The 56,539-nt window shown below is 60.9% G+C and carries 53 protein-coding genes (2 of these 53 running past the window's edge); 33 read left to right on the forward strand and 20 right to left on the reverse strand.

Annotated features, from left to right (window positions below):
• From ACR0NA_RS13840 to ACR0NA_RS13865, 6 genes are all read left to right on the forward strand, one after another.
• Positions 1-894, forward strand: the 3' portion of a protein-coding gene (locus tag ACR0NA_RS13840) for an alcohol dehydrogenase family protein (RefSeq protein WP_480729690.1). It extends 189 nt beyond the left edge of the window; the window shows 894 of its 1,083 coding nt (coding positions 190-1,083); the start codon falls outside the window, past its left edge; it ends in the stop codon at positions 892-894.
• Complete coding sequence (locus ACR0NA_RS13845) at positions 891-1,469, forward strand: dimethylsulfonioproprionate lyase family protein (RefSeq protein WP_480729693.1); 579 nt, start codon at positions 891-893, stop codon at positions 1,467-1,469. Before ACR0NA_RS13840 ends, ACR0NA_RS13845 begins: the two co-directional genes overlap by 4 nt.
• Positions 1,466-2,572 carry a mandelate racemase/muconate lactonizing enzyme family protein gene (locus ACR0NA_RS13850; protein ID WP_480729696.1) on the forward strand — a complete coding sequence of 369 codons (1,107 nt, stop codon included), beginning with the start codon at positions 1,466-1,468 and terminating at the stop codon, positions 2,570-2,572. The genes ACR0NA_RS13845 and ACR0NA_RS13850 overlap by 4 nt, the downstream gene beginning before the upstream one ends.
• Positions 2,569-3,684: a mandelate racemase/muconate lactonizing enzyme family protein gene (locus ACR0NA_RS13855; protein ID WP_480729698.1), complete on the forward strand. Its 1,116-nt coding sequence runs from the start codon at positions 2,569-2,571 to the stop codon at positions 3,682-3,684. Before ACR0NA_RS13850 ends, ACR0NA_RS13855 begins: the two co-directional genes overlap by 4 nt.
• Positions 3,685-3,790: 106 nt before the next feature.
• Entirely contained in the window at positions 3,791-4,894 is a 1,104-nt protein-coding gene (locus tag ACR0NA_RS13860) for a mandelate racemase/muconate lactonizing enzyme family protein (protein ID WP_480729701.1), read from the forward strand.
• Positions 4,895-4,947: 53 nt separating this feature from the next.
• Complete coding sequence (locus ACR0NA_RS13865) at positions 4,948-6,228, forward strand: aspartate aminotransferase family protein (RefSeq protein WP_480729703.1); 1,281 nt, start codon at positions 4,948-4,950, stop codon at positions 6,226-6,228.
• A gap of 41 nt (positions 6,229-6,269) precedes the next feature.
• Here the strand turns inward: ACR0NA_RS13865 and ACR0NA_RS13870 are convergent, their stop codons facing one another.
• The 3 genes from ACR0NA_RS13870 to ACR0NA_RS13880 all read right to left on the reverse strand — a co-directional run bounded on the left by ACR0NA_RS13870 (position 6,270) and on the right by ACR0NA_RS13880 (position 8,331).
• A complete protein-coding gene (locus tag ACR0NA_RS13870; protein ID WP_480729705.1) occupies positions 6,270-6,488 on the reverse strand; it encodes a DUF1127 domain-containing protein in 219 nt (72 codons plus the stop codon).
• A 183-nt stretch (positions 6,489-6,671) separates the two neighbouring features.
• Entirely contained in the window at positions 6,672-7,490 is an 819-nt protein-coding gene (locus tag ACR0NA_RS13875) for a cyclase family protein (RefSeq protein WP_480729707.1), read from the reverse strand.
• A gap of 127 nt (positions 7,491-7,617) precedes the next feature.
• Positions 7,618-8,331, reverse strand: coding sequence for a type 1 glutamine amidotransferase (locus ACR0NA_RS13880; RefSeq protein ID WP_480729710.1), 714 nt, complete (start codon positions 8,329-8,331; stop codon positions 7,618-7,620).
• A gap of 270 nt (positions 8,332-8,601) precedes the next feature.
• On the opposite strand from ACR0NA_RS13880, the gene ACR0NA_RS13885 reads away from it, so the two are divergent.
• The 6 genes from ACR0NA_RS13885 (at position 8,602) to ACR0NA_RS13910 (ending at position 16,239) form a co-directional block, all read left to right on the forward strand.
• Positions 8,602-10,698 carry an FAD-dependent oxidoreductase gene (locus ACR0NA_RS13885; protein ID WP_480729713.1) on the forward strand — a complete coding sequence of 699 codons (2,097 nt, stop codon included), beginning with the start codon at positions 8,602-8,604 and terminating at the stop codon, positions 10,696-10,698.
• Positions 10,698-11,873, forward strand: coding sequence for an acetyl-CoA C-acyltransferase (locus ACR0NA_RS13890; RefSeq protein ID WP_480729715.1), 1,176 nt, complete (start codon positions 10,698-10,700; stop codon positions 11,871-11,873). The genes ACR0NA_RS13885 and ACR0NA_RS13890 overlap by 1 nt, the downstream gene beginning before the upstream one ends.
• A 103-nt stretch (positions 11,874-11,976) precedes the next feature.
• On the forward strand, positions 11,977-13,167 hold the full coding sequence (locus tag ACR0NA_RS13895) for an acyl-CoA dehydrogenase family protein (protein WP_170654301.1): 1,191 nt from the start codon (positions 11,977-11,979) through the stop codon (positions 13,165-13,167).
• A 4-nt stretch (positions 13,168-13,171) separates the two neighbouring features.
• Positions 13,172-14,299, forward strand: coding sequence for an acyl-CoA dehydrogenase family protein (locus ACR0NA_RS13900; RefSeq protein WP_480729718.1), 1,128 nt, complete (start codon positions 13,172-13,174; stop codon positions 14,297-14,299).
• Entirely contained in the window at positions 14,280-14,711 is a 432-nt protein-coding gene (locus tag ACR0NA_RS13905; RefSeq protein ID WP_480729720.1) for a PaaI family thioesterase, read from the forward strand. The genes ACR0NA_RS13900 and ACR0NA_RS13905 overlap by 20 nt, the downstream gene beginning before the upstream one ends.
• 37 nt (positions 14,712-14,748) lie before the next feature.
• Complete coding sequence (locus ACR0NA_RS13910; RefSeq protein WP_480729722.1) at positions 14,749-16,239, forward strand: class I adenylate-forming enzyme family protein; 1,491 nt, start codon at positions 14,749-14,751, stop codon at positions 16,237-16,239.
• A gap of 129 nt (positions 16,240-16,368) precedes the next feature.
• Here the strand turns inward: ACR0NA_RS13910 and rpe are convergent, their stop codons facing one another.
• Positions 16,369-17,055, reverse strand: a complete 687-nt coding sequence (gene rpe / locus ACR0NA_RS13915; protein ID WP_480729726.1) for a ribulose-phosphate 3-epimerase — start codon at positions 17,053-17,055, stop codon at positions 16,369-16,371.
• A gap of 64 nt (positions 17,056-17,119) precedes the next feature.
• Positions 17,120-17,884, reverse strand: coding sequence for an SDR family oxidoreductase (locus tag ACR0NA_RS13920; RefSeq protein ID WP_480729729.1), 765 nt, complete (start codon positions 17,882-17,884; stop codon positions 17,120-17,122).
• A 95-nt stretch (positions 17,885-17,979) separates the two neighbouring features.
• Between ACR0NA_RS13920 and ACR0NA_RS13925 the strand changes: the two genes are divergently transcribed.
• From ACR0NA_RS13925 to ACR0NA_RS13950, 6 genes are all read left to right on the forward strand, one after another.
• Entirely contained in the window at positions 17,980-18,873 is an 894-nt protein-coding gene (locus ACR0NA_RS13925; protein ID WP_480729731.1) for a LysR family transcriptional regulator, read from the forward strand.
• 95 nt (positions 18,874-18,968) lie between these two features.
• The gene (gene phnC / locus ACR0NA_RS13930; protein ID WP_480730043.1) at positions 18,969-19,790 is read left to right on the forward strand and encodes a phosphonate ABC transporter ATP-binding protein; all 822 of its coding nucleotides are present in this window, start codon (positions 18,969-18,971) and stop codon (positions 19,788-19,790) included.
• A 67-nt stretch (positions 19,791-19,857) separates the two neighbouring features.
• Positions 19,858-20,760 (forward strand): phosphonate ABC transporter substrate-binding protein, encoded by a 903-nt coding sequence (gene phnD / locus ACR0NA_RS13935; RefSeq protein ID WP_480729734.1) that lies wholly within the window; start codon positions 19,858-19,860, stop codon positions 20,758-20,760.
• A 64-nt stretch (positions 20,761-20,824) separates the two neighbouring features.
• Entirely contained in the window at positions 20,825-21,706 is an 882-nt protein-coding gene (phnE, locus tag ACR0NA_RS13940; protein WP_480729736.1) for a phosphonate ABC transporter, permease protein PhnE, read from the forward strand.
• Positions 21,703-23,070, forward strand: coding sequence for a phosphonate ABC transporter, permease protein PhnE (gene phnE, locus ACR0NA_RS13945; RefSeq protein WP_480729738.1), 1,368 nt, complete (start codon positions 21,703-21,705; stop codon positions 23,068-23,070). Before phnE (ACR0NA_RS13940) ends, phnE (ACR0NA_RS13945) begins: the two co-directional genes overlap by 4 nt.
• A 22-nt stretch (positions 23,071-23,092) precedes the next feature.
• Positions 23,093-23,707, forward strand: a complete 615-nt coding sequence (locus ACR0NA_RS13950) for an LbetaH domain-containing protein (RefSeq protein ID WP_480729740.1) — start codon at positions 23,093-23,095, stop codon at positions 23,705-23,707.
• 26 nt (positions 23,708-23,733) lie between these two features.
• Here ACR0NA_RS13950 and phnF read toward each other — a convergent pair whose 3' ends face one another.
• Positions 23,734-24,444, reverse strand: coding sequence for a phosphonate metabolism transcriptional regulator PhnF (phnF, locus tag ACR0NA_RS13955; RefSeq protein WP_480729742.1), 711 nt, complete (start codon positions 24,442-24,444; stop codon positions 23,734-23,736).
• A gap of 103 nt (positions 24,445-24,547) precedes the next feature.
• Here phnF and phnG point away from each other — a divergent pair, with 103 nt between their 5' ends.
• From phnG to phnN, 7 genes are all read left to right on the forward strand, one after another.
• Entirely contained in the window at positions 24,548-25,009 is a 462-nt protein-coding gene (phnG, locus tag ACR0NA_RS13960; RefSeq protein ID WP_480729744.1) for a phosphonate C-P lyase system protein PhnG, read from the forward strand.
• Positions 25,006-25,581, forward strand: a complete 576-nt coding sequence (gene phnH, locus ACR0NA_RS13965; RefSeq protein ID WP_480729747.1) for a phosphonate C-P lyase system protein PhnH — start codon at positions 25,006-25,008, stop codon at positions 25,579-25,581. Before phnG ends, phnH begins: the two co-directional genes overlap by 4 nt.
• 3 nt (positions 25,582-25,584) lie before the next feature.
• The gene (locus tag ACR0NA_RS13970) at positions 25,585-26,676 is read left to right on the forward strand and encodes a carbon-phosphorus lyase complex subunit (protein WP_480729749.1); all 1,092 of its coding nucleotides are present in this window, start codon (positions 25,585-25,587) and stop codon (positions 26,674-26,676) included.
• A 545-nt stretch (positions 26,677-27,221) separates the two neighbouring features.
• Positions 27,222-28,082 carry an alpha-D-ribose 1-methylphosphonate 5-phosphate C-P-lyase PhnJ gene (locus tag ACR0NA_RS13975; RefSeq protein ID WP_480729751.1) on the forward strand — a complete coding sequence of 287 codons (861 nt, stop codon included), beginning with the start codon at positions 27,222-27,224 and terminating at the stop codon, positions 28,080-28,082.
• Entirely contained in the window at positions 28,079-28,849 is a 771-nt protein-coding gene (gene phnK, locus ACR0NA_RS13980; RefSeq protein WP_480729753.1) for a phosphonate C-P lyase system protein PhnK, read from the forward strand. The genes ACR0NA_RS13975 and phnK overlap by 4 nt, the downstream gene beginning before the upstream one ends.
• Before the next feature lie 24 nt (positions 28,850-28,873).
• Positions 28,874-29,557, forward strand: coding sequence for a phosphonate C-P lyase system protein PhnL (gene phnL, locus ACR0NA_RS13985; protein ID WP_480729756.1), 684 nt, complete (start codon positions 28,874-28,876; stop codon positions 29,555-29,557).
• Positions 29,554-30,102 carry a phosphonate metabolism protein/1,5-bisphosphokinase (PRPP-forming) PhnN gene (phnN, locus tag ACR0NA_RS13990; protein ID WP_480729758.1) on the forward strand — a complete coding sequence of 183 codons (549 nt, stop codon included), beginning with the start codon at positions 29,554-29,556 and terminating at the stop codon, positions 30,100-30,102. The genes phnL and phnN overlap by 4 nt, the downstream gene beginning before the upstream one ends.
• On the opposite strand, the gene ACR0NA_RS13995 is transcribed toward phnN, so the two are convergent.
• Entirely contained in the window at positions 30,084-30,767 is a 684-nt protein-coding gene (locus tag ACR0NA_RS13995) for a DUF1045 domain-containing protein (protein ID WP_480729760.1), read from the reverse strand. The two genes, phnN and ACR0NA_RS13995, sit on opposite strands and share 19 nt — an antisense overlap.
• A gap of 53 nt (positions 30,768-30,820) precedes the next feature.
• Between ACR0NA_RS13995 and ACR0NA_RS14000 the strand changes: the two genes are divergently transcribed.
• On the forward strand, positions 30,821-31,963 hold the full coding sequence (locus ACR0NA_RS14000) for an alpha-D-ribose 1-methylphosphonate 5-triphosphate diphosphatase (protein ID WP_480729762.1): 1,143 nt from the start codon (positions 30,821-30,823) through the stop codon (positions 31,961-31,963).
• Here the strand turns inward: ACR0NA_RS14000 and ACR0NA_RS14005 are convergent, their stop codons facing one another.
• From ACR0NA_RS14005 to ACR0NA_RS14035, 7 genes are read right to left on the reverse strand one after another with little or no spacing between them, the layout of a single operon-like run.
• Positions 31,964-32,440, reverse strand: coding sequence for a class I SAM-dependent methyltransferase (locus tag ACR0NA_RS14005; protein ID WP_480729764.1), 477 nt, complete (start codon positions 32,438-32,440; stop codon positions 31,964-31,966). It lies immediately after the preceding gene.
• 15 nt (positions 32,441-32,455) lie between these two features.
• A complete protein-coding gene (locus ACR0NA_RS14010) occupies positions 32,456-33,205 on the reverse strand; it encodes a polysaccharide deacetylase family protein (protein WP_480729766.1) in 750 nt (249 codons plus the stop codon).
• Positions 33,202-34,344, reverse strand: a complete 1,143-nt coding sequence (locus tag ACR0NA_RS14015) for a glycosyltransferase family protein (RefSeq protein ID WP_480729769.1) — start codon at positions 34,342-34,344, stop codon at positions 33,202-33,204. The genes ACR0NA_RS14010 and ACR0NA_RS14015 overlap by 4 nt, the downstream gene beginning before the upstream one ends.
• Complete coding sequence (locus ACR0NA_RS14020; RefSeq protein WP_480729773.1) at positions 34,341-34,925, reverse strand: histidine phosphatase family protein; 585 nt, start codon at positions 34,923-34,925, stop codon at positions 34,341-34,343. Before ACR0NA_RS14020 ends, ACR0NA_RS14015 begins: the two co-directional genes overlap by 4 nt.
• Entirely contained in the window at positions 34,922-35,998 is a 1,077-nt protein-coding gene (locus ACR0NA_RS14025) for a glycosyltransferase family 4 protein (protein ID WP_480729775.1), read from the reverse strand. Before ACR0NA_RS14025 ends, ACR0NA_RS14020 begins: the two co-directional genes overlap by 4 nt.
• Positions 35,995-37,245, reverse strand: coding sequence for a glycosyltransferase family 4 protein (locus ACR0NA_RS14030; protein WP_480729777.1), 1,251 nt, complete (start codon positions 37,243-37,245; stop codon positions 35,995-35,997). The genes ACR0NA_RS14025 and ACR0NA_RS14030 overlap by 4 nt, the downstream gene beginning before the upstream one ends.
• The gene (locus ACR0NA_RS14035) at positions 37,242-38,456 is read right to left on the reverse strand and encodes a glycosyltransferase family protein (RefSeq protein ID WP_480729779.1); all 1,215 of its coding nucleotides are present in this window, start codon (positions 38,454-38,456) and stop codon (positions 37,242-37,244) included. Before ACR0NA_RS14035 ends, ACR0NA_RS14030 begins: the two co-directional genes overlap by 4 nt.
• Positions 38,457-38,937: 481 nt before the next feature.
• Here ACR0NA_RS14035 and ACR0NA_RS14040 point away from each other — a divergent pair, with 481 nt between their 5' ends.
• Positions 38,938-41,313, forward strand: coding sequence for a mechanosensitive ion channel family protein (locus ACR0NA_RS14040; protein ID WP_480729781.1), 2,376 nt, complete (start codon positions 38,938-38,940; stop codon positions 41,311-41,313).
• A 98-nt stretch (positions 41,314-41,411) separates the two neighbouring features.
• Here ACR0NA_RS14040 and ACR0NA_RS14045 read toward each other — a convergent pair whose 3' ends face one another.
• Genes ACR0NA_RS14045 through ACR0NA_RS14065 form a run of 5 tightly spaced genes read right to left on the reverse strand, consistent with a single transcriptional unit; the run spans position 41,412 to position 48,638 of the window.
• Positions 41,412-42,767 (reverse strand): CoA transferase, encoded by a 1,356-nt coding sequence (locus ACR0NA_RS14045; protein WP_480729783.1) that lies wholly within the window; start codon positions 42,765-42,767, stop codon positions 41,412-41,414.
• Positions 42,764-43,918 carry an ABC transporter permease gene (locus tag ACR0NA_RS14050; protein ID WP_170654240.1) on the reverse strand — a complete coding sequence of 385 codons (1,155 nt, stop codon included), beginning with the start codon at positions 43,916-43,918 and terminating at the stop codon, positions 42,764-42,766. Before ACR0NA_RS14050 ends, ACR0NA_RS14045 begins: the two co-directional genes overlap by 4 nt.
• On the reverse strand, positions 43,915-44,943 hold the full coding sequence (locus tag ACR0NA_RS14055) for an ABC transporter permease (protein ID WP_170654238.1): 1,029 nt from the start codon (positions 44,941-44,943) through the stop codon (positions 43,915-43,917). Before ACR0NA_RS14055 ends, ACR0NA_RS14050 begins: the two co-directional genes overlap by 4 nt.
• A 13-nt stretch (positions 44,944-44,956) precedes the next feature.
• Positions 44,957-46,873 carry an ABC transporter substrate-binding protein gene (locus ACR0NA_RS14060; protein ID WP_480729787.1) on the reverse strand — a complete coding sequence of 639 codons (1,917 nt, stop codon included), beginning with the start codon at positions 46,871-46,873 and terminating at the stop codon, positions 44,957-44,959.
• Positions 46,866-48,638, reverse strand: coding sequence for an ABC transporter ATP-binding protein (locus tag ACR0NA_RS14065; RefSeq protein ID WP_480729790.1), 1,773 nt, complete (start codon positions 48,636-48,638; stop codon positions 46,866-46,868). The genes ACR0NA_RS14060 and ACR0NA_RS14065 overlap by 8 nt, the downstream gene beginning before the upstream one ends.
• A 231-nt stretch (positions 48,639-48,869) precedes the next feature.
• On the opposite strand from ACR0NA_RS14065, the gene ACR0NA_RS14070 reads away from it, so the two are divergent.
• The 6 genes from ACR0NA_RS14070 to ACR0NA_RS14095 all read left to right on the forward strand — a co-directional run bounded on the left by ACR0NA_RS14070 (position 48,870) and on the right by ACR0NA_RS14095 (position 55,996).
• Positions 48,870-49,367: a class I SAM-dependent methyltransferase gene (locus ACR0NA_RS14070; RefSeq protein WP_480729792.1), complete on the forward strand. Its 498-nt coding sequence runs from the start codon at positions 48,870-48,872 to the stop codon at positions 49,365-49,367.
• 48 nt (positions 49,368-49,415) lie between these two features.
• Positions 49,416-50,564, forward strand: coding sequence for an acetate/propionate family kinase (locus tag ACR0NA_RS14075; protein WP_480729794.1), 1,149 nt, complete (start codon positions 49,416-49,418; stop codon positions 50,562-50,564).
• Positions 50,565-50,653: 89 nt separating this feature from the next.
• The gene (locus tag ACR0NA_RS14080) at positions 50,654-51,283 is read left to right on the forward strand and encodes a glutathione S-transferase family protein (protein WP_480729796.1); all 630 of its coding nucleotides are present in this window, start codon (positions 50,654-50,656) and stop codon (positions 51,281-51,283) included.
• A gap of 114 nt (positions 51,284-51,397) precedes the next feature.
• A complete protein-coding gene (locus tag ACR0NA_RS14085; protein ID WP_480729798.1) occupies positions 51,398-53,800 on the forward strand; it encodes a GcvT family protein in 2,403 nt (800 codons plus the stop codon).
• Positions 53,797-55,317 (forward strand): trimethylamine methyltransferase family protein, encoded by a 1,521-nt coding sequence (locus tag ACR0NA_RS14090; RefSeq protein ID WP_480729801.1) that lies wholly within the window; start codon positions 53,797-53,799, stop codon positions 55,315-55,317. Before ACR0NA_RS14085 ends, ACR0NA_RS14090 begins: the two co-directional genes overlap by 4 nt.
• 4 nt (positions 55,318-55,321) lie before the next feature.
• The gene (locus tag ACR0NA_RS14095; RefSeq protein WP_480729804.1) at positions 55,322-55,996 is read left to right on the forward strand and encodes a TetR/AcrR family transcriptional regulator; all 675 of its coding nucleotides are present in this window, start codon (positions 55,322-55,324) and stop codon (positions 55,994-55,996) included.
• Between the two features lie 26 nt (positions 55,997-56,022).
• Here ACR0NA_RS14095 and ACR0NA_RS14100 read toward each other — a convergent pair whose 3' ends face one another.
• On the reverse strand, positions 56,023-56,539 hold the end of the coding sequence (locus tag ACR0NA_RS14100; RefSeq protein WP_480729806.1) for an indolepyruvate ferredoxin oxidoreductase family protein. Its footprint extends 2,891 nt past the window's final position; the window shows 517 of its 3,408 coding nt (coding positions 2,892-3,408); the start codon falls outside the window, past its right edge; the stop codon is at positions 56,023-56,025.

Raw genomic sequence — 56,539 nt, forward strand, 5'->3', positions numbered from 1 at the left:
GAGGCGACCACCGGCGGCGCCTATGAAGTGGTCGCCGAAGAGGACCCGACATGGGGCGGCCGACCCCTGACCTTTCCGCGCATTCAGGGGGCCGATGCCGTGGGCACGGTCGAGGCGGTTGGTGACGGCGCGGATGCGGGGCTGATCGGACGGCGTGTCATGGTGAACGGTTGGCTGCGCGACTGGTCCGAGCCGGACAACATGGACAGGACGGGTTATTATGGCTCGGAATGCGATGGTGGTTTCGCGCAATACGCGGTGGCGGATGCGCGCGGGGTGGCGGCGGTGGAAACGTCTTTGTCAGATGCCGAACTGGCCACCTTTTCCTGCTCGTACACAACTGCCGAAGGGATGCTTGCACGGGCGGGTGTCGGGCCAGGGGATACCGTTCTGATTCCGGGTGCCTCCGGTGGTGTGGGCGGTGCGTTGGTTCAACTGGCCAGATTGCGCGGCGCGCGGGTTATCGCCATGGCGTCCGAGGCCAAGCAGGGCGAGGTAGCCCGACTTGGCCCCGATCGTATTCTGCCACGCGCGCCCGGTGACCTGCGCGCGGCGCTGGGCGATGAAAAGATCACAGTAGTCGCGGATGTTGTCGGCGGAGATTATTGGCCCCGTTTGATCGATATTCTGGAACGCGGCGGGCGGTATACCTGTTCGGGCGCGATTGCCGGACCCATTGTCGAGTTCGATCTGCGCACGTTCTACTTGCGCGATCTGACCTTTATCGGCTCGACCGTTCTGCCGCCCGAAGTGTTCGAAAATGTCGTGCGCTATATCGAACAGGGTAAGCTGCAGCCCGTTCTGGCGGCGACCTATCCGCTGAGCGAACTGCGCGAGGCGCAGCAGGCATTCATCGACAAGACTCATACCGGCAACATTGTGGTGATCCCATGACACTGGACGACGTTCTTGCAGCCGCGCAGCGCCTGCATCAGTCACACTCGGCTCTTTCCGAATTCGGGCCCTGGCCAACCGATCTGTCCGCGACAGGCCTGCAACCCTCCGCGGTTCCGGCGGCGGACCTGGTGAGGGATTTTGAACACCCCGGAACCGGGCGGACGCAGGCGCTGATCGATGCCGTCAGGGCGACGACGCATCTGGCGCATTGGAAACGGACCTATACCGAGGAAGAAGTCGGGGCAGATTTCCTGCAACGCTATGGGTATTATGAGCTTTTTGGCCCCACTGGGCATTTCCATTCGACCCAGCTGCGCGGCTATATCGGGTATTGGGGTGCGGGTTTGAACTATGACTGGCACAGCCATCAGGCAGAGGAACTGTACCTGACCCTTGCAGGCGGTGCGATGTTCCGCATCGAGGGTAACGAGGCGTTGGTGGGGCCAGACCAGACACGGGTCCATGCCAGTTGGCGGAGCCATGCCATGATCACTTCGGACCAGCCAATCCTGACCTTTGTTCTGTGGCGGGGCGAGGGGATGGCCGATCTGCCGAAAATGGACGCCGCATGAAAATCACCCGCATCCGCATCTTTCAGACCGGACTTCCCTATGTGGGCGGGGCCTATGTCTGGGGGGCGGGCAACGCCATCGAAACGGCCATCGCCTCGGTCGTGGTGATCGACACCGATGCCGGTCTGCAGGGATGTGGTGAGTTCACGCCCTGCGGCGAAAACTACATGGTGGCCCATTCCGAGGGTGTGCCTGCGCTGGCCCGGTTGGTGGCGCCGCATCTGTTGGGCGAGGACCCGCGTAATGTGGCGCGCATCGAACAGATCATGGACCATCTGGTGCAGGGGCATGGCTATGCCAAGTCGCCTTTCGACGCGGCCTGCTGGGATATTCTGGCGCAATCACTGAACGCGCCGCTCTACACCGTGTGGGGCGGCAAACTGACCGATGGGGCGCCGATGTACCGGGTTGCGCCGCAAAAGGGCACCAAAGAAACCGTCGCTGAAATGAACGCGTACCGTGAACAGGGGTACCGCCAGTTCCAGATCAAGGTCGGTGGCGACTGGGCAGCGGATATCGAGCGTATCCGGTCGACAGTGCCGCTTCTCAAACCCGGCGAAAAGGCAATGGCCGATGCCAATCAGGGCTGGCGTGTCGATAATGCGCTGCGCGTGGCGCGCGCCACGCGGGATCTGGACTACATCCTTGAACAACCCTGCCGCACCTATGAGGAATGCATGCAGGTGCGCGCCCGGACCGACTTGCCGATGAAGCTGGATGAATGCGTCACCGGCATGCACATGGCGCAGCGGATCGTGGCCGACCATGCGGCCGAACTGGTCTGCCTGAAAATCTCGAACCTCGGCGGTCTCAGCAAGGCCAGACGGGCGCGGGACTATCTGGTCGAAAACCGCATTCCCGTGGTCGCCGAGGACACCTGGGGTGGCGAGATCACCACCGCCGCGCTGTCCCATTTCGCCGCCACGACGCCGACCGAGTACCTGCACAACACCACCGATTTGATGAACTATAACACCCGCTCGACCGGTATTGGCGGGGCGACTGCAGAGGATGGCAAATTGTTTGCCCCGGACACGCCGGGGCTGGGCGTGACACCCGATTTCGACAGCCTCGGCCCCCCAATTGCGGAGTTCACCTCATGAAAATCACCCGTATTTCGGTCTACCATGCCGATCTGCCGCTGGAGCACCCCTATTGGCTGTCCGGCGGGCGGCTGAAATTCGAAGTGCTGGACGCGACTTTCGTCAAGGTCGAAACCGATGCGGGGCTGACTGGCTGGGGCGAAGGCACGCCGTGGGGCCATACCTACGTCCCGGCACATGGCCCGGGCATCCGCGCCGGAATTGCGACGATGGCGTCTTTCGTGCTGGGGCTGGATCCCCGCAAGGTGCTCGAGGTCGAGCGCGCGATGGATCTGGCCCTGCCCGGGCACCTTTATGCCAAATCGCCAATCGACATGGCGTGCTGGGACATCGCCGGGCAGGCGGCGGGCCTGCCGATTGCCGATCTGATGGGCGGCGGATCGCGCACGCCTTCCCCTATCGCATCGTCGGTCGGGGCTAAGACCGTTGATGAGACCCGCGCGGTCATGGAGCGTTACCGCGACCGCGGCTACTGGGTGCATTCGGTCAAGGTCGGCGGCGATGTGGAGCGCGATATCGAGCGTATTCGCGATGTCGAGGCGCACCGCCCGCGTGGCGAGCGCATCCTCTATGACGTCAACCGCGCCTGGACCCGGCAACAGGCGCTGCGGGTGATGAAGGCGACCGAGGATCTGGGTGTGATGTTCGAACAGCCCGGCGAAACGCTGGACGATATCGCCGCCATCCGCGCCTTGCATGCCGCCCCGGTCAGTGTGGACGAATGCCTGGTGACGCTTCAGGATGCTGCCCGCGTCGCCCGGGACGGTTTGGCCGAGGTGTTTGGGATCAAGCTGAACCGCGTCGGCGGGTTGAGCAAGGCCGCGCGGATGCGGGATATCGCGCTGGCGCATGGTATCGACATGTTCGTCATGGCCACTGGCGGCTCGGTTCTGGCCGATGCCGAGGCGCTGCATCTGGCTGCGACCATCCCTGATCACAACCGCCTTGGCGTCTGGGCCTGTCAGGACATGCTGAGCACCGATATCGCAGGCGGCCGCGGACCAAGAAATCAGGACGGCCATCTGATCCTGCCCGAAATACCCGGCCTTGGCGTCCACCCGGACGAAGATGCCCTTGGCCCACCTGTCGCAACCTATGAGGCCACGCAATGATCCGCCCCTTCATCTGGCTAGAAATACACTGGGGGGTGAATTGGCCCCAGGCCAAGAAGGGGGCAGCGCCCCCATCCCTCCTGTCCCCCATCCTTGAGAGACATCCATGAAGATCACCCGAGTTTCCCTGTGGCACGTGCCGCTCAGCAGTCACCAGCCCTATTACATGGCTGACGGCAAGACCTGCGATACGGTCGATACCGTGATCGTTGCCCTTGACACCGACGAAGGGCTGACCGGTTGGGGAGAGGTTTGTCCGATCCCTCATTACTTGCCCGCCTATGCAGGCGGTGTCGCCCCGGCGATAGAAGAGATGGCGCCGGTGCTGCTGGGGGGCGATCCGGTTGGTCCCGAGGCGCTGATGGCGCGGCTGGACCGGCATCTGCAAGGGCATGTCTATGCCAAATCCGCCATCGATATCGCCCTGTGGGATCTGACCAGTCAGGCGGCGGGATTGCCTCTTTATGCGTTGCTTGGAGGGCGGCGGGCCGAAACCCTGCCGCTCTATCACTCCATCACCTGCGTCGCGCCGGATGAAATGGCGCGGATCGCGCGTGACGCGCTGGCGAAGGGCATGACCCAATTTCAGGTGAAGCTGGGTGCGGATGGCGACTGGCAGGCCGACGTTGCCCGGCTCCGGCAGGTGCGCGAGGCGGTGGGTGACGGGCCGCTGGTCTACGGTGACTGGAATTGCGGGGCCTCGTCGCTGGATGCGACACGTGTCGGGCGCGCGGTGGCTGATCTGGATGTCATGCTGGAACAGCCCTGCGCCACGATCGAGGATTGCGCGCGGGTCCGCGCCGCAACCGGATTGCCGATGAAGCTGGACGAAAACGCCCATGACACTGCAAGCCTGCTGGCGGGGCACCAGCAGGGATGCATGGACGCGGTGGCGATCAAGCTGTCGAAATTCGGCGGGCTGTCGCCGTCAAGGCGCGCGCGTGATCTTTGCCTGCATCTGGGGGCGAAGATGTGTATTGAAGATACCTGGGGGTCGGACATCACGACCGCCGCGCTGCTGCATCTGGGGGCTGCGACCGATCCGGCACATCTGATGAATGTCTGTGACCTGTCGGGCTATGTCTCGCCCCGGCTTGCGCCGGACGGGCCGGTGCGGGACGCAGGCAGGATTGCACCGCCAACGGGCGCAGGGCTTGGCGTGGCACCCGACCGGCAGGCGCTTTCGGCGCCGCACATGATCCTTGACTGATTTTTGACTTTTTGGTCAAAATTGAAAATCCACACGGCAACAGGACAAAACCCATGGACAAAATCCTTACACAGACCGATTGGGCGGAACGGGCCAGAGCGGTTCTTCCGGGTGGCGGGTTTGGCAATTTCGACCCGTCGATCTTCGTTCGCGATGGCAAAGGCAGCCGCGTCTGGGACGAAAACGGCAAGGAATATGTCGATCTGCTGATCGGGTCCGGCCCGATGCTGCTGGGCCATGGCCACCCCGAAGTGCTGGAGGTGGTGGCCGAACAGATGCCAAAGGGCATGACGTTCTTTGCCAACAACGCCCGCGCCATCGAACTGGCCGAGGAAATCTGCTCTGCCGTTCCCTGTTCGGAACAGGTGCGCTATGTCTCGTCCGGCGGCGAGGCGGACATGTATGCGATCCGGCTGGCGCGCGCCTTCACCGGTCGGGACAAGATCGTGAAATTCGAAGGCGGCTATCACGGCATGAGCGCCGAGGCACAGATGAGCCTTGCGCCCGCGAAGATGGTGAATTTCCCACAGGCGGTGCCGGACAGTGCCGGAATTCCGGAAAGCGTCCGCTCGGAAATGCTGATCGCGCCGTTCAACGATCCGGATTACATCCGGTCGCTGCTGGCGGAACACGGCAAGGACGTCGCGGGTATCATCGTCGAGCCGTTGCAGCGGATCATCCCGCCGGAACCCGGCTTCCTGCAATTGCTGCGGGAAGAGGCCGACAAATACGGTATCGTGCTGATCTTTGACGAGGTGGTGACGGGATTTCGCTTTGCCTATGGCGGGGCGCAGGAGCTTTACGGCGTCACGCCGGATATTGCGACCTTGGGCAAGATCATCGGCGGAGGCTTCCCGCTGGCGGCCATCGCGGGGCGTGCCGATATCATGGCGCATTTCGACAAGGCAGCGGTCGGTGCGGAAAAGTGGCTGATGCAACTGGGGACGCTGTCAGGCAATCCGGTCGCCGCCGTAGCGGGCCTAAAGACTATGGAGGTGCTGCGGCGTGACGGGCAATACGACCGGTTGCGGGCTAACGGTCAGCGCCTGATGGACATGGCGAAGGCGGCGCTTGACGGGCAGGGCATCGCCCACCGGATCGTTGGCGACCCGACCCTGTTCGAGATTGTGTTCACGACCGGAGATATCCGCGACTATCGCGACGTCTTTGGCTCGGACACGGCCAAGGCGCCGAAGTTCAATGCGGTACTCATGGAAAACGGCATGTTCAAGGCGGCGGGCAAGACATATCCTTCCCTTGCCCTGACCGATGCTGATTTTGAATTGTGCGAAGCCGCCTATGCCGAAGGGGCAAAAGCCATCGCCGGGATGTAATCGACGGTTGGTCCCGCCGCTCTGGCGGCGGGATGGCCGGTTCAGACGACGTCCGCCATCACCAGCCGGATGATATCCTCGCGCCGCATGCCGCGGGCGGCCAGCTCGTCGTCGCTCATGTCGGACAGCGCCTTAATCTGGCGCACCTTCGAGTTCGCCTCGCCAATGCGGGTAAGCGCATCAAAAATGCCCACGAAGATGTCCGCAACAAGTGCGAACAGGGTGATGACGGGGGAACGGTGGGTTGTCGATTGAGCCATGTCCTGAACCTCGGGCGGCGTATGTACGTACGGGTTCCGTTTACGCGCCCATGGCCACGCCAGCCAGCCGTGATTGGGAATAGCAGCCGTGCAGCAGATGCAAATCTGCGGCAGAAATGTTGGTTTTCGTGAAGGCGTTGGTTTAGTCACTCAGCCCATAGCCCACGCGAAAACTGTGTGATTTCACACCATGGCAAAGATGCGCGCAGGGCCGCCTGTCCCTCCACGATGCGTCGGAGCGCCGACAACCAGTGTCGCGCCACTGGCGGGCACCTTGTCGAGATTGGCGAGGTTTTCGATGCCGTAGCGATTGGTTGGCAGCCACGCATAATGTGTCGCGAAATCCGCCGAAGGCCCGTGATCCAGTGACAGCGTATCAACCGCGATCGCCACGGCCCCGGGTTCGTCCATCAGCATCTGGGCGGCTTCGACGTGGAAGCCGGGGAAGTGCATTTTTCCTTCGGCATCGGCATTTCGATAGTCGCTGCCGCCGGTTTTTCTGGACCAGCCTGAATACATCGCCACGCAGGCGCCATCGGGGATCGGACCATTGGCGTCGATCCACGCCTTCAGGTCGTCCGGCGTGACCTGCGCATCGGCATCTTCGGCGGCGCGCGCGGCAATATCCACGACGCATAGCGGACAAATCAGGTTCGAGACCGGAATCTCGTCAACCGACTGGCCGTCCGCCGAGAAATGCAGCGGGGCGTCAATATGTGTTCCGGTGTGTTCGTTGACGGCCAGATTGAGCAGGTTGAAACCGTGTTCCTTGAGATTGAACCCTTGCGTGGTCTCGATCCCCGGCGCGCCGAAATAAGTCGGGAAGTCGGCGTCGTAGACATGAGTCATGTCCACGACCTCTCCATGTCCCTGTGCCATTGCCGGTGGTGCTGTCACCGCACCCAGAGCAGCCCCCGCCGCCATCATGCCACCGGCCCTGAAAAAGGACCGGCGAGACAGCATCCGGTCTTTGACAGCATTCATTACGCAAACGTCGCACATATTCGTTCTCTCCCGTGGCATATTGGTGCGACGCCCCGTTTCAGAAACATCGCTCGGGAAAGAAGCTAGCATGATCTCCGCGAAATCTACGCGGGCTGGGTAACATGTGCGTTTGTCGTTGCCGCGGTCAGCCCTGTTTCGCCTGTTCAAAAAAGCGCGCGATGCTTTCGGCATAGACCCTTTGATCGGCGGGTTCGGCCAGTGAGGCCAGTGCGCGCTGGCACACATCCGGCCCGAGAGTGGCAGAAATTTCTTCGGTCAGGGCGATGACGAACTCTTTGGTCATCTCGGGGTGGTGCTGGGTGGTATAGATGTGGCGGCCAATGGCGAAACCGGTCGTTGCGGCCTCGGTCGAGCGTGTCAGGTTCACCGCACCCTCAGGCAGTTGGGTGACCTGTTCCGAGTGACAACCGTACAGGCGAATCTGGTCGGGCAGGTCATCTGCCCAACCCGGTCGTGACAGAACAGGGTTGACGGTCAGCCCGTGCACCCAGCCGCCGGGATTCCAGTCGATCGTGCCCCCCAGTGCCGTTGCAATGGCCTGATGGCCGAAGCAGGCGCCGAATACCGGCTGTCTGCGCCGGTGCATGTCCCGGATCAGGTCCAGAAGCCTGAGAACCCAACCCTCGCCGCTGCGTACCGAGGCGGGACTGCCAGTGATCATCGCGCCGTCAAAATCCGACAGGTCTGTGGGAAAGATGCCGTCCTTCACGGAAAATACAGTGGTCTTCCAGTCGGGCCGGACCAGTTGGATGAGTGTGGTGAAGGCTTCACCGTCCTTGGGGTGGGCCTGCGCAAAGGCGCTTTCGTCGGTGTTGGTCATCAGGATGGCGAGGTGCATTCTTGTTCCCGGCAGGCTGTTTGTTGGGAGAGGTCGCCAACCGGGTTACTTCCGGGATACCATCTTTTCAAGACGCCAGGCCAGTGCGCGGAACTGACCGTCCGTCACCATTGGCAAATGGGGTTGATATTGGGCGCGGTCTGGGTAGTTTGCTGTGAAACGGAATTCCGCAAGGCGGAATTCTGTATGTCAGATGCGATATTGCGATCTGAACATGGGATGTAATTCAGGGCGGCCCGACAAAGCGCCCGACCGTTTGAGGAGGCGTGGATGTCCGAGGCTATTGAATATGAACTGATTGGTGACATTGCGGTGCTTGCCGCCAACAATCCGCCGGTCAATGCTCTGGGTGTCGATGTCCGGCGCGGATTGCAGGCCGGGATCGAGCGTGCCGAAGGTGAAGGCGCAAAAGCGGTTCTGATCTATGGCAAGGGCCGGACCTATTTTGCTGGTGCAGACATCCGCGAGTTTGGCAAACCGCCGCAGGACCCGTATTTGCCCGCGCTGTGCACCCGGATCGAGGCATCGCCCCTGCTGGTCGTGTCCGCGATACATGGCACCGCGCTGGGCGGTGGACTTGAGGTGGCGCTGGCAAGCCACTATCGGGTCGCGCTTCCTTCGGCGAAGGTGGGCCTGCCCGAGGTGAACCTTGGCATTCTGCCCGGTGCTGGCGGCACGCAGAGGCTGCCTCGGGTGGCCGGGGTCGAGGCGGCGCTGGGCATGATCACGTCGGGCCGCCATGTGCAGGCCGCTGAGGCCGCTCAGCTTGGGGTGGTCGACAAGGTGCAGGATGGCGATCCGCGCGAGGTTGGTCTGGCCTATGTTCGGGAGTTGCTGGACAGCGGTGCACCGCGCCGCGCCGTGTGTGACATGCCCGCCCCTGAACCTGTCGATTTCGATGCGGTTTATGAGCAGGTCCTCAAAAAAGGGCGCGGCCAGTTGTCCCCGGCGGTTGCCGTGCGCGCGGTTCAGGCCGCCTGCGAGGCCGAGAGCTTTGATGCGGGGATGAACCGGGAACGCGAGTTGTTTTCGGAACTGATGGCCTCGGATCAGCGCAAGGGTCTGATCCACGCCTTTTTCGCCGAGCGCGCGGTTGGCAAGTTGCCGGAGCTGGATGGGGTGGAGCCGCGGGCACTGCACCAGATCGGTGTGATCGGCGGCGGTACGATGGGTGCCGGAATCGCGACGGCGGCCCTGTTGTCGGGCCTGCAGGTAGTTTTGCTGGAGATGTCAGACGAGGCGGCGCAGGCAGCCAAAGGGCGGATTGCTGCGAACCTGAGCGGTGCGCTGAAGCGCGGGAAAATCAGTCAGGAGCAGCATGACGAAATCCTTGAAAACACACTGACTCTGGCTACGGAATATGAAGCGCTGAGCGCAGTCGATCTGGTGATCGAGGCGGTGTTCGAGGACATGGAGGTCAAGAAACAGGTCTTTACCCGGCTGGATGCGGTCTGCAAACCGGGGGCGGTGCTGGCGTCGAACACATCCTATCTGGATATCAACGACATTGCGGCCATCACCAAGCGGCCCGAGGATGTGATCGGGTTGCATTTCTTTTCGCCCGCCCACGTGATGAAGCTGCTGGAGGTCGTTGTTGCCGACAAGACCGCGCCGGATGTGGTCGCAACCGGCTTTGACCTTGGCAAGCGGCTGAAGAAGGTGTCGGTGCGCGCCGGGGTTTGCGATGGTTTCATCGGCAATCGCATTCTGAGCACCTATCGCACCTGCGCCGATCACATGATCCTAGATGGGGCCAGCCCCTATCAGATCGACAAGGCGTTGACCGGTTTTGGGTTTGCCATGGGTCCGTTTGCCGTGGCGGATCTGGCCGGGTTGGATATCGGCTGGGCGGTGCGCAAACGTAAACGGGCCGAGGGGCTGGATCCGGGCGCGCGCGACAGCACTTACGCGGACAAACTGTGTGAGGATGGGCATTTCGGGCAGAAAACCGGCAAGGGCTACTACGTCTATGAGGCCGGAAAGCGCGGCGGTGTGCCGAACCCGGACGTGATGCCTCTGATTGAGGCGGACCGCGCCGCGCAGGGGATCACGCCGCGTGACTTCACCGATGATGAGATCGTGCGCCGATACATGGCGGCGATGGTCAACGAGGCGGCCAAGGTGGTTGGTGAGGGCATTGCCCGGCGCCCGCTCGATGTGGATGTGACGCTTTTGTATGGCTATGGTTTCCCTCGTTATTGGGGTGGGCCGCTGAAATGGGCGGACATTCAGGGGTTGCCCGGTTTGCTGGCCGATATCCGGAAATGGGCCGAGGAAGACAGCCATTTCTGGCAACCCGCGCCGCTGCTTGAGAAACTTGTGGCGGACGGGCGAAGCTTTGATGATCTGAACAAGGAGACTTTGTGATGAAACAGGCTGTGATCGTATCCGCTGCACGCACGGGTCTGGCCAAGTCCTTTCGCGGGTCGTTCAACATGACCCATGGCGCGGAAATGGGTGGTCATGCCGTTCAGGCAGCCGTCAGCCGCGCCGGACTGGATGGTGCCGAGGTTGAGGATTGCATTATCGGCTGCGGCTATCCCGAAGGTGAAACGGGCAGCAATATCGGGCGGCAGATCGCCATCCGGGCAGGGTTGCCGGTGACGGCCTCGGGCATGACCGTGAATCGGTTCTGTTCGTCCGGGCTGCAGACGATTGCATTGGCCTCGCAGGCAATTACCGAAGGCGGCTCGGGTCCGATGGTTGCGGGCGGGGTCGAGAGCATCTCGATGGTGCAGCCGCAGGCCCGGCGGGCGCAGGACAAATGGATCGAAGAGCATAAGCCTGCGATTTACATGACGATGATCGAAACTGCCGATATCGTGGCCGGGCGCTATGGCATCAGCCGCGAGGAGCAGGATGAATATGGCCTGAGGTCGCAGCAGCGGATTGCGGCGGCGCAGGCTGCTGGCAAGTTCGATGACGAGATCGTGCCGATGCAGGCCACGATGGGCGTGAAGGACAAGGAAACCGGCGAGGTCTCGACCCGCGAGGTGACGGTTGACCGGGATGAGTGCAATCGCCCCACCACCACCCTGGACGGTCTGGCCGGGCTGGATCCGGTGCGCGGTGAAGGCAATTATATCACTGCGGGCAATGCCAGCCAGCTGTCGGACGGGGCGGCGGCTGTGGTCCTGATGGACAGCACCGATGCTGAAAAGCGCGGGCTTGAGGCAATGGGCGCCTTCAAGGGCTTCTGTGTCGCGGGCTGCGAGCCCGACGAGATGGGGATTGGCCCGGTCTTTGCGGTGCCGCGCCTGCTGGAGCGCCATGGGCTGAAGGTTGAGGATATCGACCTGTGGGAGCTGAACGAAGCGTTTGCGTCGCAGGCGCTGTATTGCCGGAACAAGTTGGGCATTGATGACGAGATCTGCAACGTCAATGGCGGCTCGATTGCGATCGGGCATCCGTTTGGAATGACGGGCACCCGGATGGTTGGCCATCTGATGCGCGAGGGCAAACGACGCGGCGCGAAGCTGGGTGTCGTGACGATGTGCATTGGTGGCGGCATGGGCGCTGCAGGATTGTTCGAGATTTATTGATCAGGGGCGCCGGACCCACCCATCGAGGGCGGGTCCGGCGCGGCCCGGCGTGGTACGCCGGGCTGGCACTGTACCACTTGCGGCTTTGGGGAGGAGAGCAGGGATGGATTTGAACTATACCGCCGAAGAACAGGCGTTTCGGGAGGAGGTGCGCGGCTTTCTGGCCGAGAAACTGCCCGCGGACGTTTCCGACAAAGTGCAGGCGGGGCAAAGCCTGGGCAAGGAAGGGCATGAGTGGTGGCACGCCACGCTGAACGAAAAGGGGTGGCTGAATTTCAACTGGCCCAGCGAGTTTGGCGGGGCAGAGTGGAATGCGGTTCAGCGCCATATTTTCGAAGAAGAGTGTGCCAAAGCCCATGCCCCGCGCATCGTGCCGTTTGGCCTATCGATGCTGGGGCCGGTGTTGCAGAAGTTCGGATCGAAGGCGCAGCAGGACTATTTCCTGCCGCGTATCCTGAATGGCGAGCATTGGTGGTGTCAGGGCTATTCCGAACCGGGTGCCGGGTCCGATCTGGCCTCGCTGAAGACGCGCGCGGTGCGGGACGGGGATCACTATGTGGTCAACGGGCAAAAGACCTGGACCACGCTGGGGCAGTATGCCAACTGGATTTTCTGCCTTGTGCGCACCGATCCGGATGCCAAGCAGCAGGAGGGAATCTCGTTCCTGCTGATCGACATGGACACGCCGGGGATCGAGGTGCGGCCCATCGTGCTGCTGGATGGCACGCCCGAGGTGAACGAGGTGTTTTTCGACGACGTGCGGGTGCCGGTCGAAAACCTTGTCGGGGAGGAGAACAAGGGCTGGACCTACGCCAAGTATCTGCTGACCCATGAGCGGACCAACATTGCGGGTGTGGGGTTCAGTCAGGCCGGGCTGGATGCCGTCCGGCGTATTGCGGGGATCGAGTGCGCTAACGGACGGCCTCTGATCGAAAACCCGCATTTCGCGGCGCGTCTGGCGAAGATCGAGATTGATCTGATGGCAATGGCGACGACGAATATGCGGATCATCTCAAAGGCGGCTGCGGGGCAGGCGCCGGGGGTGGAAAGCTCGATGCTCAAGGTCAAGGGAACGATCATCCGGCAGGAGATCAACGATCTGACGCGGCGCGCGGTCGGGCCTTATGCGATGCCTTTTGCCTCGGAAGCGGTTGAGGGGGACAACGATCCGGTCGGGCCGGATTATGCGGGCCCGGTGGCGGCGCAGTATTTCAATAACCGTAAACTGTCGATCTTTGGTGGGTCGAACGAGATCCAGCGCGGGATCATCGCTAAGGTCAAGATGGGGGGCTGAACGGATGGATTTCAATCTGACCGAAGAACGGCAAATGCTGCAGGATACGTTGCGGCGGTATCTGGCGGACAAATACACGACAGCCGTGCGAAATGAGACGCTGGACAGTGACGCGGGTCTGAATTCCGCAATCTGGAGCGAACTGGCCGATCTGGGTGTGATCGGCGCGCTGTTTCCGGAATCGGACGGCGGGTTCGGCGGTACCGGGTTCGACATATCCACGGTTTTTGAAGAGCTGGGTCGCGCGGGTGTTGTGGAGCCATTTCTGGATACGGCCATTCTGGGCGGGCATCTGATCGCGGCGCTGGGCAGTGATACTCAGAAGGGCCTGTTGGGCGATGTGATCGCGGGTAGCCTGCATCTGGCACTGGCCCATGGCGAGCCTGCCAGTCGCTATGATCTGAGCCGGGTGGAGACTTCGGCAAGGGTCGACGGGGATGACGTGGTTCTGAGTGGACGCAAGGCGGTTGTGGTCAATGCCGAAGCCGCCGGTTACCTGATCGTCTCGGCGCGGGAAAATGGCGGGTTCTTTGATCTGGACGGCATTTCCCTGTTTCTGGTTCCGACTGATGCACGGGGCATGAACCTGCGCGGTTATCCGATGCTGGCCGGTGGCCGCGCGGCTGAAGTTACTCTGGACGAGGTCCGGGTTCCCTCGACGGCTCGTCTTGGCGAGGCTGGGCAGGGCTACGCGCCCCTGATGACGGCCATTGCCGCTGCCAATGTCGCGTTGGCAGCCGAGGCTTTGGGCGCGATGGAAAGCGCGGTGGAACTGACCCGTCAGTACCTGCTGACCCGGCAACAGTTCGGCCGCCCGATCGGGACGTTTCAGGCATTGCAGCATCGTTTTTCCGACCTGTTGATCGAGTTGGAACAGGCGCGATCCGCCGTCATCAACGCGGCGGGTTATCTGGAGGCCGAAGATCGTGATCTGCAGATTGCGGCGGCGCGCAATCTGATTGCGCGGGCCGGGCGTCTGGTCGCGGAAGAAACCATTCAGATGCACGGCGGGATCGCGATGACGCAGGAGTATGAGTTGGCCCATATCGCCAAGCGCATCGTCATGGCGGATCACCGGTTCGGCGATGCGGATTATCATCTGGAGCGGTTCATTGCCCTCAGCGCAGCCTGACAAGGATCGGCCCGGACCCAGACGGTCCGGGTGCCAGAACGCCGTTGGATTCGAGATCGATCTGTCCGATCCCGAAGGCTGCGCGCGGTGTGATCTGAGCATTCGCCCGGATCACCTGAACAGTCAGGACGTCCTGCATGGCGGGATCATCGCGATGTTGCTGGATGTGGCCTGCGGGAATGCGGCCTCGGCGTGGTTTGACCGGGATGCCCATCCGGTGGTTCTGACCGTATCGCTGAACATCAGCTATGTGTCGGCGGTGAACCGGGGCCGGGTGACGGCCATCGGACGGCCTGCTGGGGGTGGGCACAAGCTGGCCCATATCTCGGGCGAACTGCGACACGAAAACGGCGATCTGATTGCAACGGCAGCGGGGGTGTTCAAGCGAAAGGCCGTGGCGAAACAGTCGTAAGGCCGTGGGATTGGGCCTGAGGGGAGGGACTGCGAAGATGAGCAACTGGCACGACTTTCTGGAGGCCCGGGTCAAGGATTGTCCGGATGCGCCCGCATTTGAAGATGATGGTGGAACCCGGTGGAGCTATGCTGATCTGGACCGCGCGGCGGCGGAACTGGGCCGGGCGCTGTCGGATGCAGGCGTTCGCCGCAATGACCGGGTCTTGATTCTGGCTGAAAACTGTTGCTCTGCGGTGGCGGCCCTGTTTGCCTGTTCGCGGATCGGGGCCTGTGCGATGCCGGTCAATGCACGCCAGACGGCCGGTGAGGTCGGGCGGGTTATCGAGCACACGCAGCCTGCGGCGGTCCTGTTCACCTCGGCGTCGTCGGCAGATGCGGCAGAGCATGCCCGGCGGCTGGATGCCATTCACCTGGATGGCGCGTTCGGAGCTTTGCACTTGGCGTGCCCGTATCCCAGCGGTCCCGACCCGGATCTGGATGATGTGGCGGTCATGCTGTTCACGACCGGAACGACCGGCGCGCCCAAGGGAGTGATGCTGACCCACGAAAACCTGTGCTTTGCCGGGCGATCCTCGGTCGAGTTGAGGGGCCTTACCGGGGATGACGTGATATATGGTGTTTTGCCCATCACACATGTGTTCGGTTTGGCTTCGGTCGTGACGGCCGCTATCTGTGCCGGTGCGCTTGTGCGCCTTGAGGCGCAGTTTTCAGTGGCAAGAACGTATGAGGCGCTGAATTCCGGGATCACCTTGTTTTCGGCGGTTCCGCAAATGCATGCCCTGCTGATGCAGTACACAAAGGAACAGGGGTACGACAGGCTGCCGAACAACGTTTTGCGTTATGCCTCGTCCGGGGCGGCGCCGCTTGATCCGGCATGGAAACGCGAGGCCGAGGCCTTTTACGGGATCGCGCTTCAGAATGGGTACGGGATGACGGAATGCACGGCTGCCGTCAGCATGTCGCGCAACGCGTTGGGGGACCCTGATATCTCGGTTGGCCCGCCGATACCTGAGGTGGAGATATGCATCGATCAGACGGTCGAGGGCGGCGGGGACGGTGTGGGCGAGGTTCTGCTGCGCGGTCCAAATGTGATGAAAGGCTACTATCGCAATCCGGATGCGACGCTGGCTGCGTTTGACGGCGTGTGGCTGAGAACCGGCGATCTTGGCCGGTTCGACGAGCGGGGGCACCTGCACATCGTGGGCCGGAGCAAGGAGTTGATCATTCACGGTGGTTTCAACGTCTATCCGCCCGAGGTCGAGGCGGCGCTGAACGATCATGCCCTTGTGGTTCAGTCGGCAGTCGTCGGCCGGGTTGTCGATGGCGACGAGAAAGTGGTGGCCTTTGTGCAGGTCGCCGAAGAATCCGGCCTGACCGAGGCCGAGTTGCTGGATTTCGTTGCGGATCGGCTTGCCGGTTACAAGCGGCCCAGCCAGATCGTTGTGGCGCGCGAATTGCCAGCCTCAGCTACTGGCAAGATACTCAAGCACCAACTGCTGAAAGTTTTTGCCGATAGGTTGCGATAGCTGCAAAGCGTATGCTCCCGTGTCCGCGCGAGATCGGCTTTGCCAATCCCGCTTGCGGCCTTGGGCCCAACAGGAGAAGACGTTCAGTAAAGAACGTCGACGACTGGCGGGAGATCCCCGGGCTGTCCGTTAAAGCGCGCTTTCGGCGGCTGAGCGCACGGCGCGGATGTTGTCCCCGTAAACATCTGGATTGCTGACCGAGCCACCCTTGAACACGGCGGAACCGGCGACCAGAACATCCGCACCCGCCGCCGCAACCAGTGGTGCGGTCTGCGGATCGACGCCACCGTCGATTTCGATATGAACCGGGCGGTCACCGATCATCTGGCGAAGGCGGCGGACCTTGTCGGTCAGGTCGATAAACTTCTGCCCGCCAAAGCCCGGGTTCACGGTCATCACGCAGACCAGATCGGCCAGATCGAGCAGATGCTCGACAGATTCGGCCGGGGTGCCGGGGTTCAGCGCCACACCGGCTTTCATTCCAGCTGCCCGGATCGCTTGCAGAGTTCGATGGGTGTGCGGCCCGGCCTCGATATGCGCTGTCAGGATATCGGCGCCTGCATCCGCATAGGCCTGAATATAGGGATCGACCGGCGTGATCATCAGGTGCACGTCCATCACGGTTTTCACATGCGGGCGGAACGCTTTGACCGCAGGGGGACCAAAGGTGAGGTTGGGAACGAAATGCCCGTCCATCACATCGACATGGACCCAGTCGGCGCCCTGCGCCTCGATGGCCTGAATCTCCTGCCCGAAATTGGCGAAATCGGCGGAGAGGATCGAAGGTGCGATCTTGATCTTGCGGTCAAAGCTCATGGTGGCCTCGTAACATGATTGAGTCGGAGGCGCGTATACCTCTGTTCCGGCAAAAGGGACAGGGCTAGGCCGCGATTGAAGGCAGTCCAGCTTTGCGGCGCCCCTCCTTGGTCTTGAGTGAGAAGTCCGTGCCCAGATAAGCGTCACCGCCCGGACCACAGAGATAGGCAAGCGCTTTGGCGACCCAATGCGGCGGGATGTGGGCGTCAGGATCCAGTTGGCTGACGGGATTTATCCCGGAGGCCCGGATCGACTTTTGCATCGACGTTGCCACCGTTCCGGGACTCAACCCGATGACCCGGACGCCGTGTGCCCGACACTCCTGATCCGCGCAGCGCGTGAGCGACAGCACGGCGGCCTTGGTCGCGCAATAATGGCTCCAGCCTTCGAGCGCGCTGGTGGCTGCTCCGGAAGAGAGGTTCAGGATGGTGCCGCCGCCCGCCGATTGCATCATGGGAATAGCGGCGCGCAGCCCGTGGTAGACACCCATAAGGTTGACATCGACGACCTGACGCCAGTTGTCCGGTTCGCTTTCTGTCAGCCGGGCTATCGGATCGATCATGCCGGCGTTGTTTATCAGGACGTCGATCCCGCCGAATTCCAGGCTCGTCTGAGCCATCAGGTTTTCAACCTCTGCCAGGTTTCGGACATCGCAGGGAATGGCAATCGCCTGATCGCCAATTTTGCGGGCAAGCTGGTCGGTTGCCCTGGTGCTTCGAGCGGCGAGAACGACGTTCGCTCCGAGTTCGGCAAAGTGGAGGGCAGCTGCTGCGCCGATGCCGCGGCTCGCGCCTGTTATCACAGTGGTCTTTCCCTGAAGATGGGTCATGTGCTTCTCCGATTTTCGACAGCCGCAATCTAGAACTGGCAAATCATGCGGAAAAAGACGTTGAGAAGTATTATACTCATGCGTATTTTGCATGAATGGAGTTGAACGCCCTCAAAACGGTTACGCTGGTCGCACGGCTTGGCAGTTTTGCATCCGCCGCGCGGGCGCTTGATGTTGACCCATCTTCGGTGTCTCGGTTGGTCTCGGGAGTTGAGGGTGAGCTGGGCTTTCGAGTGTTCCAGCGAAGTACCCGGCATTTGTCTCTGACTGATGCGGGTGAAAGTTATCTGAGGCGCATTGAACCGTTGCTGGGAGAACTGGATGCCGCGCAGGATCTGGCGGCAGAAGGAGCGATGCAGCCAAGGGGGCGGCTGCGCCTGACCACATCTGTAGCGTTCGGGCAGGTGTGTCTGGTTCCGCTGCTTGAACAGTTTCGCGCCACGTTGCCGGAAGTTGAGCTGGAGCTGATCCTGAAGGACGAGAATGTGGATCTGATCTCTGAGCAGATTGATCTGGCGATCCGGCTTGCCCCCGCGCCGGGTGGAAACCTGATCAGCAGTCGCCTGATCACAACGCGATACCGCGTCTGCGCATCGCCGTCCTATAATAAGGCGCATGGCCGGCCGGAAACTCCGGGCGAGCTGTCAGAGCGGGATTGTCTGGGGCTGGCATTGCCGAACTACCGAGAGCGCTGGCTGTTTCGTGATGCCGCCGGTGTGGATAGTGACGTTTTCGTTTCTGGGCCGGTTATGATCTCGAACCCGCTGGCACTGCGTGAAGCGGCGTTGTTCGGGTTGGGTCCGGCGTTGCTCGCGGACTGGCTGGTCCGGGACAGTCTGCAACGCGGCGAGTTGATCGATCTGTTCCCGGATCGGCAGGTCACTGCAACGACCTTCGATACAGCCGCATGGATGTTGTATCCCAGCAAGGCTCATCTGCCCGCGAAGACGCGTGCAGCCGTGGATTTTCTGCGCAAGCATCTTCGGTAACTTGCTGAGCACCGTTACAAAACTTTCACCACACTGACACATAGCCGTTGAGTCCAGTCTGTAGCTGACCGCCCAACATGAACTGGGGGTGGCACGTGCTGCGCATAGAAAAACTGACCAAGCGTTTCGGTGAAAATGTTGCCGTGGAGTCTGCGACGCTGGATGTCGGCAAGCCATGCATGATCGGGATCATCGGGCGCTCGGGTGCGGGTAAGTCGACGCTGTTGCGGATGATCAACCGGCTGACGGACGCAAGCGATGGTCAGATCCTGTTCGAAGGTCGCGACGTGACCCGGCTGAAGGGTCGGGACAAGCGCGCGTGGCAGGCGGAATGCGCGATGATCTTTCAGCAGTTCAATCTGGTGCCACGCCTTGATGTCGCTTCCAACGTGCTGCACGGCACGCTGAACCGCCACTCGACGTTGGCCACCATGTTCAACCTGTTCCCGATGGAGGATATCCACCGGGCCATCGACATTCTGGATCGTCTGGGCATCGCCGAACATGCGCCCAAACGGGCCGAGGCCCTGTCAGGTGGTCAGCAGCAGCGCGTCGCCATCGCGCGGGCGCTGATGCAGGACCCAAAAATCATTCTGGCGGACGAACCCATCGCCTCGCTGGACCCGATGAATGCGCAGGTGGTGATGCAAGCGCTGCGCCGCATCCACGAAGAGGATGGTCGCACCGTTATCGCCAACCTGCACACGCTGGACACCGCGCGCCGCTATTGCGACCGCGTTGTTGGTATGCGCGACGGGCGCATCGTGTTCGACGGTCTGCCGGAACAACTGACCACCGGTGTCGCCCGCGAGATTTACGGCGCCGATGCCAGCTTCTCGGAAGAGGCGACCTCGACCGAGATCGATACGCTGGATGCGACCCAGAAGGCCCTGATGGAAGCCGAGGCCACCATCTGAGCCACCCCAACCCCTTTCATCGCCCGGCCCGATGAGAGGCCGGGGTAATCAAACTGGAGAGAGACAGATGAAAAAACTGATTGCCGCCCTTGTTGCGACAACTGCCATTGCCGCACCGGCTATGGCCCAAGAGATCAGCGAGTTCCGCATTGGTATTCTGGGCGGCGAAAACGCTCAGGACCGTCTGAACAACAACGAGTGCCTGCGCGTGTACACCGAAGAGGCGCTGGGCGTGCCGACCAAACTGTTCGCTCCGGCCGATTATAACGGTGTGATCCAGGGTCTGCTGGGCGGTACCATCGACGTGGCATGGTTGGGCGCTTCGGGTTATGCCAAGACCTATCTGTCCGATCCCGATGCAGTTGAGCCGGTTCTGGTCAAGGTCAACACCGATGGCGGCTATGGCTATTACTCGGTCGGATTTGCCCGCAAGGACAGCGGCATCACCTCGCTGGAAGACATGAAGGGCAAGACCTTCGGTTTCGGCGATCCGAACTCGACCTCGGGTTACCTGATCCCGTCCATCGAAATTCCTCAGGCCACCGGTGCGACCATGGACTCGGGCGACTATTTTGGTGAAGTGAAGTTCACCGGCGGTCACGAGCAAACCATCGTTGCTGTCAACAACGGCGACGTTGATGGCGGCGTGACCTGGGCTGACGGTCTGGGTGAATGGGAAGATGGGTACCAGTCGGGCGCGTTGCGCCGCGCGGTGGATGCCGGTCTGGTCGACATGAACGACATGGTCGAAATCTGGAAATCCAAGCCGATCCCGGAAGGCCCCGTCGTTGTCCGCTCGGAGTTGCCTGACGAAGTAAAAGCCAAGGTAACCGCGCTTTGGGATACCCTGGACGAGAAGGACCGCGAATGCTTCTACGGTGTGGCTGCGGGTGAAGCCAAGAGCTTTGATCCGATCTCCCATGACGCCTACGAGGTCATCATCGAAGCCCGCAAGCTGAAGTCCAACTAAGCCTGCATGATCAATGATCGGGGTCCGGCGCAGCCGGGCCCCTTGTTTCCCTCAGGAGCATTCCATGACAGACCTGACTGCCGGGTCCCCGGGCGTCGATCAGATCCGCGACGAATACACAGCGATGACCCGACGCAAGAGGGTCTATGGTGGTATCCTTCTGATCCTGTTCGTGGCCTTGATGGCGGCCGGTTTCCGCACCGCCGACAGCCGCAACGCCGGAAGCTTTAGCGATGGCTGGCATCGCGTGCTGGATTACCCTTCCGAGGTGCTGGCCGAGGCGTGGGAAAAGATCGGTGAGATGCCCGCGCATCTTGTCACCTTCTTTCCGGCGCTGGTCGAGACCCTGAATATCGCCGCCGCGGCGACGTTGATCGGTACAATCGGGGGTACCTTTCTGGCACTGATGGCGACACGCGGAATGGCGCTGTGGCCCTCTCTGATCCCGCTGTTCCGGCGCATTTCGGACATTTGCCGGGCCATCCCGGAAATCGTGATCGCGCTGGTCCTGATCTTTGTGCTTGGGGGCGGCCCAGTCCCGGCAATGATCGCCATCGCGATCCACACGGCAGGCGCACTGGGCAAGCTGTATTCGGAGGTGAACGAAAACGCCTCACTCAAGCCGGTCGAGGGGTTGCAGTCGGTCGGCGCAAGCTGGGCGCAGCGGATGTATCTGGGCGTGATCCCACAGGTCGGCCCGAACTATGTCAGCTATGCCCTGTTGCGGTTCGAGATCAACATTCGCGCCTCGGCCATCCTGGGTTTCGTCGGTGCGGGTGGTCTGGGCTATGAGCTGCGCAACGCCATGTCCTGGGGGCAGGGCAAATACGATGAGGCCGCGGCCATTTTCATTCTTCTGTTCGTGACGATCGTGGTCGTGGACCAGATCTCGGGCCTTTTGCGTGATCGCCTGACCCATGGAACCAATACTGGAGTACGGGCATGAGCACCTTTGCCACCGATCTGCCTGCCGGAACCCTCAAGGACGAGGCCGGGCGCCTGTTCCGGCGCAAACGGGTTGTGAATTTTGGATTGCCTGCCCTGGTTCTGGTGTATCTTGTCTATGTTTTCTTTGCCTTCGACATTCCCGGTCTGGCCGGGCGCGCGAACTGGGAAAACGGCCGGATTCTGGTTTCCGACAGCTACAGCTACAAAACGCATGTGACGCGCGACAACCGCAACGGCGCGGTGTCCGTTGCCATTGAGGGTGAGCGCAAGGGTGCCTATCCCGACGGCCAATCGCCGGACTGGGTTGCGCTGGGTGAAACCACCGTCATCGATCTGGAAAACGGCCATGTCGTGCGGTTCGGGCCGGAAACGGTGGAATATGACATCCCCGGATATGGCACCATCCGGGCCACGCCCAGCCGCTCAGCGGGTGTGCAGGCAGAACTACCCTCGGGCGATGTGCCGGACTGGATCAACATGTCAAAAAACCGGTTGGCAGTCACCACGGACGCGGGCCGTCTGACAGTGACCCGCAACCGGTCCGAGGTATTCCGGTATTTCAACGGGTGGGAGCTGTTCTGGTTCACGCTTGACAGCCCCTATTATGGCAAATCTCTCCCCGAACTGATGACGTTTGCCGCAACGGGTGAAGCCGGGGCGATCCTGAATGATTTCTGGACCAACAAGATGTGGCGGCATCAGGACGTGGCCTGGGCAATATTCGAGACCATTCTGATGGCCTTTCTCGGGACCCTCGGGGCCGGAATGGTGGCGCTGCCGCTGGCCTTCATGGCAACGCGGAACTTTAACCCGCTGCGGTCGGTGCGGTTTGTAACCCGCCGGGTGTTCGATTTCGTGCGTGGGGTCGATGCGCTGATCTGGACCGTGGTTCTTGCCCGCGCCTTTGGTCCCGGCCCGCTGACCGGCGCACTGGCGATACTGGTGACGGATACGGGTACTTTCGGCAAGATCTTCTCGGAAGCGCTGGAAAACGTGGACCAGAAGCAGATCGAAGGGGTGCAATCTACAGGGGCCAACGCGCCGCAGCGCTATCGCCTTGGTGTGATCCCGCAGATCACGCCGGTGCTGCTGAGCCAGCTTTTGTACTTCCTCGAATCCAACACACGCAGCGCGACCGTGATCGGGGCGATTACAGGCGGTGGGATCGGTCTGCTGTTAACGCAGGCAATCATCACACAGAAGGACTGGGAAGAGGTGGCCTATTACATCGTCCTGATCATCCTGATGGTGATGCTGATGGACTGGTTCTCGGGCTGGCTGCGCAAGCGTCTGATACAGGGCGAGACCGGCAAAAAGCGCAAACCGCGCGCGGCCAGAGGCAAGGCCTTTCACCTGCCGTGATCTGCGACAAAGGACGACACTGATGGCGCGACTGCGTTCGGACCAGCCTTTCATCCATCCCGACTGTCAGATTATTGACAGCCGTTTCGGGGAATATGTCGAGATCGGCGCGGGCAGCCGTATCGCAAATTCAGTGATCGGGGATTATTCCTATTGCGACCGGACCTGCGATATCGCCAATGCCGAGATCGGGAAATTCTCGAATATCGCCAGTTTCACCCGGATTGGCGCGACGGATCACCCGATGGAAAAGGCTTCGCTGCACCATTTTCACTATCGCTCCGGGGATTACTGGGACGATGCCGAACATGACGCCGAATGGTTTGCGCATCGGGCCGGTCGGACAGCCCGGATCGGGCATGACACGTGGATCGGGCATGCGGCGATCATCAAACCCAAAGTTACGATCGGACATGGGGCTGTCGTGGCATCGGGGGCCGTCGTAACCAAGGATGTCGCGCCCTATACCATCGTTGCAGGCGTTACGGCGAAACCGATCCGTCGCCGGTTCCCGGAACATGTCGCGGATCGGATGATGGAACTGGCCTGGTGGGATTGGGACAACGCGCGTCTGCGCGTAGCCTTGCCGGATTTTCGGGCTCTGCGGGCTGAGGCGTTTCTGGAGAAATACGCGTGACGACCTGACCGGGTTCGCCTGATCGCTTAATCGTCCTCGATGGTCAGCGTGACCCTTTCCCCGGCGAACACGGTCCTACCGTATTCAACCGGGCGCCCGTCCGGATCGACGTTGACGCCGACAGAAAACAGGACCGGCGCGCCTTCGCTCAGTTGCAGATGCAGGGCCTGAGTGGCGCTGGCCTGTCTGGCGGTTAGTCGTGTCGAAATGCGGGTATAGTCCGCGATGCCGTTCAGCTGCAGGGCCTTGGTGACGGATTGTGTCTCTTCCAGTGTGCCCGGCAAATCCGGAAACCGCGCTGCCGGGAACACGCTTTGAAAGACTGCGATGGGCTGCCCGTCGGCAAGCGACAGCCCGTCATAGACGTGGACGGGATCACCGGTTTGCATTCCCAGCGCTTCTGCCTCGGCCTCGTCAGCCGCGCGGGTGTTGAGTGCCAGTATCTTCTTGCCCGGAATTTTGCCGCTGGCCGAGATGTTCCGGTGATACCGGACCCGTTTGCCAATCGGGTAATCCGTCGGGCGCGCCGCGACAAACACTCCGGCGCCGCGACGCGCATGAACCAGCCCTTGTTCGGCCATTTCAGACAGCGCGCGCCGCACCGTGTGGCGGTTGACCCCATGAGTCGCGGCCAGTTGCGCTTCGGTCGGCAGGCGGTCGCCTGTGTCATACCGCCCTTCGGCGATGTCCGAGGTCAGGCTGAGGGCAATGCTTTTCCAGACGGGTGTTCGGCTCATGTCATCAAAACTTCACAAGGTTGAGGATTGCGAGTCGCACCCTCAGGAGTTAATATTTGTCTAGTTGTATAGTAAATGTAGACAACCCGGCCAAGAGGCTTTGATGGCAAAACAGACAGAAATTGCGGCTGAGACGCGTAAGGAGTGGATGGGGCTGCTGGCCCGGGCTCCAGACGGTGCGGTGCTGGCATTGTGGGATCGCATTACGGATCGCCCCACCTTTGAGTGGCTTCGCGCGCCAGAGGTGGGTGGCGTGATGGTCCGCGGGCGGACGGGCGGCACCGGCGCCCCGTTCAATCTGGGGGAAATGACGGTGACGCGCTGTTCGCTGGTGCTGGAGGATGGCACGGTCGGGCACGGCTATGTGCAGGGCCGTTCCAAGCCGAAGGCCGAGGTGGCGGCGGCGATTGATGCGCTGATGCAGACCTCGGCGGCGGAAAAGGTGCGGGCCGAAGTGCTCGACCCCCTGAAGCGGCAGATGCAGGCGGCAGGAACCAAGCGCGCTGCCAAGGCGGCTGCGACCAAAGTCGAATTTTTCACCATGGTTCGGGGGGAAGATCAGTGAACGCCCAGACGCAATTTTCAGGCGGTTTTCGAAACGCTCCCATTGATGCGGCCCATGCGTTCCGCGCCGTCATGACCGTGATGGCGCGGCCGGGTGAGATCCGCGCGCTTTCCGGGGCCGAGCCACCTGCGCCGTTGTCCGTGGCGGCCGGTACGCTACTGTTGACGCTGTGCGGTCCGGACACGCCTGTGCATCTTGCAGGACGCGTGAATACGGATGCGGTACGTCAGTGGCTGACCTTTCATACGGGCGCGCCGCTGGTTGGACCAGCCGAGGCGGATTTTGTCGTGGGAAGCTGGGCTGAACTCGGTTCTCTGTCAGCCTATCGGGTGGGAACGCCGGAATATCCGGACCGCTCCGCGACACTGATTATCGAATGCGATGAATTGGGCCAGAGCGGTGCTGTTCTGCGCGGGCCGGGCATCAGGGAAACCGCGTATCTTTCCCTGCCCGATATTCCCGCGATGCAGGCCAACGCGGCGTTGTATCCGCTGGGCTGCGACTTTTTCCTGACCTGCCGGGACCAGGTGGCGGGCCTGCCGCGCAGCACTCAGATCGAGACGGAGGGATAAGCCATGTATGTAGCCGTCAAAGGGGGCGAAAAGGCCATTGAAAACGCCCATGCGTGGCTGGCCGAAGAACGCCGTGGATCGACTGATGTGGCCGAGCTGAGCCTTGCCCAGATCCGCGAGCAGTTGAGCCTTGCGGTGAACCGGGTCATGGCCGAAGGCTCGCTTTACGATCCGGATCTGGCCGCGCTGGCGATCAAGCAGGCGCGCGGCGATCTGATCGAGGCCATTTTCCTGATCCGTGCCTATCGGACGACATTGCCGCGGTTCGGATACTCGGACCCTGTTGAAACCGGCGAAATGGCCTGTGATCGCCGGATCTCGGCCACATTCAAGGATGCGCCGGGCGGGCAGGTTCTGGGACCGACTTTCGACTACACCCACCGGTTGCTGGATTTCAAACTGGCCGCGGATGGTGAGGTTCCGGCGGCGCCCGAAGGGATGGCGCGGCAGGAGCCAACGCCCCATATCACCGAATTCCTGAAGGGTGAGGATATCATTCAGGATGAACCGGCCAGCGAGGATGTGCCGGGTGACCTGACGCGCGAGCCGATGGAGTTTCCGTCGAACCGCCCGCTGCGCCTGCAATCGCTGACGCGCGGGGACGAAGGGTTCGTGCTGGGCATGGCTTATTCGACCCAGCGGGGATACGCCCGCAACCACGCCTTTGTCGGCGAGTTGCGCATCGGCAAGGTCGCGGTCGAGATGGACATTCCCGAGCTGGGCTTTGCCATCGAAATCGGCGAGGTCGAGCTGACCGAATGCGAGACGGTGAACCAGTTCAAGGGGTCCAAAACCGAGCCGCCTCAGTTCACGCGCGGTTATGGTCTGGTCTTTGGTCAGTCCGAGCGCAAATCCATCGCCATGGCGCTGGTGGATCGGGCGCTGCGGTGGAAGGAACTGGGTGAGGACAATCTGGGCGCCCCGGCGCAGGATGAGGAATTTGTTCTAAGCCACGCCGACAACATTCAGGCCACCGGGTTTCTGGAGCATATCAAGCTGCCCCATTACGTGGATTTTCAGTCCGAACTGGAGTTGGTGCGTAAGCTGCGTCGTGAGGCCGAAGAACGGATCGCGCCACGGGAGGCTGCGGAATGAGTTCAGTCCCCGCCACCGCCGTCGCCACCACCATCTCCGTCTCCTCCTTCGGAGTGCCAGGCCCCTCCGGGTTGGGCAGGGTGAAGGTCAGAACGGCGTTCACTGCCGTCGAATTCAACCCAGAGCCAAACCCCGTTCTCATCCCGTCGCAGGGTTTTTCGACGCTTCTCCTTTCGGATTTGGTCGCGAATTGTGAAACCTACAGCGGTCGCAAAAATAACCCAAAAGAAAAAATACTCCAACGTGCTCCCTTTCGAAATCGTGGAGAATCAAATGTTTGAGCGCAGCTTGGCCTATCCTGACGTGCATGCCAAGCGGGCGATCCGTTGCGCAAAGCTCAGAGGTACGGTGGGTGTTCTCTGGAATTCGCGCGTGCATGCGACACGTCAACCGAACTCCATTCTCCGGTTGTGTCGCGGCGCATGGCGCGCCGTCGCCGCCTGGCGTGACGCTTATGCCAAAGCAAATAGATCACCATGATCAATAAAAATGAACCAACAACCCAAACGTCCACAAAAACACCAAAAAACAAAGTGATACATCAAATGAACGAGTATAACTTCGCATATTTGGACGAACAAACCAAGAGAATGATCCGCCGCGCCATTCTGAAAGGTTTGGCCGTGCCCGGTTATCAGGTTCCCTTTGCAAGCCGCGAGATGCCGATGCCCTATGGTTGGGGCACCGGCGGCGTGCAGGTTTCGGCCGCCACGCTGACGCCTGATGATACGTTCAAGGTGATCGATCAGGGCGCCGATGACACGACCAACGCGGTCTCGATCCGCAAGTTCTTTGAGAACACGGCAGGCGTCGAGACCACCGAGGAAACCGAAAAGGCGACGGTCATTCAGACCCGCCACCGCATCCCCGAGGCGAAGCTGCGCGAGGATCAGATCATCGTCTATCAGGTGCCGATCCCCGAACCGTTGCGCTTTCTGGAGCCGCGTGAGACCGAAACGCGCAAGATGCACAGTCTTGAAGAATACGGGCTGATGCATGTGAAGCTCTATGAAGATATCAGCCAGCATGGCGCGATTTCGACCGCTTATGCCTATCCGGTGAAGGTCTCGGGCCGCTATGTGATGGACCCGTCGCCGATCCCGAAGTTCGACAACCCCAAGCTGGAAATGGACGCGATCCAGCTGTTCGGCGCAGGACGCGAGCAGCGGATTTACGCGGTACCGCCGCATACCAAGGTGGTGAGCCTTGATTTCGAGGATTACCCGTTCGAGGCCACCAAGGCTGACCATCCCTGCGATCTGTGCGGGGCCGAAGACAGCTATCTGGACGAGGTGATCATGGATGATGCGGGCAACCGGATGTTTGTCTGCTCGGACACCGATTATTGCCGGTCGCGCCGAGAGGCGGGCCATGTGGGCCAACTGGCCGAGGAGAATGCGGCATGACCCCTCTGTTACAAGTCAAAGGCATCGAGAAACGCTATGGCGCGCGCATCGGATGCACGGATGTGTGTTTCGATCTCTACCCCGGTGAGGTGATGGGGATCGTGGGCGAAAGCGGTTCGGGCAAGTCGACCCTGCTGAATTGTCTGGCGGGGCATCTGGAGCCCGATGCGGGGCAGGTTGTCTTTGACACCCGTGTCGACGGTCCGGTGGATACGGTGACCATGTCCGAGCCTCAGCGCAGGATGCTGGGCCGGACGGACTGGGCCTTTGTGCATCAGCATGCCCGCGACGGGTTGCGCATGTCGGTCAGTGCGGGGGGTAACATCGGTGAGCGTCTGATGGCCGTCGGTGATCGTCACTATGGCGATATCCGCGACAAGGCCATCGATTGGCTGGGCCGGGTCGAGATTGACGAGGTGCGTGTCGATGATCGCCCCACCGCGTTTTCAGGCGGGATGCAGCAGCGGTTGCAGATCGCGCGCAATCTGGTGACGGGTCCACGGCTGGTTTTCATGGATGAACCGACCGGCGGGCTGGATGTCTCGGTTCAGGCGCGATTGCTGGATCTGTTGCGTGGGCTGGTGCGCGAAATGGGGCTGAGCGCCATCATCGTCACCCACGATCTGGCCGTGGTGCGCCTGCTGGCGGACCGGCTGATGGTGATGAAGGACGGCCACGTGGTCGAGGCCGGATTAACCGATCAGGTGCTGGACGATCCGCAGCATGCCTATACGCAGTTGCTTGTGTCCAGCGTTCTGCAGGTTTGAGTATTTGGAAAAAGATGAAGTGCGATGATTGAGCTGATCGATGTGAGCAAGAGCTTTACCCTGCACAATCAGGGCGGCGCGGTAATCCCGGTGATGGAGGGTGCTTCGCTGAAGGTCGCACCCGGTGAGTGTGTGGCCCTGACCGGTGCGTCGGGCGCGGGCAAGTCGACGTTGATGCGGGTGATCTACGGTAACTATCTGGCGGCCTCGGGTCAGGTTATGGTCGGTGGTCTGGATGTGGCACGGGCCGAACCGCGCGAGATTCTGGCGCTGCGCCGCGAGACGCTGGGCTATGTCAGCCAGTTTCTGCGCGTCGTGCCGCGCGTGCCGACGCTTGAGGTGGTGGCCGAGCCCTTGCTGGCCATCGGATGCGACCAGCAGGTGGCGCTGGATAAAGCGGCGGGATTGCTTGCGCGGTTGAATATCCCCGAGCGGCTGTGGTCGCTGAGCCCGACAACCTTCTCAGGAGGGGAACAGCAACGGGTGAACATCGCGCGCGGTTTTGCGCATGACTACCCGGCGATGTTGCTGGATGAACCGACGGCCAGTCTGGATGTGCGGAACCGGGAAACGGTGTTGTCGCTGATCGAAGAGGCCAAGGCGCGCGGTGCGGCGATTGTCGGCATCTTTCACGACGTCGAGGCGCGTGAACGGGTGTGCGACCGCGAGGTCGATGTTTCGGGTTTCACACCGGGGGTAGCGGCATGAGCCTTGCACCCGTCATAGCCGTTGTTGGCCCTTCGGGGGTCGGCAAGGACAGCGTGATGGAGGCGCTTGAGGAGCGCGCGGATGGCATTCAGCGAGTACGGCGGGTGATTACGCGGCCCGCAGGGGAAGAAGGCGAAGACTTTGACCGGGTATCGGTTGACGTGTTCCAGCAGATGGCACGAGACGGTGCATTTGCACTGCACTGGTCTGCGCACGGGTTGTTTTATGGCGTTCCGAAAGAGATTGAGGATCAGCGGCGAAACGCCAGAGCTGTTTTGGTCAACTTATCCCGGGCCGTGCTGTTGCAGGCGCAGGAGGTATTTGGCGATCTGATCGTGATCTCACTGACTGCGGACGCAGAGGTTCTGGCGCACCGATTATCGGCACGGGGGCGGGAAAGCGCGGCAGAGCAGGGTCGACGTCTGGGCCGGGCCAAGGCGCCGCTGCCCGAAGGTTTGAACCGGGTTATCGAGATTGATAACTCCGGCCCTCTGGCGGCGACAGTGGATGAAATCCTGGCGCGTCTTCAGCCGGAGAGGGCATAGCGATGGATCAGGTGAAACCGACCATCTTCAGCCTCGCCCATCAGGGCCAGATCATCTATCCGGAACGGGGCGGGCAGCAGCGGGCCGAGATGACCTTCCAGCGCCGATTGCACGCTTGCCAGTGTGGGTTTGTCCAGTTTGCCGCTGAGCGTGATGTGAAAGCGAAAGGCGTCCAGCACAAAGGGATAGCCCCAGTTTGTCAGGTTGGCATCTTGTTCCGGCGTCAGGCCACTTGCACGTCGACGGGCCAGTTCAGCCTCGGACGCGGGCGCGCGGAAATTGTCCAGATCACGAACACAGGCGGCGGCCAGCGTGTTCAGGGCATGGGTATCACCCAGCGGGCGCAAAGCGAGAAACCGGCCAAGCCGCGCGATGTCCAGACCATCCAGCAGGACCGGCGCATGAGACATCGCGAGGTGCGCGCACGCGTCCTGCAACGCTGCCAGCGATTGCCCCTCGGACAGGCGGAACGGCGGCTTCATGGTCGCGTGCAGGCCGTACTTACGCGGCACTTCGGTGACTGTGGCAACGTCGATGCCGTTCACAACGGGATGCGCGACCTCGGCACCGGTTTCCATGTCCCAGCCCAGCCAGTTGGTTGCGAATTTCGTCCATTCCGCGTCAGCGGGTGGCGCAAAATAGATCGCGTATCGCGTGAATGTCACATTGGCCTCCTACCTGTGTGGCCGATCCATAGCTCAAACTGTGTGAAGTTCAGATGACAGAAGAATTGATCCTTGCCAATGCCACGCTAGTGCTGCCCGATGAAACCGTATCCGGCAGCGTTCGGATCGTGGGCGAGACCATTGAAGCGGTCGATACCGGCGCGGCCGTTCCCCCCGGCGCAATTGATTGTGAGGGCGATTATGTCAGCCCTGGCCTGATCGAGTTGCATACCGACAATCTGGAACGCCATATCCAGCCGCGCCCAAAGGTGGACTGGCCCCATGCGGCGGCCATCATCGCCCATGATGCCGAACTGGCCAGCACGGGCATCACCACCGTGTTTGACGCCATGCGCGTGGGGTCGATCCCGTCCGGCGCAGCGCGGTATCTGAAATACGCGCGCGGGTTGTCGCAGGAATTGTGGCAGTTGCGCGAGCAAGATGCGCTGAAGATCAGTCACTTTCTGCATCTGCGGGCCGAGGTCTGCTCGGAAACGCTGTTGGATGAACTGGATGAGTTCGGGACCGAGGACCGTGTGGGTCTCGTGTCTCTGATGGATCATACACCGGGGCAACGGCAGTTTCGCGATATGTCCAAGCTGGAGGCTTATCTGAAAGGAAAGCTTGCGATGGACGATGACACCTTCCTGCAGCATGTGGCCCAGTTGAAAGAGTTGCGGGACCGCCACGGTGACACGCACGAGATCGAAACGGTAAAAGCCGCGCGGCGTTTCGGGGCGGTGCTGGCCAGCCATGACGACACCACCGCCGAGCAGGTGCGCGTGTCGGCGGATCATGGTATTCGTCTGGCTGAGTTCCCAACTACCGTCGAGGCCGCCCGGGCCTGTCACGATCACGGTATCAAGGTGATCATGGGTGCACCGAACCTGATCCGCGGTGGGTCACATTCCGGCAACGTCGCCGCGCATGAACTGGCCGAGCTGGGCAATCTTGATATCCTGTCTTCGGACTATGTTCCTTCGGCGCTGCTGTTGTCGGCGGCCAGACTTGGGGAGATGTGGGGCGACATGGCGCGTGGGATGAAAACCGTGACACAGACCCCCGCACACGCTGCGGGGCTGGAGGATCGTGGGGAAATTCGGGCCGGGACACGTGCCGATCTGATCCGGTTCAGAATGCGCGCAGGGGTGCCCGCGCTCAACGCTGTGTGGTCGCGGGGTCGGCGCGTCGCGTGATCAGGTGCGGTAGAACAGATACCGGTCCGGGGCAATGGCTTCGGGGCCGGATACCTGTTCGAATCCGACCAGAGGCTGACCCGAAATCAGCAACCCGCCGGGCAGCATGACCCGGGCGATCAACGGGCTGAGGCGTGCGGCCTCTGCCACGTCCTCGTCCTTGATGCCGCGCCCGAAATCGTAATGCGCCAGAATTACACAGGGACCGCCAGCCGCCAGTTTCTCCAGCATCGGCTCGGCCTCGCCCATCAGGAAATCCTGTTCCGGTGGAGTGCTGGAGGGGTGGCATTGCAGAACACGGTCCATGACCCAGATTCTCCGCTGGACCAGAATCTCGCGCAGATGGTCGTATGTGCGGCCGTTGCCAAGGCCCATATCAAGGACGTCGCCATCCTTGCCGGTTATTTGCATCGCCGCCCAGTTCAAACCGTCCCGTTGGGCGGTCAGGCGGCGCAGCATTGAATCCAGTCGGCTCATCGACAACTCCTGATTTCAGTCTTTGGGTGCCGTCCACAGGCTGACCGGGCCGGTCAGGAACCTGTGCAGCAATTCCTGGGTAAAGGTCCAGATGTCGTCATCATGGACAAGGTGGTGGGTTAGCAGGCCAAAGGGTTCTGCATTATCCGCTTGCCCCTCGCGGCGATCCCGCAGAAGGGCTGTTGCTTGCATGATCAGTTTGTCCGGCGATACCAAACCGCGCGTACCACGCCAGTCGATCGGATCGAGATGGGTGTTGACCCGTTCAAGCCCTGGCGCGGCAAAGCGCGATTTGCGCGGGGTTGCCGTGGACAGGATGCGAAAACCAAGCCGGGGCAGTTCCTGCGCGATCTCAGGCGCGATCCGGTTCCATGGAGGAACGAACATCGGTCTGAGCTGCCCGCCGAACAACTCTTGGAGACAGGTGATCCCGGTCTGCGCGTCGGCAATCATCTCCTGCATTGGTCGATGCAGGCGGAATTCGGATTTCTTTTCCGAAGCGGGCGCGTGATTGGCGTGGGCCCATCCGTGAACCACCGGTATCAGCCGTGTCTGGGACAAATACGCAGCAAGGCTGTCATCCGCGTCCTTCGGGATAATGGCGAGATGCACCGGGACGCCGGATTGTGCAGACAGGTCGGCCAGTTTCTCAAGCTGGGGCGTCACCGTCACCGCATCATCATCGCGCCACCAGAAGGGCAGGCGCAGGTCCTGGTTTTCCCACAGGGCGAATTCCTGCTGCAGGGGGGTCCAGTCCGGGGTCATCTTTGTGCCTCAAGCAGCTGTTTCGCGATGTCCACCGAACGATCTGCACCATCGAAGGACAGACCAGAGGCGTCCCTTGCACTGTCTGACACGACTTGTCTGACGGCTTGAACCAGATTTTCACCGCTCAACTGGGCGCTGGTGACGACATCGATGCCGGGCATGTGGCTCAGGCTGCGTGCGCGCAGTCCCTGTTCGACCTCTTGACCGTCATCGAACGGGATGAAAACAGCCGGGGCGCCGCTTTGCAGGATATCCAGAACCGTATTGTAGCCGCACATGCTGATGGACGCGGCCGCGTGATACAGCATTTGCCGAAAATCCGGGCGGACGGGTTCGATGAACACCGGTGCGCCCTCGGCCATCGCTTGGAACCTTGTGATGCGCGCCTTCGCATCCTGCCCTCCCACCAGCAGGCGCCAGCGGTTGCTGGTCATCTTACGGGCGGCCTCGATGGCCGCATGAAAGATCGGATCGCCGACCGAGCCGCCACCAGCGCTAACCAGGATCTCACCTTCGCCCAACTTGTCCGGATGATGTCCCGCAGGGTCGGGCGCAACGTAGCCGGTATAGTGGAGCTTTTTGGCAAGACGTTCCGATACCGGCCAGCTTGCATCCAGCGTCGTTGTTCCGGGATCGGAATGCACAAGAACACCATCATAGTAGCGTTCCAGTATTTCGTCGGCGCGCGTCACTTTTGCGGGCTTGGAAGGTGGGGCGAGGATATCGCGGATCGAACTCAGAACTACCGGGCGGTGTGGCAGGGAGTGGGCCGCCTCGAGAAGGCTCTCGAACTCCTCCGCCAGCACCCGGCGACCAAACGGGAAAAGCTCGGTGATCAGGACATCGGGTGCAAAATCGCGAACCGAAGCCCCAAGCGCAGTCGCGCGCGCCTGCAGGTATCCGGCATCCGCAACTTCTCCGCTCTCAGTCAGAAGGCGGGTGAAGTTGGTTCCGTCCGATCGTAGTGGTGGCAGTCCAAGGAGCTCGATCCCGTTACTGTTCAGCTGTGGCGCGGGCATGCCACCCGAAACGACGAACACAGTGTGCCCGTCGCGGCGAAACGCATGGCCCAAAGTCAGGGCACGGCTGAGGTGGCCAGTGCCCAAAAGGTGCGTGACCGCGATCATCACCTTCATGCCGCGCCCTCTGCCGGGATCAGCCGGATTGGTTCGGGTTCCGGGGTCATTGTCGTCAGGTCGATCACAAACAGGCGGTTGCGTTTTATTTTGAATGGTGCGGGGCCGCTAAAATCCCATCCCCATGCCTTGGCCAGAATGATGCGCATGATCCCGATGTGGCAGACGGCAACGGTGTCGCCGTGCAGATCATCGAGCCAGGGTTGAAGGCGCTGCCAGATTTCGGCCGGGCTTTCGCCGCCGGGGGGGCGATAGGACCAGCCCCAATCTTCGATATGGCGATAGCCGCTATCGGGGTCTTCGATCAGGTCAGCACCGCGCAGCCCTTCCCAGTCGCCCCAGTCCATTTCGATCAGAGCGTCGGAGATCTGCGGCTCTTGCCCGGAGACCAGTTTCGCCGTCTCACGCGCCCGGGCAAGGGGGCTGGACCACAGGTTCGCCTTGTCCCAGGGCTTGGGCAGGCGCAGGCTGGCAAGACCGGTGCTGGCTTCGTCGTCCAGCGGAATATCGGTGCGGCCCTGAATGCGGCCCGCGCGGTTCCATTCGGTATGTCCGTGGCGCAGAAGTGCGAGGCGTTTCAAATTTCTGCCTCCAGCAATGGGTTGACGGTGGACCAGAAAATCCCCGAGGAGGCAGGCATCAGGTGTCGTTCCCTTACATAATCGCGGGCCTTTTGCCCAATGTCATGGCGCATCGGAACATTGTTCCAAAGCTGCGTCAATTGGTGGGCCAATGCTTGCGGGCCATCCGTGGCGTCAGGATATTCGCCGGGCAGAAGCACGTCGCGTACGCCGGGGCGGTCCTGCGCCACAACGGGTACACCGGCGGCCTGCGCCTCAAGATAGACCATGCCGTAGGCTTCGTTCACACCGGGCCAGACGAACAGCGCCGCCTTTTGGTAGACCGTTTGCAGGGCATCGCGGTCAAGCTGGCCGAGGAACCGGACCTTGTTTCCAAAGGGGGCCATCAATGCCTCGACCTGCGGGCGGGCTGGGCCGCCACCAGCGATATCCAGCGCCCAATCGCCGTTCAGATGGCTGAGGGCCTGAGACAAGATGCGATAGGAGTGCAGCTTGTCGCCATCCCGCATCATGCCGACCGTCAACATCGGCCCAGTTTGTGTCGATGCGGGCGGCAATGCGGTCAACGGCAGGAAGGGGGGAAGATTGACCAAAGCCTGCTGGCCATAGCGTTCCCGTTCCAATGTGATGAGGTCATTGGCGGTGTGATAGAAAATCACGCGGGCCGCATCGCAGGCATCATGGGCGGCCTGTGCAAAGCCAGACCACGGGCCCGACAAGCGGCTTGTGGCGCGGGTGCTTTCAAGCTGGACATAGGGAATGCCGCGCGCCGCGCTTACCGCAGGTCCAATCAGGTCGGGGGATTTGTAGTAATTGTGGTAGGTCACCCAAAGGGCTGCGTCGCCGGGCAGGGACGCTGTCAGGCGATCAACTTCCGTAGTGGCAGCCTGCCGCAGTTCTGCCTGTATCTGGCTGTCACCGGTTTTGTCGAAGATGCGCAGTTCCGAAACCAGATCGACCTGTGCGCCCTGCGCCCCGATGGCACGCATTAGGTTGCGAGCCATTTCCCTGTCGCCCGAAGGAACCGGGCTGTTGGGGGACTTCATCGGGGCGTAGAAGGCGACGCGGGTCATGGGCGGGTATGGGAACACAGCGCGTTCAGCCGATCGGACAGGCGCGCGATTCCGGGGGCCATGCCGAATTCCGATACCAGCCGTTCGTGGGCGGCCTTTGCCATACGCTCGGCACCCGCCGGGTTTTCTGCGATACTTTTGATGGCTTGCGCCAGCGCATCCGGATCGTCATCGGACAGGATACCGTGGGTTCCGTTTTCGATGAACTCGGGGATGGCCGAGATCGGCGTCGACAGGATCGGCAGGTTCTGCGAGGCGGCCTCCATCAACACATTGGGCAGGCCATCACGGTCGCCGTCGGTTGCGACACGGCTGGGCAGGACAAACAAATCGGCCTGTTGCATGGCCGCGATGACCTCGGGCTGGTCACAGGCGCCCATCCAGGTGATGCGGTCGGCCACACCTGCGGTCTGAGCCTGCGCTTGCAGCATGTCCCGCATCCCGCCACCGCCGATATGAACCCAATGCCAATCAAGGGATGGCGGCAGCAGGGCGAAGGCCGAGATCAACCGGTCGAAGCCCTTTTTTTCAACCAGCCGCCCGACGGACAGCATTTGAAAACCCGCATCAGCTTGGCGGAGCGCGCGGACGGGCGGTGTTGGAAAGCGGGACAGGTCCAGACCGTGATACACCAGATCAACCCGCGCCGGATCGTCCGCCAGCGCGCGCAGATGCTCCGCGCCAAAGGCCGTGCAGGTTGCGCCAAAGGCGGCGCCATATGTGTCGGCGCGCAGTTTTTCGCGCTTTTCCCACTCGGGCGAGGTCCAGATATCCTTGGCGTGGGCCGAAAAGCTCCACGGTAATCCGCGCATGATCGCGGCGTAGCGGGCCACGGATGAAGGGGTATGCATGAAATGCGCGTAAAGCGCGCAGGATTCCTGCGGCAGTTCGGCAGCCAGAACGCAGGCCTGTCCGAAACGGCGGATGCGGTTATGTGTCGGGTCACGCCTGAGGTCATTGCGCCAGACCTCGTAGGCGGTGTGATAGCCGGGCAGAGTTTGCGCGATTTCGCGGGCGCGCCAGACGCGCTGGGGTTCTTCGTACAGGTATTCCGGCAGATAGCGAACTTCGCCGGTGAACCGGTCATGCAAGGGGTGACGTTTGGTGTCGGTGGGGTGCCGCAGGGACCAGATATCGAAACGATGCCCGGCCTCCTGAAGGGCGACCAGTTCCTGAGCGATAAACGTCTCGGACAGGCGCGGCCAACCTTTGACCAGCACCGCCAGCTTGGGCGCAGTAGCCTTCATGCGGTGGCCTGTCTCATTTCCTGACTCAATAGCGCATCAACCCGGTGGGTGACATAGTCCAGCCCGTCCAGCAGACCGCCCTTGATGGCCTGAGACGGCACGGATTGCTGCGGCAATGAGCGTATGGCCTGAATCATGGCGTCGGTTGTCAGCCCGTCGCGCTTTTCATCCAGCATCCGCACCAGTCCCAGATCCTCGGCGCGGGATGCTCGAATCCATTGTTCCAGACGCGGGGTTGTGCGCGGCACGATCAGCGCGCGTTTGTCAAAGGACAGAACTTCGCAAAACGTGTTGTAGCCACCCATGCAGACAACACCCGATGCACCTGCAAAAAGGGTTTCGATCTGGGATTCGAAGCCAACTGCGGTTACCCGACCGTTCAGAGCGGCAACGCGGGTTTCGAAATCCTCGCGCAGTTCGCCCGACAGGAACGGCCCATAAACCAGAACCGCGCGCGGCCCCAGATCGGGGTCTTTCTCATAAGCGGACAGGACCAGATTGACCATCGCCTTGCCATCGCCGCCGCCACCGGGCGTGATCAGGATGTAGGGCTGTTCCGGTGGCTCGCCGATGGGGCCGAGATCACGGCGCAGATAGCCGGTCCAGTGGATGCGGGATTGTGCATCGGCACTGAGTGGCAGGCCAGAGGTCGGATCGTAGACCGAGCGCAGCCCATAGACCCAGATTTCGTGATAAAACCGTTCGGTCGCCGCGACGGCATCCTTGCGGTCCCATTCAGCTGCCAGCACGGCAGGTTCATCCAGCACATCGCGCAGCCCCAGCACCAGCTTTGTGCGACCCGTGCGTTCAAGATGTTCCAGCGTCGGTATCAGTTCGCCGCGAAAACCGGTTGGTTCCTTGTCGACGATCAGAACGTCGGGATCGTATTGGGTGACAGCGGTCTGGATCAGGCCCGAACGCAGCTCGGTCACCTCGTCGATGCCCATGCCGATCGTCTGTGCGGCATAGGACCCGTCCGCGCGCTTGGTTACCCCCGGCAGCCTGACGTGGTCGACCCGGCGCGGAAAGGTAAAACGGCCAGCCACCGGAGACCCCGTCAGGATCAGTGCCGATGCTGTCGGATCAGCCCCGGTTATGGCCGCTGCAAGCGCGCGGGACCGGCGCAGATGCCCCAGTCCGAACGTGTCGTGGCTGTAGAACAGGATACGCGGCTCGCGCCCGGACTTGTACGTGTTGTTGTTCTGACTCATGCTTCCGCCCGCAAGCTCGGTTTCTGTGCAGAATTCGCGCGTGAGCACCTGTTATCGTATAATTTTCGGCAGTGCTTGCCAAAGCGAAAGCCGTGAGGTCCCGCGAAGGTGAAGCATTGCGATTTCGCAACAGGGTGAAACGGTGAAATCCGATGGGATGCCCGGCGCCAGGTCCATGAACCGCGGATCGCAAAAACGGATATTGTCACATTGCTGCGGCCAATCATTGCGAGCCCTTGTACTGTCCCATGCGTGTGGTTGTTCCAACTTTGTGATAGCACAAAATTGAAAGGAAACCGGATTTCGCGATTTTCTGCCCCGGTCATATTCAAATTCCGCCGGGTTGAAAACACCAATATCCCCTGCATGACCCAAGGAACACGGTGCGACACGATCTTGCGATAGCCTGCGGGAGGTGTTTGAACAGGACAAGGGCCTCCTGTAACCTGCCCTGCATCACGTGAACTGGACGCAAAACCTTATGAAGCATACGTTTCTTATCGGACTGGCCCTGACCTTTTGGGCTGTACTGGTGGCACTCTCTCCGGGTGCATCGGCGCAGACATCGCTTATTCCGGGATATCCGCTCGGCGGGTCGAGCGAGGCCGAGACAAAACCCGACGGGGAACTGGCCGCCGCGATCCGTGCCGCTACCGAGGCGGGCGCCAGTGTCATCGTGATCGACAACGCGGGCACTGTGGTTACCGGGGCGACCGGCGCCGGGTCCGGTGCGGGTGGCGAAGCCGCAGATCCCATGGCTGAAGGGTCGCAGCTGATGAAGGCGCAGGAGCGGTTTTCGAAATTCCGCGCTTCGCTCGAGTCCCGGCTTGAGGCGCTGCCATATTCAGTGTTCGAGGTGCAGTACATTCTGCGCCAGACCAGCCCCGACGGCCGTATTCAGACCTATGCCGAGGTTCTGTTCTGGAACATCCTGCTGCTGTTGCTAGGGCGATGGCTGTCGGTCGAGATTTACGGCAAGCGGATCGCCAAGCGCTTTGTCGTTGCCCGGATCAAGGAAAATCCGATTGGCTACCGCGAAAAGATGCCATTCCTCGTATTCCGGTTCCTGATGGGAATTGGCGGAACCGTCTTTGCGATGCTGATGGCGCTGATCGTCGGGTATCTGATCTTCGGCGAGGCTGAAGATATCTCGATCCAGTTCACCATAACGGCGATTTTCACGGCCTATTTCCTGTCGCGCACGGTGTCCGATCTGTGGCGTATGGTCCTGTCGCCGTTCCTCAGCCAGTACCGTCTGCCGCCGTTTTCCGATCGCAATGCCAAACGCCTTTTCTTGTGGGCATCGGCGATTGCGACCTTTGATATTTCGGTCGTTCTGTTTTCGACATGGGTGGCGGACTTTGGCCTGAACTACAACGTATATGCCATGGTTTACGGCAGCCTGACGCTGGTCGGTGCGTTTGCCAACATTCTCATGATCTTGTTCAACGCCCGGGCCATTTCCAATGCAATCCGCGGTGGGCGGGCGCCCGAACAGGTGTCATGGATATTGCGCTTCGTGTCGTTCGGGTGGGCGCCGGCACTGGGGGTCTATATCATCTTCAGCTGGTTCCGGCTGGCGTTGGATCTGGTCCTTGAAAATCCGGCACCGGTGCCACTGGTGGCCAGTTCCTACGCAATCTTCATGTCGGTCGTGATCGCCTATGGCGCGATGAATTACATGCTGGAGCGGTATTTCGACCGCTCGCGCAAGATCGAGGAAATGAACGCCGAGGCCGTCGAACCCGGTGAGCTAGGCGAGGCCGAGGAAACACCCGAGGCCGAACAGAGAAAGCACGCGATACTGACCTATGAAGACCTCGCAAGGCGGGTTGCGGGCATTCTGGCCTTTGTGGTGGGTATCTATGCGTTGGTCGTGATCTGGCATCCCGAAGCAGGCTGGAGCGATGACCTGCCGATTGAACGGGCGCTGGACGTCATGGTGATTATTTTCATCGGTTACATCCTGTTCAATTTCTTCCGCATCTGGATCGACAGCAAGATCGCCGAGGAAACCGACGACGGTGGTGCCGAAGCAGAGCTTGGCGATGAAGGAGGCGAGGGCGGGCAAAGCCGTCTGGCAACCCTGCTGCCACTGTTTCGGGGCGCCATTCTGGCGGTCGTAGTGGTGACCATCGTTCTGATTGTCCTGATGGAGCTTGGCATCAACGTAAGCCCGCTGTTTGCCGGTGCCGGTGTTGTCGGTCTGGCGGTTGGTTTCGGATCGCAGACGCTGGTGCGGGATATCTTTTCGGGTGCATTCTTCCTGATGGATGACGCGTTCCGGAAGGGTGAATATATCGATATCGGCGACGTGAAAGGGACTGTTGAAAAGATCTCGGTCCGTTCGATGCAGTTGCGTCACCATCTGGGCGCGCTCAACACCATTCCGTTCGGTGAGATCAAGGTTCTGACCAACTACTCACGCGACTGGGTGATCATGAAGCTGCCACTCAGGGTCACTTATGACACGGATGTCGAGAAGGTCCGCAAGCTGATCAAGAAGCTGGGGCAGGAACTGCTGACGGACCCGGTGATCGGTGACAATTTCATTCAGCCGCTGAAGTCTCAGGGCGTCATCGAAATGCAGGACTCGGCCATGATTATCCGGGTGAAATTCATGACCAAGCCGGGCGATCAGTGGCTGGTTCGCAAGAAGGTCTACCAGGAAATCCGCGAGTTGTTTGCACGCGAAGGTGTCCGGTTCGCGCACCGTGAGGTCACGGTTCGGTTGGCTGATGAAAAGAACCCCGCTGACCTGACGCCAAAAGAGCGTGAGGCCGTGACCGGGGCCGTTCAGGCTGCCATCGACGAGGATTATCTGGACGATGTCGGCCCCGGAGGAGATGACCGGTAAATGTGGGCAGGAATACTCCCGCCCCTTTGATCCGCGTCTCTGAAGAGACACTGAACAAAGCGTTGGGCCAGGCCGCGCGTACCGCGCGGCGGTTGCGATTAGTTCGACAGCTCGGACCAGACGGGCTTGGCCGTGCCGAGCTTTGTGGCGGGCAGGGGCCAAGTCATCCGGGTTTGGCCCACCTGCAAAGCGGGTGCAAGGCGATGCCCCGGCCCCCAGCCAGTATCTTCAGTTGCAGAGGAATAGTCCTCTGCCGCTGTCGAGGAAATCTCATCCCCTTCTTCGGATTTGCTCAACCCCGCCAAAAGCTCGGCGGTGCGGGCAAGGGACAGATGGGCCAGTGCGATCGTTTCGCCGCTAGCAGCGTTGGCCAGTGCGGACAGAACCGCCGCAGCCATCAGATACCCTGTGGCATGGTCCAGGGCCTGAACCGGCAGCGGTGTTGGTTTGTCGCCATTGGCCCAGACGCGGCCTGCATCAGCAATTCCGGCGCTCATCTGCACGAGGCTGTCAAAACCACGGCGCGAGGACCAGGGGCCGCGCCAGCCATAGGCGTTCAGGGTAACCTCGACCCGGTTCGGTGCCAGCGTGTCGCGTGTCGCGCGGTCCAGTCCCAGACCGTCCAGAGCGCCGGGCCGGTAGCCGTGGATGAAAACGTCTGCCTCGGACAGAAGCTGTTTCAGGCGGTCGAGGTTGTCCGATTTTTTGAGATCGAGAAACGCGCAGCGTTTACCCAGCGAGATGTCGGGAATCACGCCCGGCTCATCCCAGCCGGGCGGATCAATGCGCAGCACATCGGCCCCGAAAGCAGCAAGTGTGCGAGTTGAAACCGGACCGGCGAGAACGCGGGTCAGATCAAGGACACGCAGACCGGCCAACGGGCGTTGTGCCGAAGCCTGAGGGCGGGAGCGGAGTTTGCAGTTGCGCGGATGCCGCCAGTCGATCAGGGGCGAACTAGCAACCGCCCGACCTTGCGGATGGGACAGCCACTCATCGCGGCTGCGCATGGCTGCAGCAACGCCACCCTGCGCCACGATAACGGTTTCAAGATCGTTGATGGAACGGGTCGATACCTCACTGGCAACGGCATCGCGATCATGCGGTACACCCAGTACGCGCAGCGCCGCGGCGCGGTGTTGCGGCAGGTTCGTATGCAACCTGATCCAGCCGTCCGATGCGCGGTAATCACCGGCAATTGCGTCCCATGCGCCGGGCATCTCCCAACCGTCCGGTTTGAACGACCAGCCATACCAGAGTGAGGCCAGCCGGTGATCGACACTGACCTCGGGCCTTTCGGGGACAAGGTTCAGCGCCACCATAAGCCGGGCCAGTTCCTGCCCAACGGTGGCAAAGGACGCCGAAGCAAGTTCACTTACCGCAAATGCGCTGGGCCGATAACCGCCCCCCTTCAACCGATAGGTATCCGGGGCAGGAAGAGAGGACAGCAAGGTCATTGCTGATAGGGGTCCAGACTGTCGCGCAGACCGTCACCGAGGAAGTTGAAGGCCAGAACGATGATGATGATCGGCAACATCGGGATTGCCGTCCACGGATAAATCTCGATCGAGGCAAGGTTCTGGGCATCGTTCAGCATGACCCCCCAACTGACCGCAGGCGCGCGCAGGCCGAGGCCAAGGAAGCTGAGCGCGGTTTCGCCCAATATCATCGCCGGTATCGACAGAGTGGCCGAGGCGATCAGGTGGGACATGAAGTTCGGCAGCAGGTGTTTTCGGATCACCCGGCCCGAGCTTGCGCCCATCATCTCGGCGGCGCGCACATATTCTTCTTCGCGGAGGGACAGGAATTTCGCCCGAACGGATCGGGCCAGACCCGGCCAGTCGAGAATCCCGAGAATGATCGAGATGATGAAGAACACCGCGACGGGGCTCCAGTTGGAGGGCACGGCGGCGGATAGGGCCAGCCACAGCGGCAGTTCCGGCAGCGAGCGAAGGATTTCGATCACCCGGTTGATGACCCAGTCGATCTTGCCACCGAAATACCCGGCCATCGAACCAAAAAGGATGCCTAGAAAGAAGGACACTGAAATGCCGATCAGGCCAACCGTAAGCGACAACTGAGCGCCATAGAGGATACGGCTGAAGACGTCCCGGCCAAGCCGGTCAGAGCCCCACAGAAACAGCGTGGCCCCTTCGGGCGCGCAGAACAGGTGCCTGTCGGTTTTGATGAGCCCGGCCAGTTTGTAGGTAGAGGCTTGGCAAAAAAAGCGGATCGGTTTCGGGTTTTCCGTGTCGGGGACGAATTTCCACTGGAAGGTCTCCAGATCGGCTTCGGCCACGATCGGATAGATATATGGACCGACGAACTCTCCTTCGTGGAACCAGTTTACCGATTGGGGCGGTGCATAGAGGTGTTCGCCGTTTCTGTCGTTCGGGCCATAGGGTGCGATGAACCCGGCGAAAGGCAGCATCAGATAGCACAGTAGAAGGAAGATGCCCGAGACCAGCCCCAGCTTGTGCGTTCTGAACTTGCGCCACACCAGCACCCAGTTCGGTGCATCCAGATCCTTACGCTCAAGCTGCTGCAGCGAAGCCTGCGGATCGAATTCGGCGTCGTCGACATAGCGACCGTCGGGGAGTTTCGTCATGCCTCGCGCCCCTCATAGCGGATGCGCGGGTCAAGCATGACCAGCAGGATATCCGAGATCATTGTGCCCACCAGCGTCAGTAGGGCCACGAACATCAGAACAAAGCCCGACAGGAACTGGTCCTGTGTTTTCAACGCGGTCAGCAGGGTCGGGCCGATGGTCTGCAGGCCAAGCACGACCGAGACCAGAACCGAGCCCGAAACCATCGACGGGAGCAGGTTGCCGATATCCGCGACAAACGGGTTGAATGCCACGCGCAGCGGATATTTTGTCAGCATTCGTGACGGCGCCATCCCCTTGGCGATTGCTGTTTCCACGTAGGGTTTGCCAAGTTCATCCAGCATATTGGCGCGCAGGCGCTGCATCATGGCCGACGCGCCGGATGTGCCGATTACGAATGTCGGTACGATCAGGTGGATCAGGATTGATTTGAGTTTTTCCCAACTCATCGGCTGGCCCTCGAATGACGGGTCCATCAAACCCCCGATGGGCAGATTGAAATAGCGGTGGCCATAGTAGAACAGGATCAGCGCCAACAGAAAGTTCGGCGTTGCCAGACCAAGGTAGCCAACGAAGGCGGATGTGTAATCGACCCAGGTGCGGGACCGCGCTGCGGCCAGAACGCCCAGCGGCAGGGCAACGGCATAGACAAACAGAACGGCGGCCAGATTGACGACAACGGTAAGCCACAGGCTGTCACCGACGATTTCGGACACGGGCCGGTCAAACTCGAAAGACCATCCGTAGTTGCCCTGAATGAGCCCCGAAAACCCGTGTGGGCCGGGCATGAATCCCATCCAGATCATGTATTGTTCCCACAAGGGGCGGTCGAGTGCGTATTCCTTGCGTAGAAACTCGGCCTTGGCCACGCCCGCGGACTGTCCCGAGGCTTGCAACTCGGCGATCTGATTGCTCAGATAATCGCCGGGGGGCAGATTGATGATCACGAAGATCAGTGCCGATACCACCAGCAGCGTAAGCAGCATGGTGAAAAAGCGGTAGACTGCGTAGCGCAGCATTATCATTCAGCTGCTCCCGTCATTCCGCAAAAAAGAACTCATCTACGCGGTGGACCCCGAAATGCGAACCCGGATCCCAGGCCCACAGCGCTTTTTGCGGCACGTTGCGCAGCCGGTTGGAAACGACGATGGGCTGAGGCGCCCCGTTCAGAATGCCGATGCCAAACACCTCGTCCGCGTGGATTTTGAGCATTTCTTCCCACGCAGCGGCGCGTTCTTCATCTGTCGAGGCCATGTCCCAGTCATGGGCCAGTTCCATCAGCCGTTCAGCCGAGGGCATGTCCGGTTTCTCGCCGACTTCACCCCCGGTCTGATGATATTGACCCCATTTCGGCCAAGCCAGAAACACCTGATCGGTGGGTGCCAGATATGCGGGCGAGGTATAGACCTGCGGAATGCCATTGTCCCAACCGAACCAGACCGATGCCATGGAATTGCCGGCAAAGACCCGGTTGCGCAGGATGTCCCGGTCCAGCGGACGCATCACCAGTTTGACACCGACGTCCAGCCAGTTGTCGGTCACGATCTGCAGCGCGTTTTCAACTTCCTGACGTTCACCGGCGGTTTCAATGATCAGTTCCATCGAGCGGCCATCTGGCAGCATGCGGATGCCGTTCTTGTCCCGCTTGTCCAGACCGGCCTCGTCCAGCAACCGATTTGCTGTTTCGGGATCGAACTGGGCCCAGGCCGCCTGATTGTCCTCGTTATAAAAGGCCGAGGCGGGCAGAACCGACATTGCCCCCGGTTTTGCCAGCTTGAAATACAGGGCCTGATTGATGGTTTTCCGGTCAATGGCCAGAGACAAAGCGCGGCGCACACGCACGTCGCGCAGTACCTTTTGCCAGACATCGTCGGTAAAGTTCAGGTTGGGATAGATCGCGATCTGCGAGGCGACGCCGGTTTCCCAGAGGTAGGTTTTGTAACCTCCCCCATCCTCACCCTTTTTCAGGATCGAGGCGTCGCGAAAGTCCAATCCGCGTCCCTGAAGATCCGTTTCACCCGCATTGGCCTTGGCCGCGACCAGACCGGGCGCCACGATCTCCATCTCGATGACGTCGATATAGGGCAGTTGCACGCCCTTCGCATCAATCCGGTGATAATAGGGATTGCGGACAAAGTGGTGGCGGATTTTCTTGCCCGAGCTGGCGTTGACCCACGGCTGCAATGTCGGCAGTTCGTGGTTGTCGAACTTGTACATGTTGTCCAGCTTGTTGTGCAGCGCCGCCCAGCTTTTGACCCTTGTGTCCTCGACCGCCGCTGCCAGTGCAGCCGGGTCGGCATAATCCTCGTGATACTGTTTCAGGAACTCTGCCGGGCGATAGATGAAAGGCGGGCGGGCCTGCGCCAGGCTTTGCAGAAAGTTCGGGTTCGGATCGTCCCATTCGTAGACAACAGTTGTTTCGTCCGGGAAGGACACCGTGGGTGGTTTACCGTTCACAAGCAGGAAATCCGGCGGGCCGGAGGGGCTGAGAAAATCGTTGTTGGCAACGTCCTCCCACCAGTATCGGAAGTCGTCAGAGGTGAAAGGCGAACCGTCGGACCATTTGTGCCCTTCACGCAGATGCAGGGTGAATTTCCGGTTGTCTTCGTTTTCGAACGACTGCAGCAGATCCGGGACAAGTTCGTAGTTTTCGTCATAGCCCACAAGCCGCGCATAGCCATAGACAACCATCTGGCGCAAATCCTTGGACCGGGTGACCATGGTGCGCAGTGTGCCGCCTTCGGTGCCGAATTCGCGCCCCTTGGCGGCAAGATCGACGATCAGCGGTTCAGCGGGAAGTCGTTCCTGAACCGGCGGCAGGTTTCCCATGTCCACTTCGGATTTCCAGAACGCGCCTTCCTGAGCGGGGGGAACGGTTTCCGCCGTAGCCGGAAGGAGGGACGCAAAAGCCATCGCAGTGGCCAGAAGCAGTGATTTTCGTGGGGTCTTAAACATGGCAACGTACCTTATGGCCGGGCTCCATTTCCACCAGCGAGGGTATCACGGACTCGGAAAACCGAAAGGCTTCATCCCAGCTGTCGGGAGAGCCCGCACCCAAAGCGACCAGATTCAGGTCGATGGGACGGTTGATATCGGGTTCCGGCTGCGCCGCGATCAGCGCTTTGGTGTATGGGTGTTTGGGGTTGTAAAACAATGTGTCGGGCGGGGCTTGCTCGACGACCAGACCTTGGCGCATCACCGCAACTTCGTCGGCAATTCGGGCTACAACGGCAAGGTCGTGCGAAATGAAAAGGTAGGAGAGGTTCAGGCTGTCCTGAAGCTGTTCCAGCAGGGTCAGTATCTGTTCCTGCACGGATACATCCAGGGCCGAGGTCGGCTCGTCGCAAACGATCAGCGACGGGTCCAGCATCATGGCGCGGGCGATGGACAGACGCTGTCGCTGGCCGCCGGAAAAGGCGTGCGGATAGCGTTTCAGCATGTCGGCGTTCAGTCCCACACGTCGTAGCATCTCGGCCGCTTTCTCCCGGTGCTCGGCCGCTCCGCCGATGCGGTGGATTTCCAGCGGTTCGGTCATCGCGTCCTGAATGCGCATGCGCGGGCTGAGAGAGCTGTACGGGTCCTGAAACACCATCTGGGCCTGCCGCTGGAACGCCGTGCGTTCGGCGCGGCTCATCTTGTGGACGGTAATCGGCTCCTGATCGGGGGTGGGACGGAACAGAACCTCGCCGCCGGGATCGGGTAATTCGGCTCCAAGTGCGATCCGCGCGGCCGTTGTCTTGCCTGACCCGCTTTCGCCGACGATGGCCAGTGTTTTGCCGCGGGCAAGTTTGAAATCCACACCGCGGCAGGCGTGGATCAGTTTTTCCGCCTTCCAGCCCTGACTGGATCGCATGGTATAGGTCTTGGAAACGCCTTTCAGTTCCAGAATCAGGTCTTCGTCGGGCATCGGCAGGCCAACGGTGTCCTGATCGGGAATGGCGGGCGCGGCATTAAACAGCTGCTGCGTATAGGGGTGGGCCGGGGATTCGAGGATGAGGTTTGCCGCTCCGGCCTCCATCACGCGGCCCTTGTGCATGACGACGACCTGTTCGGCCATGTTGGCAACAACGCCCAGATCGTGGGTGACAAGGATCAGGGCCATCCCCGTTTCTCTCTGAAGCTCCTTGATCAGCCCCAGCACCTGCGCCTGCGTGGTCACGTCCAGCGCGGTTGTCGGTTCGTCCGCGATCAGCAGATCCGGCTTAGACACCATCGCCATCGCGATCATTGCGCGCTGGCGCATCCCACCGGACATTTCGAACGGGTACGAGTTGTATGCCCGTTCAGGATCGGGGAACCCGACGCGTTCGAATTGTTCCAGAACCGTGCGTTTGGCCTGACGCTCGGACGCGCCGCGATGCAGCCATAGCACTTCGCTGACCTGATTGCCGATTTTGTGAAGCGGCGAGAGCGATCGCATCGGTTCCTGAAAGATCATCGAGATTCGGTCGCCGCGGATATCACGCATCCGGCGCTCGTTGATTTGTGACAGGATCGTCGGTTCTGATCCGCCGCCCAGTGTCATTGTCCCGCTGCGGATCTGAGCTGTGCGGGGTAGAATACGCAGAACCGCGCGGCAGGTGATTGTCTTTCCCGAACCGGATTCGCCAACCAATGCAAGCGTTTGGCCCGGCTCGACGTCGAAATTGACGTCCCTGACGACCGGGTCCGCCGTGCCAAAGCCGATGCTCAGATCCCGGACAGACAACAACGGGGTCATTCGGGTTTTCCACCCGTCTTGTCGCAGATCGACATCGGCTTTTACAACTCCCTGTTTTTTTTTATCACAGTTTCGCGCGCTTGGACCCAACTAGTCAAACCCGTTCTTAGGCCGAAACGTCGCGGAATTGTGAAAACTTTCGCTGTGCGACTACACAAGTTCTTGAGTATTTGGCATGAAACTCAACGCCGGGCGCGATCCGGCCCGACCTTATCAGAGGAGAGCCCGCCCTTGTCCGACACCAAAAGTCGCCTTGACGTTTTCATTGATCGCATGGTGTCCCAGCGCGCCTGTCTGGATTTTGCCATCGCGCAAACGACGCAGATGGGTGGTCCTGTCTTTGAGCTGGGATTGGGCAACGGCCGGACCTATCACCACATGCGACAGCGCATTTCAGACCGGCCGGTTTATGTGTTCGAGCGCAACGTAGCCTCACATCCCGATTCGACACCGCCTGACGAGATGCTGATCTTGGGCGATGTGCGAGAAACGCTACCTGCCTCGGTTGATCGTTTCGGGGCAACGGCCAGTTTGATTCATGCCGATCTTGGCGGGCACAATCTGGAAAAGAACGATGCCTTTGCACGGTTCGTTTCCCCTTTGATCGAACCATTGCTGGCAGAAGGCGGGCTGATGGTGTCGAGCGACCGGATGTATTTTGACGGGCTGACCGAACTTCCACTGCCTGAGGGCGCGGTTGAAGGCCGGTGTTTCATCTATCGTCGCTGACAGCCACGCAGACCCAGAAACAGGGACGTTTGGAAAACAGGAGCTGTAATGAACGCAATTCTGACATTGAATGCAGGCAGTTCCTCGATCAAGTTCGGCGTCTACCGGGCCGAGGCTGAGCCCGCTTTGCTGTGGCATGGGCAGGTTGAAAATCTGGGCCCTGTCGCCAGTCTTGTGTTGGAGGGTGACGACGCTCGGCAGACGTTTCAGATAGGTCCGGCAGATCACTCCAACGCGGTCACCGCGATTCTGGAGGCGATTTGCCCACGGCTGGGGCAGAACCGGATTTCCGGTGTCGGGCACAGGATCGTGCATGGTGGCCGAACGTTCAGCGGCCCGACTGTTCTGACTGATCATGTGATGACGCAGCTTGACGCGTTATCCCCTCTTGCCCCGTTGCATCAGCCACACAACCTTGCCGCCGTGCGAGCGGCGCAAGAGGCATTCCCCGACGCGGTGCAGGTGGGGTGTTTCGATACGTCCTTTCACTTTGGCCATCCCTTTGTGAACGACGCGTTTGCCATTCCGCGCCGGTTTTATGAAAAGGGCGTCAGGCGGTACGGGTTTCACGGTCTGTCCTATGACTACATCACCGGCAAGCTGCAGCAGGATTACCCTGAGCTTGCGGCGGGTAAGGTCGTGATTGCCCATCTGGGCAACGGCGCGTCGATGTGCGCGGTCGAAGACGGGCAGAGCATCGGTTCGACCATGGGTTTTTCGGCTCTGGACGGTCTTCCAATGGGTACGCGGTGCGGGCAACTTGATCCTGGCGTCCTGCTGTATCTGATGGAGCAGGGCCACAGCGTCGATGCGATCACGCATATCCTTTACAAGAAAAGCGGCCTGCTGGGGCTGAGCGATATCAGCCACGACATGCGGACCCTGTTGGCCAGCAATGACCCGCGCGCGAATGAGGCGATTGACTACTATGTATTCCGGATCAAGCGAGAACTTGGCGCCATGGCCGCCATTCTGGGTGGGATGGATGCGGTTGTGTTTTGCGGTGGCATAGGGGAACACGCCGCGCCGATCCGGGAACGGGTTCTGGAAGGGATGGAATTTCTGAACCTGCGTCTGAACGCCGAGGCAAATGACAGCAATTCGACGGTGATCTCGGACGGCGGCATTCCGATCCTTGTTATCCCAACGGATGAAGAACGGGTGATTGCGCGGGCGGTCTGTCAGGCGATCACCTGAAACTGCCGCAGGGTAACGGCAGGAAACCCTCGCCTTGGGGCGTGGCCTGACCATATCGTGGTGACATCCGGATCAAAGGTTGCCCACACATGATTTTCTACGACTGCTCGACCGCGCCCAATCCACGCCGTGCCCGTATGTTCATCGCCGAAAAAGGGCTTGAGATCGAAACCCGCGATGTCTCGATCGCCAAGGGTGAGCAGTTGGGAGAGGAGTTCAGGGCCATCAATCCCCGGGCAACCATTCCGGTACTGGTTACTGACGAGGGCACGGTTCTGGCCGAAAACCTTGGAATCGCCGCCTATCTTGAGGCGCAATTTCCCGAACCTCCGCTGATGGGTCGGACGCCCGACGAAAAGGGGTTGGTTCTGATGTGGAATGCGATTGTCGAACAGCAGGGCGGTTTACCCGTCGGCGAAGTGCTACGTAACACGCATCCGGCATTTAAAGACCGGGCCATTCCGGGGCCGGTCAATTATGCCCAGATACCGGAACTGGCACAGCGTGGTTCTGACCGGTTGGCCCGGTTCTTCGACATGCTGGAGGAGCGGCTGAAGGAAAGCCCCTTTGTTGCCTGCGATCACTTCACCCTCGCGGATATTTCGACCTTTGTTTTCGTCGACTTCGCGCGGGTGATCAAAGTGCGCATTCCCCAAGGAAACACTGCGACGCTGAGCTGGTTCCAGGCCGTTCAGGAAAGGCCAAGCGCCCAAATCTGAAAATTTCCCGAATTTTCTGCATTCGAGGGTTTCGCCCAGCACTGTACAGAAATGTCTAGACAGAAGTGAACAGTACGCATAGCGTCTCTTGCGAGTCGTCCAGGGGAGGTCGGGATGAAGTCTCAGTATCGCGTTGTGGTCATCGGGGGCGGCGTCGTCGGCGCCTCGGTTCTGTATCATCTGGCCAGATTCGGCTGGAGCGATGTCGTTATGCTGGAACGGCGGCGATTGGCCTCGGGGTCATCATGGCATGCGGCGGGGGGCATCCATGCACTGAATGCGGATCCCAACATGGCGGCGCTGCAGGCCTATACCATCGACCTGCTCAGCGAGATCGAAAAGGAATCGGGCCAGAATATTGGGCTGCACATGACCGGTGGTCTGACGCTGGCCGGCACGCCCGAGCGGTGGGAATGGCTGCAGTCGAACTATCGCACCTTCCAGTCCATCGGCATTGACGATTGTGAGTTGCTGACGCCGGAAGAGGCGCAGAAACGCTGCCCGATCATGTCCACCGACGGCGTGCTGGGTGCGATGTGGGCCGACCGCGAGGGCTATATCGACACAACCGGTACAGTGCAGGCCTATGCCACCGCCGCAAAAAAACGCGGCGCGGAATACTATGAGGAAACTAAGGTCGAGGAACTGATCCAGACCGACGATGGCTGGCAGGTCGTGACCGACAAGGGCACGATCACCTGCGAACATGTTGTCAACGCTGCAGGCCTCTGGGCCAAGCAGGTGGGGCGCATGGCGGGCATCGAACTGCCGGTGTCTCCGCTGAAACACCACTATCTGATCACCGATTCAGTCCCCGAGGTTGCAGCGGCCGATTTCGAGATGCCGATGACGGTGGATCTGGAAGGGTTCACCTATATGCGACAGGACCAGAAAGGTGTTCTGGTCGGTATCTATGAGGTCGATCACGAACACTGGGCCATGGACGGTGCGCCTTGGAGCTATGGCGAGGAACTGTTTCAGGAACAGCTGGACCGGATCGAGAACGAGTTGACCCTTGGCTTTGAACGGTATCCATCGATTCAGAATGTGGGCATCAAGACCTGGGTGAATGGGGCCTTTACCTTTTCCCCTGATGGCAACCCTCTGGTCGGTCCGGTTCCGGGCAAGCGCGGGTACTGGTCCGCCTGCGCGGTGATGGCAGGATTCCTGCAGGGCGGCGGTGTCGGCAAAACGCTGGCTGAATGGATGATCCATGGCGAGCCCGAGGCCGATGCATGGCCGATGGACGTGGCGCGCTATGGCGATTTCGCCCAGAACAAGCGCTATATCCGCGAGACGACGGGTCAGTTCTATTCCCGCCGGTTTGTGATGACCTATCCGAACGAGCAACTGCCTGCGGGCCGTCCGCTGAAAATGGCCCCGGCACATGATGCGATGACTGAGGCTGGATGCAAGTGGGGTGTCAGTTGGGATCTGGAAGTGCCGCTGTATTTCGCACCAAAAGGGTTTGAGGAGACACCGACGCTCAAACGGTCCAACGCGCATGACATCGTGGCCGAGGAATGCAAAGTGATCCGCGAGGGCGCGGGCCTGTTGGATATCTCGGGCTTTTCCCGGTTCGAGGTTAGCGGCCCGAATGCCGAGGTTTGGCTCGACAAGGTCATGGCCTCGAAACTGCCTGCGCCGGGCCGTGTCAAACTGGCCCCGATGCTGGGCGAGAACGGGCGGCTCAAAGGTGATCTGACCGTGCTGAACTGGGGTGACGGCACATGGTGGATCATGGGTAGCTATTACCTGCGGGCCTGGCATATGCGCTGGTTCGACGATCACATGATGGATGGCGTCGAAATCCGCGATCTGGGTGAGGAGTATTGCGGGTTCGCCGTGGTTGGTCCAAAATCACAGGACGTGGTCGAAAAGCTGGCGGAACAGGATATCTCGGGGCTTAAATTCATGGGCTGCGGTGATTTTGACATCGGCCTTGTCCGAGCCCGCGTTGCGCGTATGTCGGTGACCGGCGAAAAGGGGTATGAGATCAACTGTCGCTATGGCGATCACATCAAGCTGCGCCGCATGCTGCTGGAGGCCGGAGCCGAAGAAGGCATCCGCGAGTGCGGGTTCAACGCGATGCTCTCGACACGGCTTGAGAAAAGCTTTGGCATCTGGTCGGCGGAATTCACGCAAGCCTATACGCCGGGCATGACCGGAATGGACCGCTGGATCGAATGGGACAAGGAGTTCGTCGGCAAAGAGGCTGCGCTGGCCGAGCGTGACGGCAACGGTCCGGCACAGGTGCAGGTCACGCTGGAAATCGACGCGCTGGATGCCGATGCCAGCGGGTACGAGCCGATCTGGGCCGATGGCGAACGGGTCGGGTTCGTAACCTCGGGCGGGTATGGCCACTATACCGGCAAGTCGCTAGCAATGGCGCTGCTGGATCGCGACAGGGCTGCGCCGGGGACTGAACTTTCCGTCCATGTTGTCGGGGTCGAGCGGCCTGCCCGGGTTATTGCCCCGTCACCTTACGACCCCCAGGGCAAGGCGATGCGGTCATGACGCGCCGAGGCCGCCGAGCGCGCGCTGATGCTGCGGATACGCCACTGCGACAGGTGGATTACCGCAATCTGCGCAATCCATTCCCGCCCATGGCAGCTTTCACCGATGACCGTATCGAGGCGCTGCATCAGGCGTCTCTGACTGTACTGGAAGAGATCGGGATCAAGGTCCTGCTGCCCGAGGCGCGCAACCTGTTCCAGCAGGGCGGGGCGCGAGTCGAGGACGAGATGGTCTTTGTCGGTCGCGAGATGGTTGATGCGGCGTTGGCCTCTGCTCCCCCGTCCATTGTCATGAAAGGGGCGGTGCCCGAACGGGACATCACTCTGGAACTGGGGCGGCTGGTGTTTCAGCCTGGCGCGGGCGCGCCCCATGCCACCGATCTTGAACGCGGCAGACGCCCCGGAACGTTGAGTGATTTCCGCGAGATGGTCCAGATCACTCAGGCCTTCGACGTGTTGCATATGGTGCCGCCTCTGGTCGAGGCGCAGGATATCCCGATGCATCTGCGCCACTACGCGATGACCGAGGCGGAATTGACCCTGAGTGACAAGGTGCCGTTCATCTATTCCCGCGGCACGCCGCAGGTCATGGACGGGTTCGAGATGATTCGGACCTTTCGGGGCCTGTCCGATGATGAATTTCAGGCACAGCCATGGTGTTACACGATCATCAACACCAACTCGCCCCGCGTAATCGACATGCCGATGGCGCAGGGTCTGATCGACTTTGCGCGGGCCGGGCAAATGTCCATCGTCACCCCCTTTACGCTGATGGGTGCGATGGCACCGGTGACGGTTGCCGGGGCAATGACGCTGAGCCATGCCGAGGCGCTGGCCGCGATCACGCTGACCCAGTTGGCCAAACCCGGGGCGCCGGTCTGTTACGGCACTTTCACCAGCAATGTGGATATGAAGTCCGGCGCGCCTGCGTTCGGGACGCCCGAACATTTCACTGCTTCGCTGGTGGCCGGTCAACTGGCGCGCAAGGTCGGGCTGCCGTGGCGCTGTGCCGGAGGTAGTGCCGCCAACATAAACGATGCACAGGCGGCGAATGAAACGCAGTTCGGGTTGTGGGGATGCCTGATGGCCGGGGCGACAGTCGTGATCCATTCGGCGGGATGGCTTGAAGGCGGGCTGACGGTATCGTTCGAAAAAATCATAACCGATCTGGAAGTACTGCAGATGGTGGCCGAGCTTTGCGCCGGAACTCCCGCGACCGATGCCGACATTGCGCTGGATGCTCTGCGCGAGGTTCAGCCCTCGGGCCATTTCTTTGGCGCGGCGCATACGATGGAACGATACCAGACGCAGTTCTATGAACCTCTGGTCGGGGATTGGTCGAATTTCGGTACATGGAGCGAACGGGGTGCCGTCGATGCAAACCATCGGGCCACCGGAATATGGAAGAATATCGTTGAAACGGCGCAACCACCGATGCATGACGCTGATCGCGCCGCTGCTCTGAAGGATTTCGTCGCCCAACGCAGCGCCGAGGGCGGAGCACCACCGGAGAGTTGAGCAGATGAACTCCAAACCAGTCCTTCACCGCGATGATCCCGATGCCGAGCCGTTGGTGGGCAACGTCAAGGTCACGCGCGACGATTGGCTGAACGTGGCTATGGACGTTCTGATCTCGGACGGGGTGGAGCAGGTCAAGGTGCTGAACCTTGCCGAGCGTATGGCCGTCTCGCGGTCATCCTTTTATTGGTACTTCAAGTCCCGGCAAGAGCTTTTGGATGCGCTTCTGGCGCGGTGGCAGGCCACAAATACGGCAGCGTTGATCGCGCAGGCCGAAGCGCCCGCCAAGACGATCACGGCGGCGGTCTGCAATGTGCATCGGTGCGTGGTGAACACGGCCCTGTTCGATACGGCGCTGGATTTTGCGGTTCGGGACTGGGCGCGCCGGTCTGGCAAGGTGCGCAGAATGCTGGATCAGTCCGACGCAAACCGTCTGACCGCACTGCGCGCCATGTTCGCGCGGTACGGGTATCAAGACACCGAAGCGGAAACCCGTGCACGCGTGCTTTATTATATGCAGATCGGTTACGATCTGGCGCAGTTGAACGAACCGCTGGCCACGCGTTTGGCGCTGGTTCCGCATTACCTGTTCGTCTTTACCGGGGTCGAGCCGTTGCCTGAAGAGGTCGAAGAATTCAGCGCCTATGCCCGGCAATACTGGGAAGGGGAACCCGCCTGACCGGGCCGAAATTCCGTTGATCCGGGCTATTGCAAGGTACTTTCCACAGAGTCACGCGCCTTGGCAAAGCTGTCTTCACGAACCGGACCATAGCCCCGGATTTCATCCGCTGCGGCCAGGGCCTGACGCCATGCTTTCTCGGTTTCCGGAACGTAATCCTGCAGCAGGCGATCCAGCAAAGCGTTGTACCAGTCGCGGATATCACGGTGCAGGCGGGCTTCGGCATGATAACCGAAGGGGTTCAGCCCGGATCCGCGCAGAGACTTGGCACGTGCCAGAATTCCAAGAACAGGGTGCAGCCACGGGCCGATGGCGCGTTTTGCCGGGCGGCCACGTGCATCGCGGCGTCCGTTCAGAATGGGTGGTGCCATGTGGTATCTGACCTTGTAATCGCCCTGGAAATGTTGCGCCAGTTCCTGCGCGAAGCTGTCCCCGGTCATGAGGCGCGCCACTTCGAATTCGTCCTTTACGGCCATGAACCTGAACAGGTTGCGGGCGATGGAACGCAGCATATCTTCGGAGGCATCCGGTAAGGCCGTCCGG

Source organism: Ruegeria sp. C11 (assembly GCF_056537725.1).

Excerpts from the sequence above, each read along its gene's own strand:
- ACR0NA_RS13845 (WP_480729693.1), top strand. The coding sequence starts at position 891 with ATGACACTGGACGACGTTCTTGCAGCCGCGCAGCGCCTGCATCAGTCA.
- ACR0NA_RS13850 (WP_480729696.1), top strand. The coding sequence starts at position 1,466 with ATGAAAATCACCCGCATCCGCATCTTTCAGACCGGACTTCCCTATGTG.
- ACR0NA_RS13855 (WP_480729698.1), top strand. The coding sequence starts at position 2,569 with ATGAAAATCACCCGTATTTCGGTCTACCATGCCGATCTGCCGCTGGAG.
- ACR0NA_RS13860 (WP_480729701.1), top strand. The coding sequence starts at position 3,791 with ATGAAGATCACCCGAGTTTCCCTGTGGCACGTGCCGCTCAGCAGTCAC.
- ACR0NA_RS13865 (WP_480729703.1), top strand. The coding sequence starts at position 4,948 with ATGGACAAAATCCTTACACAGACCGATTGGGCGGAACGGGCCAGAGCG.
- ACR0NA_RS13870 (WP_480729705.1), bottom strand. The coding sequence starts at position 6,488 with ATGGCTCAATCGACAACCCACCGTTCCCCCGTCATCACCCTGTTCGCA.
- ACR0NA_RS13875 (WP_480729707.1), bottom strand. The coding sequence starts at position 7,490 with ATGTGCGACGTTTGCGTAATGAATGCTGTCAAAGACCGGATGCTGTCT.
- ACR0NA_RS13880 (WP_480729710.1), bottom strand. The coding sequence starts at position 8,331 with ATGCACCTCGCCATCCTGATGACCAACACCGACGAAAGCGCCTTTGCG.
- ACR0NA_RS13885 (WP_480729713.1), top strand. The coding sequence starts at position 8,602 with ATGTCCGAGGCTATTGAATATGAACTGATTGGTGACATTGCGGTGCTT.
- ACR0NA_RS13890 (WP_480729715.1), top strand. The coding sequence starts at position 10,698 with ATGAAACAGGCTGTGATCGTATCCGCTGCACGCACGGGTCTGGCCAAG.
- ACR0NA_RS13895 (WP_170654301.1), top strand. The coding sequence starts at position 11,977 with ATGGATTTGAACTATACCGCCGAAGAACAGGCGTTTCGGGAGGAGGTG.
- ACR0NA_RS13900 (WP_480729718.1), top strand. The coding sequence starts at position 13,172 with ATGGATTTCAATCTGACCGAAGAACGGCAAATGCTGCAGGATACGTTG.
- ACR0NA_RS13910 (WP_480729722.1), top strand. The coding sequence starts at position 14,749 with ATGAGCAACTGGCACGACTTTCTGGAGGCCCGGGTCAAGGATTGTCCG.
- rpe (WP_480729726.1), bottom strand. The coding sequence starts at position 17,055 with ATGAGCTTTGACCGCAAGATCAAGATCGCACCTTCGATCCTCTCCGCC.
- ACR0NA_RS13920 (WP_480729729.1), bottom strand. The coding sequence starts at position 17,884 with ATGACCCATCTTCAGGGAAAGACCACTGTGATAACAGGCGCGAGCCGC.
- ACR0NA_RS13925 (WP_480729731.1), top strand. The coding sequence starts at position 17,980 with ATGGAGTTGAACGCCCTCAAAACGGTTACGCTGGTCGCACGGCTTGGC.
- phnD (WP_480729734.1), top strand. The coding sequence starts at position 19,858 with ATGAAAAAACTGATTGCCGCCCTTGTTGCGACAACTGCCATTGCCGCA.
- phnE (WP_480729736.1), top strand. The coding sequence starts at position 20,825 with ATGACAGACCTGACTGCCGGGTCCCCGGGCGTCGATCAGATCCGCGAC.
- phnE (WP_480729738.1), top strand. The coding sequence starts at position 21,703 with ATGAGCACCTTTGCCACCGATCTGCCTGCCGGAACCCTCAAGGACGAG.
- ACR0NA_RS13950 (WP_480729740.1), top strand. The coding sequence starts at position 23,093 with ATGGCGCGACTGCGTTCGGACCAGCCTTTCATCCATCCCGACTGTCAG.
- phnF (WP_480729742.1), bottom strand. The coding sequence starts at position 24,444 with ATGAGCCGAACACCCGTCTGGAAAAGCATTGCCCTCAGCCTGACCTCG.
- phnG (WP_480729744.1), top strand. The coding sequence starts at position 24,548 with ATGGCAAAACAGACAGAAATTGCGGCTGAGACGCGTAAGGAGTGGATG.
- ACR0NA_RS13970 (WP_480729749.1), top strand. The coding sequence starts at position 25,585 with ATGTATGTAGCCGTCAAAGGGGGCGAAAAGGCCATTGAAAACGCCCAT.
- ACR0NA_RS13975 (WP_480729751.1), top strand. The coding sequence starts at position 27,222 with ATGAACGAGTATAACTTCGCATATTTGGACGAACAAACCAAGAGAATG.
- phnK (WP_480729753.1), top strand. The coding sequence starts at position 28,079 with ATGACCCCTCTGTTACAAGTCAAAGGCATCGAGAAACGCTATGGCGCG.
- phnL (WP_480729756.1), top strand. The coding sequence starts at position 28,874 with ATGATTGAGCTGATCGATGTGAGCAAGAGCTTTACCCTGCACAATCAG.
- phnN (WP_480729758.1), top strand. The coding sequence starts at position 29,554 with ATGAGCCTTGCACCCGTCATAGCCGTTGTTGGCCCTTCGGGGGTCGGC.
- ACR0NA_RS14000 (WP_480729762.1), top strand. The coding sequence starts at position 30,821 with ATGACAGAAGAATTGATCCTTGCCAATGCCACGCTAGTGCTGCCCGAT.
- ACR0NA_RS14005 (WP_480729764.1), bottom strand. The coding sequence starts at position 32,440 with ATGAGCCGACTGGATTCAATGCTGCGCCGCCTGACCGCCCAACGGGAC.
- ACR0NA_RS14010 (WP_480729766.1), bottom strand. The coding sequence starts at position 33,205 with ATGACCCCGGACTGGACCCCCCTGCAGCAGGAATTCGCCCTGTGGGAA.
- ACR0NA_RS14015 (WP_480729769.1), bottom strand. The coding sequence starts at position 34,344 with ATGAAGGTGATGATCGCGGTCACGCACCTTTTGGGCACTGGCCACCTC.
- ACR0NA_RS14025 (WP_480729775.1), bottom strand. The coding sequence starts at position 35,998 with ATGACCCGCGTCGCCTTCTACGCCCCGATGAAGTCCCCCAACAGCCCG.
- ACR0NA_RS14030 (WP_480729777.1), bottom strand. The coding sequence starts at position 37,245 with ATGAAGGCTACTGCGCCCAAGCTGGCGGTGCTGGTCAAAGGTTGGCCG.
- ACR0NA_RS14035 (WP_480729779.1), bottom strand. The coding sequence starts at position 38,456 with ATGAGTCAGAACAACAACACGTACAAGTCCGGGCGCGAGCCGCGTATC.
- ACR0NA_RS14040 (WP_480729781.1), top strand. The coding sequence starts at position 38,938 with ATGAAGCATACGTTTCTTATCGGACTGGCCCTGACCTTTTGGGCTGTA.
- ACR0NA_RS14045 (WP_480729783.1), bottom strand. The coding sequence starts at position 42,767 with ATGACCTTGCTGTCCTCTCTTCCTGCCCCGGATACCTATCGGTTGAAG.
- ACR0NA_RS14050 (WP_170654240.1), bottom strand. The coding sequence starts at position 43,918 with ATGACGAAACTCCCCGACGGTCGCTATGTCGACGACGCCGAATTCGAT.
- ACR0NA_RS14055 (WP_170654238.1), bottom strand. The coding sequence starts at position 44,943 with ATGATAATGCTGCGCTACGCAGTCTACCGCTTTTTCACCATGCTGCTT.
- ACR0NA_RS14060 (WP_480729787.1), bottom strand. The coding sequence starts at position 46,873 with ATGTTTAAGACCCCACGAAAATCACTGCTTCTGGCCACTGCGATGGCT.
- ACR0NA_RS14065 (WP_480729790.1), bottom strand. The coding sequence starts at position 48,638 with ATGACCCCGTTGTTGTCTGTCCGGGATCTGAGCATCGGCTTTGGCACG.
- ACR0NA_RS14075 (WP_480729794.1), top strand. The coding sequence starts at position 49,416 with ATGAACGCAATTCTGACATTGAATGCAGGCAGTTCCTCGATCAAGTTC.
- ACR0NA_RS14080 (WP_480729796.1), top strand. The coding sequence starts at position 50,654 with ATGATTTTCTACGACTGCTCGACCGCGCCCAATCCACGCCGTGCCCGT.
- ACR0NA_RS14085 (WP_480729798.1), top strand. The coding sequence starts at position 51,398 with ATGAAGTCTCAGTATCGCGTTGTGGTCATCGGGGGCGGCGTCGTCGGC.
- ACR0NA_RS14090 (WP_480729801.1), top strand. The coding sequence starts at position 53,797 with ATGACGCGCCGAGGCCGCCGAGCGCGCGCTGATGCTGCGGATACGCCA.
- ACR0NA_RS14095 (WP_480729804.1), top strand. The coding sequence starts at position 55,322 with ATGAACTCCAAACCAGTCCTTCACCGCGATGATCCCGATGCCGAGCCG.